We start from the raw sequence: 54205 nt of genomic DNA, 5'->3' as shown, positions 1-54205 counted from the left end.
CACCGGCAAAACCAACCCGCGCACCACCGAAGGAGGCGGGCCACCCTGCCGGGCAGCAAGAGATAAACATACACGACCCCGCCCACCCGCGCAACCCGCAGGGCGCGAAAGACCCCGGAACCCGCGACATCACGCGGTTCCCTCGGCGTGTCGAAAACACGCGAACCATCACACGCACCACCAGTCTAAACCCCAAAAACCCGACCGCATGTAACGCAGGACGACTCTTCATCGGCATGTCGCATACATTCAGCCGGACGTTCCATCACCGTTCACCCGTCATATACCTTCGCGGCCGCGCACGGGCATTTCGGCATACCATGGTCAGCATGACCAACAACATCAACACCGACGCTTCGCCGTCGCCTATCCCCGGCCGGCTGCAACCCGGGCAGGCCGCCCCCGGATTCTCTCTCCCCGCGGCCATGCCGGACGGCGGCGAATCCACGATCACGCTGGACGACGTGCTTTCCCAGGGCAGGCGCGTCGTGCTGTACTTCTATCCGGCCGCCATGACGCCCGGATGCACCACCGAGGCATGCGACTTCCGCGACAACCTCGCGCGTCTTGAGGGCATGGGACTGACCGTGCTGGGCGTCTCCAAGGATCCGATCGCGAAACTGCACCGATTCGCCGAGCGCGACCATCTGACGTTCCCGCTGCTGTCCGACGAGGACCTGACCGTGCACAAAAGCTACGGCGCATACGGCGAGAAGAAACTGTACGGCAAGACGCACATCGGCGTCATCCGGTCGACGTTCGTCATCGATCCGGACGGCACCATCGCCATCGCGCGCTACAACGTCCGCGCCAAGGGACACGTCGCCTCGCTGATGAAGGCGCTCTCGTAGCCGAAGGAACGCAGCCAAGCAAGGAGTTGAACAGTGACCATAGTGGTATCCACGGATGGGTCCGCCCTCGGCAACCCCAACGGCCCCATGGGCTGGGCCTGGGCCGACCACGCGCAGCACGCGGGCGACGGCGGCGAGCCCGGCCATGAACATGACGCGCACGGCTACGACGCCGGCGGCGCCACGAACGGCACCAACCAGATCGGCGAACTGTGCGCGGTGCTTCAGGCCCTGCGCACCCATCCCGGCCCGCAGCCGCTGACCATCGAAACCGATTCCCAGTACGCGATCAACTGCTCGACCAAATGGGTGCGGGGCTGGAAGAAGAACGGCTGGAAGAACGCGCAGAAGAAGCCGGTGAAGAACGCGGAGCTCATCAGGGCCATCGACGCCGAGATTTCCAGACGTCCGGGGCCCGTGAAATTCGTCTGGGTCAAGGGGCACGCCGGCAACGCGGGCAACGAGCTGGTGGACGAGCTGGCGCGCACGTACGCCGGGGACTGCCGGTCGGGCGCGCGGGACGGATACCTGCCGATCGAAGGCTGGCGGTCGCTGATCGCCTCCGAATACGCGCGCGGCCTCGACGTGCCGCCGGACGTGCAGCTGGTGCTCGACGGCAAGGCGGATCCGCGGACGCTGGCCAAACCGGACGATGCGATCGCGGCGCATGACATGACCCCGGCGCGCCGATCGGTCGCGGATCTGCTGACCGAGCCGGAAGGCGTGCCGGACATCGTCCCGGCGGCGAACCACGCGACCGAAACGCACGGACGCACGGAGAATGCAAAGGATGCGGACGCCACGCACGGCGCGACGCACGACGATATGGACGGCAGTGCAGATGGCGGGACGTCCGCATTCCGGAATCAGGCAGTCATTCCACAAACCGGAACGGGCCGGACCGCAGCGGCGGCGCAACCCGCACAGCCTGTCCAGCCAGCGCAACCCGCAGCCACGGGTCTGACCGCGTCCGGCACGATCCGCATCACGCCGCCGCCCTCGAACAGCCCGCGGTGGGCGGGCAAGGATCTGCGCGTCACCGGCACGATCACGATCGACGCCCCCATCGCCGCCGACGGCACGATCGACCTTGCGGCCGCCGCGTTCCGCCTCACCTCCGTCCGCGAGCGCTGACGGGCCGCGGACGGCCGCACGGGCACGGTCCAAAATCCGCGCGCGCACTACACTGGGAAGCATAGATTCACCGTATCTTTGAAGGAGATGCACATGGATAAGGCACAGCAGGATGCACTGAAGAAGGCGGCCGGCATCGAAGCCGCCAAGCTCGTGACCGACGGCATGATCGCCGGTCTTGGCACCGGCTCCACCGTCCGATTCCTGGTTGACGAGCTCGGCCGCCGCGTGCAGGAGGAAGGCCTGCAGTTCACGGGCGTGACCACCTCCCGCCGCACGCAGGAGCAGGCCGAGGGCTACGGCATCAAGATCGTCGACATCGACGACGTGGATCACATCGACGTGACCATCGACGGCGCCGACGAGGTGGACAAGAACTTCAACGGCATCAAGGGCGGCGGCGCGGCCCTGCTGTGGGAGAAGATCGTGGCCACCAACTCCAACAAGATCGTCTGGATCGTGGACGAGTCCAAAGTCGTGGACACCATCGGCGCGTTCCCGCTGCCCGTCGAGGTCATCCCGTTCGGCGCCGGACACGTGATCAAGCGCTTCGAGGCCAAGGGCTACAAGCCGGTGCTGCGCCTGACCGCTGAGGGCGAGCCGGTGCGCACCGACGAGAACAACTACGTGGTGGACCTGCACCTCGGCCGCATCGACCATCCGCAGGCGCTGGCCGACGACCTCATCAACACGGTGGGCGTCGTGGAGCACGGCCTGTTCCTCAACATGGTGGACAAGGTGATCGTGGGCGATCCGAACGGCCCGCGCGTGATGACCAACTCCAACAAGTGAGTCTCCGCCGCATGGGCGTGCGCGAATGAGCGTGCGCGCGGCGGGCCGGCGCAAGCCGGGGATTTCATCGATCCCCCGGTCTGCCCTTCCGGCGCGTCGTGCGCATGGCTTTACGCGACATGGACGCCGCCAAACCATGCGAAGAGATTGGCGCTTGGCATGCGAAAAGCCCCGCGATCCGAACGGATCCGCGGGGCTTCGTTTTACTCTCGCTGAATGTTCAGCGGCAAGACTACTTGCGCTGGTGACGAGTCTTACGCAGCAGTTTGCGGTGCTTCTTCTTGCTCATCCGCTTGCGGCGCTTCTTGATGACGGAACCCATCGTTCAGCCTCCGATCTCTACTAGTAGAAAAGTTGCAACTTTCCCAATAATACACACTTCCGCCGACTACGCCACCCGCGAGTCGATCACGGCGGCTCCGGACGCGCGGCGGGCCGGCATGGCACCGGCATGAAAAAAGGGATTCACGGTTTCCCGTGAATCCCTTGCCGGCGGAGTGAGAGGGATTCGAACCCTCGAACCGCTTAAACGCAGTTAACACCTTAGCAGGGTGCCCCTTTCGGCCACTCAGGCATCACTCCAGTCACGAATCTTCATGCGAAGAATGCGCAACGAGGGACCACTATAGCACCTATGCCGGATTAGAATCGCCGGAGAAGGTAATTATTACGGCGAAAATTACCAAAAGAATGCCCACGATGTCCCAAACCGTTGGAATTTCGCCGAAAACAAGTCCGATCATCGACGCCACGGCGGGGTTGACTGACTGCATGACGGAAAACGCGCCGGACGTGGTGCGCCGCATGATGAACTGGTCGACGATGTACGGCAGGAACGACGCGCACACGGCCACCACCAGCAGCAGGCCGACGAGCAGCCAGCCCCCGCCGGGCTGCGCGGCCCAAGTGGCCTCGGCCTTGGGATGCACGGTCTCGCGCACGGCGGGCACGGCGAGGAACAGCGACTGCACGGCCCAGCCGATGAGCATGCTCAGGCTCAGCCAGTCGAGCGGCGTGCCGCCGGCCGCCACCCTGCGTCCGAGCACGATGTACACGCCCCACATCGAGCCGCCGATCAGAATGGCGATCAAACCGACCAGGAACGTGCCGCCGCTCGGCTGGGCGAGCGACATGCCGGCCAGAGTGAGCACGCCGGCCGCCGCGACGACGATACCCACGCGCTCGCGCCATGAGCGTCCGGCGATCACCGCGACCGACAGCGGGCCGATGAACTCGATGGCCGTGGCCACGCCCACGTTCATGTTGCTGATGGCCACGTAGTACATGGTGTTCATCAGCGCCAGGGACAGGCCGCAGCCGACGACCACCGCCCATGCGGCGCGCCCGCGGGGCAGCCGGTTGCGCTTCGAGGCGAGCCACGGCCGGCGCCACAGCAGCATGAGCAGCGCGCAGAATCCGACGCGGTACCACACCGCGTACAGGGGGTCGAGCTGCGTGAACGCCTGCTTGGCGACCAGCGTGGCCGCGTACATCACCAGCGCTTCGCCGAGCACGAGCAGGAACACGGGGACCCGGCTGAGCACCATGACGACCAGCCGCTTCATTTCTCTCCACATGGCATCCCACGCTACTCCCCGGAACGGTCGAAAACGCGGCGGGCGGCGAGATCGCGGTCTACCATGGGAACATGAGCACCGCACCAAGACTTGCAGCCGCCAAACGGGATTGGGGTCACGACGAGACCGGCTGCACGGTGCTGCACATCGACATGGACGCGTTCTACGCTTCGCTGGAGGTGGCCCGCCACCCGGAGCTCAAGGGCAAGCCGGTGATCATCGGCACGGGCGCGCGGTCGGTCGTCTCCGCGGCGAGCTACGAGGCCCGGCGGTACGGCGTCAATTCGGCGATGGCCTCGGCCCGGGCGCGGCAGCTCTGCCCGAACGGCGTTTTCCTGCCGGTGGACATGCGTTACTACCGCGAGCAGTCGCACCGCATCTTCACCGAGGTGTTCGAGCGGGTGACAGACCGCATCGAGAAGGTGTCCGTGGACGAGGGCTACATGGACGTGTCCGCGGCGCTCACCCAGTGGCATTCCCCGAGCGCGATCGGCGCGTGGATTCGTGGCGAGGTGGCGCGGCGGTTCCACGTGACCTGTTCGGTGGGCGTGGCGGGCAACAAGCTCGTGGCGAAGATGGCCTCCACGAACGCCAAACCGGACGGCATGCTGGTGATTCCGCTGGCCAGACACGCCGAATTCGTGCAGATGATGCCGTTGCGCGGCATTCCCGGCATCGGACCGGCGCTGGAGAAGCGTCTCAACGGCTGGGGCATCAACTCGGTGGCGGACTTGGCCGCGACGGACGAAACCGCATTGGCGCGGGCATGCGGCTCCGCGACCCTGGCGCACGGGTTGTGGCTGGCGGCGCGGGGCGTTGACGACCGACCGGTCACGCCGTATACGCCGGAGAAGTCGGTCGGCGCCGAGCGCACGTTCAGCGAGGACACGAGATCGATGCGCAAGGTGCACGACCTGCTGCGCTGGGCATGCGACGACGTGGCGCGGACGCTGCGTGGAAAGGGTTTCATGGCCCGCACGCTCACGGTGAAGCTGCGCTTCGCGGACCTGAGCTATCAGACGCGCGCCTGCACGTTGGAGAAGCCGTTCGACACGGCCAGCGCCATGCTACCGGAGGCGATGCGGCTGCTGCGCGCCATGCTGGGCATGACGGGCACGGCGGACGGGACGCGGGGAACGGTCGGGACGTCTTACGACGAAACGCTGCCGAAGCTGGTGCGGTTGGCGGGCGTGAGCGCCAGCGGCCTGACGGAGGCGGACAAGACGGTGGTGCAGCCGTCGCTCGATGATCTGCTGGACGAGCACGCCCATGAAGGCGCCGGCGGCACCAAACCGGCGCGCATGAGCCAGGCCGAGCAGGCGCTCGACGCCGTGCGGCGCAAATTCGGCAGCAAGGCGGCGAGCCTCGGTCTCTAGACCGGCTACGTACCGCGTACTTTCGATTTGTGCGGTGGAAATCGCCGGCATCCCGCATATAGGCTCTTGCAATTCCGCGGAATCACGGTGACGATACCGAGGATGACGGAGAAATCCACCGCACAAATCGGAAATATGCAGCCCCGAGAACGCGACTCACACGACTTCCGGCACAATACGAAAACGTCAATCGTTTTATCTACGCAAACCTCGACGAGCACCATGTCAAAAGGCCGTATACATGGGCCTGAATGGTGCCACCAGCCCAGCAACATGAGAGCACATGAACCACGCCGACGCCGCGCATGCGCCGATTCAGGCAACAAACACCCCCGTATACTTGATGGTAGCGGCGGCGAGCGCCGTTCCGATGCAATGGTGGTCGGTTCCGCGGGGACAGCCCCCGTAGCATCGGTTTTCCAGCAACGGACGGGGGAAAGATGATGATGGCATTCTGCACGCAATGCGGCAACCGGATCACGGCCGATGCGAAATTCTGCCCATACTGCGGCGCACCGCAAACCCTGGCCGAGCCGAACCCCGCGCAACGCACGGACGTGCAGCCAGTCGCGACGCCCACACCGGCAACACCCATTCCCGCCACGCCCGCTCCCGCAACGGCATCAGCACCGTCTCCCAACACGCAGCCACTCACCGCGTCCTCATCATTCCCCGCCGCACCATCCGACCCATCACGTCAGGGCCCGCAGCCCGTTCCCGTACCCGCGCCGGCAAAGCGCCGCGGCAATCATACGGCCACCGTAGCGGTGGCTTCATGCGCCGCGGCGGCGCTCATCGCGTCGACCGTCTACGGCGGGCTGGCCTGGCGCAACCGATGGTGGCCGTTCCCCGCGCAGCAGCCGGTCGCGGTGGCGCAGGCCACGACGACCGCATCGGGCTCGCCAAGCTCGTCGGCCACGCAAGGCGGCGCATCCACTCCGTCGTCCGCCGCATCCGGCGCGTCCGCGTCCGATGCCATGAACCTGTCGGACGACGACCAGCTCGACGGCATGCCGGACGTGTCCGGCGACTTCAGCGGCGCCGGAAGCGCGTCAATGCAATACGCCGCCCAGTCATGGATATACGGGTTCACGTCGAAACGCCCGAACGCGCGCATAGCCTACAATCCCACCGGCACAGGCGCTGGCCTCGCATCGTTCTCCACAGGCGCCCTCACTTGGGCGACGACCGATCGCGCGCCGTCCGGCGAGCAGATGGACGGCGCACGATCGGTCTGTTCCGCCGGCGAACCGATCGCCGTGCCGGTGTCGGTCGATCCGATCCTCATCCCATACCGTCTCGACGCGCTGAACGGCGAGCCACTCAATCTGTCCGTCAAAACGCTCGCGGGCATTCTGTCGGGGACCATCACCACGTGGAACGACGCCGCCATCGCGGCGGACAATCCGCACGTGAATCTGCCGAGCACGCCGATCACCGTCGTGGCCCGCGCCGACAAGTCCAGCTCGACCCTGCTGCTCTCGCAGTACCTTGCCAAGGCGACCCCGGACGCATGGCCGTATCAGCCGTCCGAGTCATGGCCCGCCGCGACCGCGCATCAGCTCAAGGGCGCAAGCGGCGTGGTCAGCGCCGTCGACCAGCAGGACGGCGCGATCGGCTATGTGCAGCGGTCGTCGGCCCAAGGCTCGTCCATGTCCACCGTGCGGCTGATGCAGGGATCCACGGCCGTTCCCTATTCACCGCAGGCCGCCTCGCGCATGGCCGACATCTCCTTCGATGCGGCCAACAAGGGCAACGGCGGCAGCGCCGATCCGTCAAGCGCGTTCGACGTGGCGTTCGGCGTCACCGACGCCGCCGCATACCCGCTCATCACCATCGACTACATGGTGGGCTGCTCCGCCTATCAGGACTCCTCCACCGGCGAGTTCATGAAGCAGTGGCTGCTGTACGTCACCAGCGACGCCGGGCAGAAGGCGGCCGCCGGCGTGGGGCTCGCGCCACTGTCGTCCAAGGTGCGCAACGCCTACGCCGCGACGATCGACGGCATCCGCTGAGCGGGCGGCGACCAAGAGCGACCGGCAGCTGCGGGACCGAAGCCGCGCCCCGAGCCGGCAGAGCCAAGCTCAGCGCTCGGAGCCGGCCTGACGCAGTCGCTCGGCGGCGAGGTCGATGACGGCGTCGGTGGCGGTGGCGGCGAAGCGCAGATATTCCGGTGCGGCGTAGAATTCGCCCGGGCTCGGCACCACGCCAAGGCGGGCCAGGGACGCCATGTCCTTCCAGCAATCGCCGGACAGGGCACGCACCCACACATACAGGGCGCCTTCGGGCATGGCGGCGTCGTAGCCATAGGCGCGCAACGCCTCGACGAGCGTGGACAGCCTGCGGCGGTAGCACTCGTGCTGGGCGTGCACGGCGGACACGTCGCGCAGCCCGGCGGCCATGGCGGCCTGCACCGGGCCGGGGATGATCTGCCCGATCTGCTTGCGGTAGTCCGACATTTCCGCGACGAGTCCGGCATCGCCGGCGACGAGCGCGGTGCGGTAGCCGGCCATGTTGGACTGCTTGCTGAGCGAGTACAGCACGAGCACGCCGTCCGCGGATCCGCCGCACACCTGCGGGCTCAGCGCGCACGGCGTGGCAGTCAGGCAATAGGCCTGCGCCGCGACGGGTTCGTTGGATTCCACGGCCGTGGAGGCGTCCGTGCCGCGCCAGTCCATGAGCGCGTAGCATTCGTCGGACAGCACCACGGCCCCGATGCGGCGCGCGGCGGCCACGATGCCGGCCAGCTGCGCCGCGGACAGCACCTCGCCCGAGGGATTGCACGGCGAATTCACCCACACGGCCCTCACGCCGGGCTCATGCTCCCACGAGGAAACGTCGGCGACGTCGTCCACCTTGAGCACGCGCGCGCCGGCGATCTGCGTGCCGATTTCGTACGTCGGATAGGAGACGCGCGGCTGGACCACCACGTCGCCCTCCCCCAGGTGCAGCAGCGACGCCATGAGCGCCACGCCCTCCTTGGAGCCGACGGTGGGGACGGCCCGGGCGCCCACCGCATCGAGGTCCACGCCGCGCAGATGGCGGAACCAATACGCCATGGCGTCCTTGAGCTCCTTGGTGCCGGCCGTGACCGGGTAGCCGTGGGCGTTCGGCGCGTCGGCCGAGGCGACGAGCGCGTCGACGACCGACTGCGGCACGGGGTCGACGGGGGAACCGACGGACAAGTCGGCCATGCCGCCGGGCACGCGGGCGGCCGTGGCCTTGAATTCGGCGATGCGGCCCCAGTCATAGGGGGACGAAAAGGCGTGGAATCCCATATGCAATCAGTGCGGAAGAGTCAGAGAGCCGGGAATCAGGCCTGATTCTGCGGGGGAAGCTCCTCGACCTGCTTGGGGTCCTTGCCGATCGGACCGGCCGCGGAGGCGCCGCCCAGATCGCCGACCTCCTCGAAGAACTCGACGGCCGCGTCCTTGTACCAAGCCCACTCCTCCGGCAGGTCGTCCTCGTAGAAGATGGCCTCGGTGGGGCACACGGGCTCGCAGGCGCCGCAGTCCACGCACTCGTTCGGATTGATGTACAGCGAGCGTTTGCCCTCGTAGATGCAGTCCACGGGGCACTCGTCCACGCAGGCCTTGTCTCGGACGTCCACGCAGGGCTGTGCGACGACGTATGGCATGGTTTCCTCCTCAAATACGTTCCGGTGCGACGGGCCGGCGATGCGGCGCCGCCAATGCTGCATTCCAGAGTACGCCGGGGCGAGGATGGCCGCGCCGATTCCGCCGTCGGCTCCCCTCCCCGCCGCATTCCGCATCGTTCGCCCCGTCGTCCGTTCCGTCATTCGTTCCAACCCGCGCGCCCCGCGGAACAGGTTGGAACGAATGACGTGGAATCGCGCCCATAAAGAGCCCCAAAACGCGGCAAACGTTCCAACTTGCGCATTGGGGCGCGCAGATTGGAACGTTTGCGGATGCGAAAGGCGGAGGAAGCGGAGGGGAAGCGCGGGACGGAGGCGCGGGGAAGGCGCTACTCGGTCGGGCCGTCCTTGAAGATGGTCACGCCCTGCATCGCGTTGCGCTCGTTGTTGGCGCGGGCGCCGTTGACGGTCTCGAGGACGAGCTTGCGGAAGTCCTCGTCCACCGCGGCGGCGGGCTCGTCGAGCAGGCGGCCGGCGTTGAAGTCGATCCAGCGGTGCTTCTTGGTGGCGAGCGGCGTGTTCGTGGCGATCTTGAGGGTGGGCACGAAGCAACCGAACGGGGTGCCGCGGCCGGTGGTGAACAGGACGATCTGGCAGCCGGCGGAGGCCATGGCCGTGGTGGAGACCATGTCGTTGCCGGGGGTCTCCATGAGGCTCATGCCGTTGCGGCGCAGACGCTCGCCGTACCACAGGACGTCCTCGACCTCGCACTTGCCGCCCTTGCGGATGCAGCCGAGGGACTTGTCCTCGAGGGTGGTGATGCCGCCGGCCTTGTTGCCCGGGGAGGGGTTGTCGGAGATGATCTCGCCGTACTTGCGGAAGTGGTCCTTGAACTTGTTGATGAGGCGGACGACGTCGTGGAACACGCCCTCGTCGCGCGCCTGGGACATGAGGACGGTCTCCGCGCCGAACATCTCGGGCACTTCGGAGAGGATGACGGAGCCGCCCTGGGAGACGACCCACTCGGCGAAGCGGCCGACGAGCGGGTTGGCGGTGATGCCGCTCATGCCGTCGGAGCCGCCGCATTCCACGCCAACCTTGAGCTCGCTCATGGGGATGGGCTCGCGCACGTCGTTCGCGGCGGCGTCGTTGAGCTCCTCGAGCAGGTCGGCGGCGGTTTCGAACTCGTCCTCCATCTCCTGGCAGATCATGAAGCGGGTGCGCTCGGGCACATACTCGTGCATGCCCTCCTTCATGAGGGACATCTGGTTGTTCTCGCAGCCGAGGCCGACGAGCAGCACGCCGCCCGCGTTGGGGTGCTCGGCGATGCCGCGCAGGGTGTTCTGCGTCCAGACGAGGTCGCCGCCGAGCTGGGAGCAGCCGTAGGGGTGGCGGGCCACGATCACGGAGTCGAAGTTGCCGCAGTCGGGGTGCAGGGCGCGGAAGGCGCGGGCCATGGTGTCGCACAGGCCGTCGATGCAGCCGACGGTGGGCACGATGTACAGGTCGTTGCGGATGCCGACCTTGCCGTTGGCGCGGCGGTAGCCCATGAACGTGGTGGTGGGCCGGCCGGGCTTGACGGTGTCGTCGGTGGGCTCGTAGGTGTATTCGAGGTTCGCGCCGAGGTTGGTGCGGATGTTGTGGGTGTGGACCCACTCGCCCTTTTTGATGTCCTGCTTGGCGCGGCCGATGGCGAAGCCGTACTTGACGACGTTGGTGCCTTCGGGGATGTCCTCGAGGGCGATCTTGTGGCCGCGCGGCACGTCGTTGAGGACGGTGAGCGGCTCGTGGCCCTCGACGGTCACGGTCTCGCCGGCCTTGATCGGGCGGGCGGCCACGCACACCATATCGCCGGGGGCGAGGAAGATGGTGTCGAGGCCGGTCTTCTCCGGGATCTCCGCGATGTAGTCGTGCTTGGCGGCCACGCCGTTGTCGCCGCAGGTGGGGATGAACCCGGTGGTCGCGGCCACTCCGGGGCGGAGCTCCGCGCAGTTGTCGTTGACGGTGGTGTTCTGCTTCATTGCGCTCATAGCATCAATGGTAGGGACTGTCAAGACCCCCGCGGCCGTTTGTTGCCACGCATTGCAGAATGCGCGCGGAACGCGGCGCCGCGGCCGGGCCGGGGCACGCGGGGATGCACGCCGCGGCAACAATTATGGCAACGTTCAGGCGCGGCGCCTACGATGGACGGCGACCGCATCGTCCGATGAAGCACGCACAAGGAGCACCGCACATGAGCAACATCGCCGCCGACGTACACAGCGCCATTCTGGCCATCAGGGAGCCGGACATCCCGTCGCGCGAGGTCTCGATCTCCCGCTATCCGACGATTCAGGAGGCGGTGGACTACTGCGCGCAGCGCGGCGGCGGACGGGTCACGGTGCCCGAGGGGCACTGGCTTTCGGGCCCGATCCACCTGAGGAGCAACGTCGAGCTGCATGTGGAGGCGGGCGCGACGATCGAGTTCTCCCCCAAGCCGGCCGACTACCTGCCGGCGGTGTTCACGCGCTGGGAGGGCACGGAGTGCTGGAACTACTCGCCGCTCGTCTACGCGCGGGACTGCCACGACGTGGCGCTTACCGGATCCGGCACGCTCATGGGCAACGGCATGGAGTGGTGGGACTGGAAGCAGGCGCAGAAGGCCGGCTCCCAGCGCCTGTACGACCTCGCCGTGGCCGGGACTCCGGTGGACGAGCGCGTGTTCGGCACCGAGCAAGACGCGCTGCGCCCGTCGTTCGTGCAGTTCGTGAACTGCCGCAACGCGCTCGTCGAAGGCGTGACGCTGGAGGAGGGCCCGATGTGGACCATCCACCCGGTGTACTGCGAGGACCTGATCGTGCGCGGTGTGCGCATCAACTCGATCGGCCCGAACACGGACGGCTGCAACCCGGATTCGTGCCGCAACGTGCTCATCGAGGGATGCCGGTTCAACACCGGCGACGACTGCATCGCCATCGACGCCGGGCTCAACGAGGACGGATGGAGGGTGAACCGCCCGTGCGAGAACGTGGAGATCAGCCACTGCACCATGCTGGGCGGGCACGGCGGCATCTCGATCGGCTCGATGGTGTCCGGCGGGGTGAGGAACGTGTACGCGCACGACTGCTCGCTGGTGGCGGTGGAGCGCGGCATCCGCATCAAGTCGATGCGCGGGCGCGGCGGCTACGTCGAGGACGCGCTCTTCGAGAACCTCACGATCAAGGCCGTCAAGTACGAGGCGGTGAGCTTCAACATGTTCTACCCGTCGAGCACCGTGGAGCCGAAAAACGCGGCGCCGAGCGCCCTGCGCCGCGTGACGCTGCGGCACGTCACCGGCTCCGGCGCCGCGACCGCGCTGGAGTTCAGGGGCCTGCCGGAGGAGCCGCTGCGCGGCATCGCGCTCGATTCGGTGTACCTGACGGCCGGCGAGGCCATCCGGTCCTCCGACGTCGTGGATCTGACCATGCGCGACGTGCAGCTTGCGGCGGAGGCGTGACGACCGGAGGCACGACGATCCGGAAAACGCAATGAGCGGCCGGCCGCGGGTGACGATTCCGCGGCCGGCCGCCATTGTTTCATGGCCGTTCTTCAGGGCCTTCGCTACAGCGCCTTGAGGTTCTCGAAGCGGATGCCCTGCGCGCGCGAAAGCTCCACCGTGCCCGAGCCGTGTTCCACCCCGCCGAGCGTCACGTCACGGAACGTCACGTCGCGCACCTCGTGGCCGGGCTTGTCGAAGCCCTGGATCAGGATCGCGGGCACCGCGTGAAGCGGGTCGGCGTCGTGCTCGTCGCCCCAGAAGCGGCCGAGCGCATGCACGCGCTCGAAGGCGATCTTCTCGAACACCGGCTGGTCGGGGCCGGGCTCGCCGTCGTCGTTGTACGGCACGGCGCTGATGTTGATCGCGGCGACGTCGCAGTCGCGCACGGTCACGTCGCGCACGTAGCCGCCGCGCTTGGGCGTGCCCTTGATCTGGAAGCCGAACCGGGCGTGGGAGATGTCCACGTCCCACACCTTGACGTCCTCCACGCCGCCGCTCATCTCCGAACCGATGGCGATGCCGTGCCCGTGCGTGGACACGCAGTCGAAGACGCGCACGTGCCTGGTGGGGCGCGCGATGGCGTTGCCCTCGGGGTTCTTGCCCGACTTGATGGCGACCATGTCGTCGCCGGTGTCGAACCGGGAGTCGAACAGCCAGCAGTTCGTGGACGAGTCCGGGTCCCAGCCGTCGCCGTTCCACACGCCGGCGGACGTGAACGAGCAGCCGTACGTGGCGATGGTGTCCGAGTAGATGAGCTGCACGTTCCAGCTGGGCGACTGGCCCACCGTGAGCCCGGAGATCTCCACGTTCCGCGCGTTGGCCACGTTGATGAGGCGGCCGCGCACGCGCGCCGGGATGGTGTCCTCGTTCTCGCAGGTGGCGATGTAGTCGGCCATGGCGGCGAGCTCGTCCTTCATGAGCTCGCGCTGCAGGTCGATCGTGCGGCGCATGAGCTCCGCGCCGCCGCCGAGGATGGACCCCTCGCCGGTGATGGTCACGTTGCTCGTGGTGTAGCCGCCGTCGTGGTCGAGCGCGCCCACGTTGATCAGGCTCGCGTAGCATTCGCATTCCGTGCCCTCGAAGCGCGTCCACACGCGCGGCTCGTAGTCGGCCGGATCCGCGGACCCCTGGACCACGCCGCCTCGCAGCACCTTGAGCTCGCTGTCCGAGTGCATGTACAGCGCGCCGGTGAGGAACGTGCCGGCGGGGACGACCACGCGCTCGTCCGGCCCGCAGTCGTCGAGCGCCTGCTGGAGGGCCGAGGTGTTCATGGTCCTCCCGTCGCCGACCGCGTGGTAGGGCGCGGCGGTCACGTCGATCTCGCGCTTGGCGGGCAGCGTGCGGAACGTGCCGGCGAGCATCGGCTCGAAGTCGCCGTATTCGCCCTCCTCGCTCATGCACACGGCGAAGTCGTAGGAGGTGTCCGGCGTGAGGTCGAGGAAGGTGACGTGCGTGCGGTCCACCTTGGCGGCCTCGGAGCCGTCGAATCGGATGCGGTAGATGGACTGCGGCGTTTCGGCGTAGCCCTGATCCCAGAACAGGGTGATCTTGGTGTCCGAGACGCTGGCGTGCAGTCCGTTGTTGGTGACGATCATCGGTTTACTCCCCTTCGCTTGCGGTTGCGCGGCGCTCGTTGCGCAGCACTTCGACGTAGGCCAGCACCAGCGGGGCCACGCCCTTCGCGTCGTTGCGCACGATCGGCTCGCGCATGTAGTAGTCGAACGTGCCCTCCCGGTGCGTGGCGTTGCCCAGACCGGCCACGAGGCAGATGTTGCCGAGCGTCAGGCGTCCGTCCTCCTCGTTGAGCTGAGTGTCGCAGATCCCATGGTAGGCCTTCAGGCCGATGTCGAAGTAACGCGCCGGCAGCGCGCCGAGCCGGGCGCCCTTCATGATCGCGTACGCGAAGATCGCCGAGCCGGAGGTCTCCTGGTAGTTCGGCGCGATGTTCGGCAGGTTGATCACCTGGCGCCACATGCCGGTTTGGGCGTCCCGGTAGGGCAGCATCGCGTCGACGAGCTCGCGGAACATGCGGCGCAGCGCGTCGCGTTCGCCGCTCATGGACGCGGGCAGGATCTCCCACGTGTCGACGAGCGCCATGGCGAACCAGCCCTCCGCCCTGAGCCAGAAGCAGTTCGACAGGCCCGTGACCGGGTCGCACCAGAATTCGGAACGCGACGAGTCGTAGGCGTGGTAGTAGAGCCCGTTGCGTTCGTCCCGCATGTGCTCGCGCACGCTTTCGAACTGGTGGAGGCTGTCGGCGCAGCCCCTGCCGTCGCGGAAGTTCAGCTCGTACTGCATGTAGAACGGCTGGGCCATGTACAGGCCGTCGAGCCACACCTGGTTGGGGTAGATGAGCTTGTGCCAGAAATTGCCCTCGATGGTGCGCGGCTGGTGCTCGAGCTGGCCGCGGATGGTGTCCATGGCCCTGCGGTACTTGGGCTTTTCGGTGATGGCGTAGAGCTGGTAGAGGGTCTTGCCGGCGTTCACGTTGTCGAGGTTGTACTCGGCGGGGTCGTAGGAGGCGATGGAGCCGTCCTCACGCACGAAGTGGTCGATGAACCGGTCGGCGAAGTCGAGGTAGGCGTCGTTGCCGGTGATGTCGTTGAGGTCGAGCAGGGCCTTGATCATGCAGCCGTCGATGTAGTTCCACGTGTTCGGCTTGCCGGCGCGGATCTTCTCGATGTTCCAGGCGGGGGCTTCGGGCGTGCTGGTCTCGATGAGCTGGTGTACATACGTATCGATGATGCGGGAACTGCCCATGCGTCTGACTCCTTCGTGATACGCTGCGCCGCGGCGGTGCGGCCGGTCATGGTTCGGTACCATGATCGCACACCGCCGCGGCGAAACGCCCGCCTGTTGGCATGGGTTGCATCGCAGGGTCCGGGAAAACCCGGATCAGAACCCGAGCACGTGCCCCCTTGAGAGGCGGTCCCGTTCGGATTCGGGCAGGGTGTGCGTCCAGCGCGGCCACGCCATCGGCGCCGAGCCGGGGCCGGTCGGGTCCAGCGCCTCGAACCGGGAATGGCACCGCGCGGCCGCCTTGCCCCAGTCGTTCCACCCCTCCACGCGGATGTGCGCGCCGAGCTCGCAGTCCACGAGCGCCACCTGCGCCCAATCACGCCACGGACGGCCCAGGTACACCGAGTCGGGGGCCGCCGGGGCGGCCGGATCCGTGGTGAACCGGCAGCGGTCGAACACGTAGCCGTACGGCTCGCCCTCGGGCGTGGAAGCGGCGGTCGCGTAGCCGTTGATCTCCTCGCCGCGGTCGAGCGAGCGGATCTCGCACTCCTCGAAGTAGGCGCGCGCCGACCCGAAGATGAAGTCCACGTCGCCCGCGATCAGGCAGCGACGGTACAGCTGGCGGCCCACCGTGCGCGGGGCGAGCCGCTTGGGGCCGAGGAAGCCGAACGGTTCGATCTCCTTGGGCGGCAGCGGGCCGGTGAACAGCGTGTCCTGACGCCCGAGCAGCGCGCAGTCGTCCACGACGATCCGGTCGCCGTCCGCGTACAGGGCGATCGCCTGGCCGACCTCGCGCCCGTCGCCGGCATCGTTTTCGATCGCGAGGCCCCTCAGCGTCACGTCGTGCGCGTCCACGAGCACGGTGGCGGTGCGGAAGGTGCCGAGCTTGCCGCCCTGCCCGTCCGGGGACGGCATGCGTCCTCCGAGGCCGAAGACGATGCGCGCGGACCGGGGGCCGCCCGCCGCCGTGATGGTGAGGTTCGGGCGGCGGATGACGAGCCGCTCGCGGTACTCCCCCGGCGCGACGCGGATTTCGGCGGGGGCGAGCCCGTCGTCGAGGCTCATGAGATGGTCGATCGCCGCGCCGATCGTGGCGAACCCGGCGGAGCCGTCCTTGGCGACGGCGAGCACCGCCGGCGTGGTTTCCCCGCTCATTGGCGCACCACCCTGTCCACGTTGGTCAGCTGCAGCTCGTCGCCGTCCTGGCCCTCCACGCGCACGTCGTCGAGCACGAGCGTCCCCACGTTCTGCGCGATGATGCCCTGCCTCGCCATCGGCTCCACGTAGCAGGCCATGGCCGGCTCGCTCGGCTCGGCGTTCGGGGAGAACGTGACGTGGATGTTATGGAATTCAAGCCGTCCCACCTTGCTTTCCGGCAGACCGGTGATCCACGTGGCGGCGGCGTGGCAGTTCAGCGCCTCGATGTCGCGGAATTCGAGCGACTCCACCTTGGGCGTGCGGTCGTCCACCGGCAGCGGCTCGCGGCTCTGCACGTAGTCGGTCCTGCCGTCCGGGTCGCAGAAGTAGAACGAGTTGACCACGAACGGCGTGAGCACCTCGTCCATGCGGATGTGCTCGAAGCGGATGTTGCGGTACACGGAGTCCTTGCCGCGCCCGCGCCGGGACTTGATGCGCAGGCCGCGGTCGGTGCGCTCGAACAGGCAGTCGCGCACGGTGAGGTCCTCGATGCCGCCGGACGCCTCGGAGCCGAGGACCACCGAACCGTGGCCGTCGTGCATGTAGCACTGCTCGATGAGGATGTTGCGGCAGGCCGGGCGCAGGGAGCGCGGCATGGAGATCTTGCCGGACTTGATGGCGATGCAGTCGTCGCCCACGGAGAAGTGCGTGCCGACCACGCGCACGCCGTCGCAGGATTCGGGGTCGAAGCCGTCGGTGTTCGGCGAGACCTTGGGGCTTTCAATGGTCACGCAGGCCAGCGTGAAGTCGCGGCACAGCGTGGGGTGGAAGTTCCAGCTCGGCGAGTTGCGCACGGTCACGCCGGCGAACGTGGTGCGGTCGCAGTCCGTGAGGAACACCATGTGCGGTCGGGCGGCGATGCGGATGTCCTTGTGGTTGGGCCACCAGTTGCCCTCGTCCCAGCTCGCGCAGCCGTCGATCGTGCCGCGGCCGCACACCGTGGCGTTCTCGACGCCGATGCCGGTGATCACGCCGCAGAACATGGGGATGACCGACTCGCCCTCCCACGTGCCGAGCGGCAGCTGGCCGGTGCCCTGGTAGCCGTCGCCGGGCGCGCCCTGCTGGGTGACGGGCAGGTAGGCGAGGCTCTCGCGGTCGATGCGGGCCTTGAGCGTGGCGCCCTCGGCGATTTCGAGGGTGACGTCCGACTTGAGGAACACGTTCTTGATGCGCCAGTCGCCGGCGGGCACGAGCACGCGGGCGTCCTTGGGTGCGGCCATGATCGCAGCCATGATCGACTGGGTGTCGTCGTGGACGCCGTCGCCGATCGCGCCGAAGTCCCGCACGTTCAGGGTGAACGATTCGTGCGCGGTGGCGATGGCGAGCTCGACGGGCTCGGTGCACACGGGCGCCTCCGGGTCAGGGCTGCCCGGCTCGTCGTCCGCCGCGACTCCGCCGTCGATCGGCTCGTAGCGGATCACGTACTCGCAGTCCGGCTCCAGACCGTCGAGATACGTCACCACGCGGTCGGTCCGCGCCACCTCCTCGCCGTTGGCCAGCACCCGCCACCGGTTCGCGGTGCGCCAGATGCCCGCGTCCCTCATTTCGATGACCGCGAACCTCGCGCCCACCACAACCGCTTCCAGCTGCATGCTTCCTCCCTTGCCGTCACATGGTTCACTGCACTGTGTTCACCGCACTGTGGGTTGCAACCGCGGGCCGCACGGCGGCGCCTCATGCCGCACGCCGGCCCCGTTGCCTACGGCCAGACTAGGTTCGGGGCTCCCCGCACGGGCGTTCCGTTGCCATGGGTTGCCCAGCCGCCCATCCCGCCGGCGCTCGTCCTGTAACGGTTTTACAAAACGCGCGCCGAAAGCGCGTCCAAAGCGTCCGTTCTGTAAAAACGTTACAAAACTGGCGCCGAACGGGCATGCAAACCGCACGTTTTGTAGCGGATTTACAAAAGCGGCATCCCAGGGGCGGCTTCGGTGCATCTTCTGTAAATCCGTTACGGAACGGACTCCGGATGGGCCCTCCGGACGTCACTTTTGTAATTTTTTACAAAAGCGACGGGAGGCGGATTCGCCGCGCCAGCATCCGCGCCGTCGCAGCGGTCATACGACGGTCACACGCCTCACGACGACGGTCACGCACCTCGCAACAACGGCCATACGCCTCACCGCAACGGTCACGGAAAGAGAACAGTCGCCGAGGGAAAAACGGTCAGATCACAGGGGGAAGTTCTTGGTGAGGTCCTGCACGGCCTGCTTGGAGCCGGTGGCCTGGAACACGACGGTGTCGTTGCGCCACACGGAGACGGCCTTGTTCGAATCGGAGGCGTCCTCCTTGGTCACGTACGAGCCGGTGCTCGAGCCGGAGACCTTGATGTTGCCGGAGGCGAGCTCCTTGCCGGTGAGCGCGGAGGCCAGCGCGTCGTACTGAGTCTTGGCGTCGTCGGCCTTGGACCACTGGGCGGTCACGATGGTCACGTCGTCGGCGGCGTCGCCGGTGGAGTACGTGAGCGTGTACTCCTCGATCGGCTTGACCTTGGCGGACTGCCACGTGGAGGTGGCGCCGGCGCCGGTGCGCGCGAAGTTGAGCACGGTGTCCGGCATGGCCTTGAGCAGCTCGGTCGCGTCGCTCGGCAGCGCGGACGGCGAGATCGTGGGCGTGGCCGGGGCGGCCTGCGTGGTTTGGGTTTCGGTGCCCTGCGCGACCGCGCCGCCGTCCGAGGCGTTCTTCTTCAGGGCCCAGCCGGGCGCGATGAACGCGGTGACGAGCGCGATGATCACGACGATCGCGGCGGCCACCACGACGGCCACGGTACGGCCGTGGCCATGCGCGGACTGCGGGGTCTGGGCGGACTGGGAGGACGACGGAACGGCTTGCTTCTGATTCGGCATACGTCCGATTCTTGCACAGCAAGGCGACGCGGGAAACGCGGCGGCCACGCGCGGCGCGGTTTACAGCAGCGTGGGCAGCCAGGCGCACAGCCCGGCCATGATGACGAGCGAGATCAGGGCACTCACCGTGAGGCTGAATCCGGCGAGCTCGCCGCGGTCGAGCGTCTCGTCGGCGTATTTGGTGGAGAAGATCGAGATGGGCGCGAACGCGGTGACCGCCACCACCATGCGCACCTCGGGCGCGAGCGGCAGCAGGTACCATGCGGCGAGCGCGGCGCACACGGCCACGAGCAGGCGCCAGCCGAGCACCTTGGCCATGTCGAGGAAGTCGTCGCGGTCGCGCGGCACCTCCATCATCATGCCGACCATGATCATGGACAGGAACGTGTTGGCGTTGGCGAACGGCGTGATGAGCGTGACGACGGGCCCGGGGATGGCGATGCCGGCGAGCAGGAGCACGATCATGGTCAGGTACATGTCGAAGGGCACCGAGGAGTAGAAGTTGCGCGCGATCACGCGGGCCCTCTGCCCGCCGGTCATGGCGTCCCAGTTGGGGTCGAGGTGGAGCAGCAGGTTGGTGAGCACCAAGGCGCCCGCCGCGCACATCATGGCGTTGCCGATGTCGAACATGACCACCGCCACGCCCGCGCCGGCGCCGAGGAACGTGGTGATGGCGGGCAGGGCGAAGCTGCCGACGTTGAACGTGGTGCCGACGAGCATCTGGAAGCCGCGCGATCTGACCGGCGCGCGGCGGGCGGCGAAGTAGATGGCCAGCAGTGGGACGAACGCGGCGAGGAAGCCGAGGAGGATCACCCAGAACATCCTGAGGTCGTGGTCGTTCTTCGCGAAGGACAGGATGACCGCGGCCGGCAGGGTGACGTTGAAGATGATGGTCTGCAGCAGCTTGTAGTCCCTGCCGCCGAAGACGCCGATGCGCTTGCCCGCGTAGCCCATGAGGATGGCGAGCATGAGCGCGCCCGTCTGCAAAGCCAGATTCATGGCGATCCGTCCGTTTCCCGAAGATGCCCCTGCCGAGGATTACCGTGCCGAGGATTACCGTGCCGTCGTCGGCACGCATGCCACCTTAGCGGGCCGGCGCGGCGGACGGGCGCCTGTTTCCGGCACTTGCCGCGGACGCGGACAAAGCCGAGCGCCCTCGCACAAATCCGCACGAAACGAACCGCGGCTCAGCGCGCGGGACGGGCGCCGAGCTCCACGCTGATGCGGTCGGCGGCGGCGCGCACCACGGGCCCGAGGCTCTTCATGCGCCGGGGCGGCATCACCTGCGTCATGCCGGAGACGGAGATCGCGCCGGCCACCGCGCCGGTCGCGTCGTGGATGGGCGCGGCCACGCAGCGGATGCCCGGCTCGTTCTCCTCGAGGTCGTAGGCGAACCCCTGCTCGGCGTAGGTTCTCATGGCGTTCACGAACGCGTGCGTGGACGAGAAGTCGTGCTGCGGCTGGCGTTCCATGCGTTCGCGGTCGGCCCGGAACTGCGCCTCCCAGCGGTCGGGGCAGTCCAGCAGGAGCGCCTTGCCGATGCCCGTGTACGTGAGCGGCATGCGCACGCCGGGCCATGAACGGATCTCCACGTTGCGGCTGCCGTGGATCTTGTCGAGGTACAGGCATTCGCCGTTGTCCTCCACGGCCAGATGGATGGTGTCCTTGGCCTCCTCGGCGAGGTCGAGCATGACCGGGCGCGCCACGGCCCTCAGGGAGACCTGGTCGCGCGCCTGGAAGCCGAGCTCGATGAGCGCCGGGCCGAGCGCGAGCGTGCCCTCGAGGGTGTCGCGCAAATATCGTGCGGAGCGCAGCGCCTGAATGAGCCGGTGGGCCGTGGACCGAGTGAGCCCGGTGGCCTCCACCACGTCCGCGAGCGTGGCGGCCCCGTCGGCGACCGCCTGCAGCACGGCCAGCCCGTTCATGAGGGTCTGGGTGCCGGGAATGACGGGCGTCGTCGTGTTCATGGCGTTCATCGCTTGCTCCTTCGCGTCTTGGATCGTCGAGCGGACCCCGAACGGGCGGGCCGGCCTCCGGCATGAAACGCCACGAGGCCGGCCCGGGACCCGTCGGTTCCGATCCGCTCAGTCCTGATAGTGGGCGAGTTCGGCCTTGAGTCCGCGCACGTACACGTCGGTGTCGCCGGCGACGGCCACGAACGACGCGCCCCACTCGAAGTACTTCTTCGCGGTGGCGGGGTCGAACGCGAGCGAGCCGATGGCCTTGCCGTGCGCCTTGATGCGGTCGAACGCGTACTTGACCTGCTCCTGGATCGCGCCGGCGTCGTCCGGGTGGCCGAGCGAGGCGGACAGGTCGGCGGGGCCGATGAAGATCGCGTCCACGCCCTCCACGGAGGCGATCTCGTCGATGTTGTCGAGGCCCTCCTGCGATTCGACCTGCAGGATGAGGCACAGCTCCTTCTTGGCGTCGCGCATGTAGTCCGGGATGAGGCCCCAGCGTCCGGAGCGGGCGATCACGCCGCCCACGCCGCGGATGCCCTCGGGCGCGTAGTTGATGGCCTTGACCATCAGCTCGGCCTCCTCGCGGTTGTTGATCATCGGCAGCAGCAGCGTCTGGGCGCCCAGGTCGAGCACCTGCTTGACGAGCACCGGGTCGGCGTGCGGCGGGCGCACGATCGGCGTGGTCGGGTAGCCGTGCACGGCGCGCAGCTGGTCGAGGATCGTGGTCAGGTCGTTCGGACCGTGCTCGCCGTCGATGAGCAGCCAGTCGTATCCGATTTCGGCGGCGATCTCGATGGACGTGGCCGAGCCCATGGCGATCCACAGGCCCTTGAGCTGCTTGCCGGCCTTGAGGGCGGCCTTGAATTCGTTATGAGGCAAAGTGACGGATGTCATCCTTGACGGACCTTTCAGACAAAGGGATGGGACACGAAAAACGGCCGCCCGCCGTGCCGGCCGGCGTCGGTTGGGGCCGGCACGGGCGCGGGCATTGGCGGCCGTGTGGTGCGATCAGTGCTCGAACGGGCGCTCGAGCGGGCAGTCGCGGTTGAGTTCGACGCCGAAGCCGGGCTTGTCCAGCTCCTCGGCGGTGATGACGCCGTCGTGCGGCACCGGTTCGTCGATGAGGACGGGGTCGAACTGCGGGCGCACGTAGTCGGCGTGCGGGGAGGTCATGAGCATCTCGCTGAACGGCGTGTTGGTGAACGTGATCACCGCGTGGTGCGAGTACACGGAGGAGCCGTGGGGCACCACGAGCTGGCCGCGGGACTTGGCCACGGCCGCGATCTCGCACAGCGAGGTCACGCCGCCGCACCAGCCGACGTCGGGCTGCAGGATGTCCACGCCGGCCTCGGAGAGCTCCTTGAAGCCCTCGAGGGTGCCGGTGTGCTCGCCGGTGGTCATGAGCATGCCCTTGGGCATGTTCTTCTTGAGCTCGCGGTAGGACTCGATCTGCTGGGGCGGGAAGCACTCCTCGAGCCACTTGAGCTTGTACGGGGCGGCCGCGTGGGCGAGCTTGGTGGCGTAGTTGACGTCCTGGCTCATCCAGCAGTCGAACATCAGCCAGAAGTTGTCGCCGACGCGCTCGCGCATCTCCTTGAGGGTGGCGATGTCCTTGGCGATGCCCTCGTCGCCGTCCGCCGGGCCCCAGTGGGTCGGCATCTTGCCGCCGATGAAGCCCATCTTCTGGGCCAGGTCCGGGCGGGCGCCGGTGGCGTAGAAGTGGATCTCGTCGCGCACGGCGCCGCCGAGCAGCTTGTAGACCGGGAGCCCCACGACCTTGCCGTAGAGGTCCCACAGGGCCAGGTCGACGCAGGAGATGGTGTTGATCACCACGCCGCCGCCGCCCGAGTAGTACTGGGTGGCGTTGAGCATCTGGTCGTGGATGAGCTTGATCTGGTCGACGCGCTTGCCCTCGACGAAGCGGGACAGGTGGTGCTCGACGATGAAGCAGCCCACGGTGCCGGCGGTGGAGATCGCGAAGCCGGTCGTGCCGTCGGACGCCTCGACCTCGACGACGAGCGTGCCGAGCACGTTGATGCCGAAGGACTGGCGGGACTGCTTGTACTCGTCGTACTTGGACATCGGGGTGGCGATGTGGTCGTCGATCCAGTGGTCCTTGCCCTGATCGTGGTAGTCGCCGCCGCCCTGACCGTGGACCTTGGCCGCAGCGCCGCCCATCGAGTACGCGCGGATGTGCGTGATCGTGGGAAGCTTCAACGATGGTGCTAATGCCATAATTGATCCTCTTCGATGCAATGGAATGGAACGTCTTACAGCATACCAGACCTTGAAACCGCATCCCAATATTTGGCACGACCGGAGCCGCCGAAATGCAAAAAGAGCGGATCGGATGCCATGGGCCCGATTCGGGGCACCACGGCATCCGATCCGCTCAATCCTCGCGATAAGACGGCCGCCAGTCCGGCCTCGGCGCGATCAGGCGAACAGCGCCTTCGCGTTGTTGTAGCTCACGTCGGCGATGAGGGGCTTCAGGTAGTCGATGTCGTTCGGCACCTCGCCGCGCTCGGCCCACTCGCCCACCAGCTCGCACAGGATGCGGCGGAAGAACTCGTGGCGCGGGTAGCTCAGGAACGAGCGGGAGTCGGTCGTCATGCCCACGAAGTTGCCCAGCAGGGACTCCTCGGCCATCACCTCGAGCTGGCGGCGGATGCCGGTGCGGGTGTCGTTGAACCACCACGCGTTGCCCAGGGCCATGCGCTGCTTCTTGCCGCCGCCCTGGAAGCAGCCCATCACGGTGGCGATCGGCATGTAGTCGTCCGGGTTGAGCGAGTAAATGATCGTGCGCGGGACGGTGCCGCGGCGGGCGGCCGCGTCGAACAGCTGCGCGAGCGGCTCGGCGATGGAGCGGTCGTTGAGCGCGTCAAAGCCGGTGTCCGCGCCATGGTCGGCGAAGCCCACGGAGTTCACGTTGCGCAGGGCGTGGATGTGCAGCTGCATGGTCCAGTCGTGCGCGTCGTAGATCCGCATGAGCTCGAGGAACAGCGCGGTGCGGTACTTGGCCAGGTCGTCGAAGGAGAGCGGCTTGCCGGCGCGGGCGCGGGACAGGATGTCGTCGAGCTCGGCCTTGGTGGCCTCCTCGTAGACCATGAGGTCGGCCGCGTGGTCGGACAGGCGCGAGCCCATCTCGTGGAAGAAGTCGACGCGCTTGTTGATGCCGGCCATCATGTCGTCGAAGGAGTTCACCTTGTCGCCGGTGACCTGCTCGAGCTGGTCGACCCACTCGGCGAAGCCCGCCTTGTCCGGGTTGAGGGCCTTGTCCGGGCGCATGGCCGGGATCATGGCGAAGGTGTCGCCGCCCTCGTCGTTGAACTTCTGGTGGTACTCCAGCGAATCGACCGGGTCGTCGGTGGTGCAGATGGTGTCCAGGCCCATGCGGCGCAGCAGGGCGCGGCGGGTGAAGTCCTTGGTGGCGAGCATCTCGTTGGTGCGCTCGTAGATGGCCTTCGCGGTGCGCGTGGTGAGCGTGTCCGTGATGCCGAAGTAGCGGCGCAGCTCCATGTGCGTCCACAGGTAGACCGGCGAGCCGATGGCCTTCTCCATGGTGGCGGCGTAGGCCTGGAACTTCTCCCAGGGGTCGCCCTTGCCGGTGATGAGCTCCTCGGGGGTGCCGTTGGCGCGGATCAGGCGCCACTTGTAGTGGTCGCCGTAGTTGTTGCCGTCGGTGAGCCAGGCGGCCACGATGTCGGAGAAGTTCTCGTCCTCGTAGATCTCCTTGGGGCTCAGATGGCAGTGGTAGTCCACGATGGGCAGGCTTTCGGCCGTGCCGTGGAACAGTTCCTTGGCCACGTCGGTGGTCAGCAGGTAATCATCATCCAGGAAGCTCATGCTTCGACTCCTTTGCCGATACGTACATTCGCTTCTCCAGTATCCCGCGCGGGCCGCGGCGGGGCGGCACGGGTTGCCAGCCGTTGCAGGGCCGGCAACCCGTGCCCGCGAACCCGGCCCGCGGACCGCCGGCCGTCAGTCGTCCATGCCGTCGCGCTTCGGGAACCACGGGCGCGACTTGTAGCGGTCGATGCCGCGGCGGCGCCAGCGGCGGTTGTCCGTGTTCGCGTCGCAGGAGAGGTAGCCCTCCATAAAGTACCGGCAGAACGACTCGTAGTCGATGTCGCCGTGGCTCATGAACTGGTAGGCGCGCATGCAGGTGCTCGAGGCGTACGTCTGGACGAGCTTCGCGCAGCGCTCCTCGTGCGTAAGCCGCGGGTCGGACTCCACCATCCACTGGTCCACCGAGTAGACGCCCTGCACGTCGTCGCGGTCGATGAGCAGCATCATGGCCTCGATGATCTCGCGGCACGAGTCCCAGATGATGTCGCGCAGCATGTCCGGCCCCTCCTCGATGGCGGAGCCAGTCGCGTCGGCGGCCTCGATGAGGTCCTGCACTGCGCGCACCTCAAGCCACGAGAACCCGGCCGTGCGGTACGCGGCCAGCGCGAGCGAGAGACGCCACGCGTGCGTGTCCGGAAAGTCTCGGGCGATGTCCGCGGCGAGCATGCGGCGCGATTCTGGCAGTCCGGGCTCCTTGAACTCGGAGAGCTTCATGCGGCCCTTGCGCTGGAAGCTGCGGCTGGCCGGACGCTGGTGGCGGTTGACCGACGCCTCCGCGGTGCGGTGGCAGATCTTGGCGAACGAGCGCGGATCCAGGCTCGCGCCGCCCACCAGGAAGCCGTCGATGTCGTGCAGGCGGATGATCGACGCCGCATTGTCCGGCTTGACCGAGCCGCCGTACAGGATGCGCACGGCCGCCGCGATGTCCGCGCCGAACGACGCGTTGATGAAGTCGCGGATGTCCGCGAGCGCCGATTCGATGACGTTCAGGTCCGGCACGTTGCCGGTGCCGATGCTCCACACCGGCTCGTAGGCCACCACGACGCGCTTCATGTCCTCGCAGCCCATCTGGCTGACGGCCTCGCCGAGCTGGCGCAGCGCATAGTCGATGCCGATGCCGTGCTCGCGGCCCGACTGCGTCTCGCCGATGCACAGGATCGGCTGCATGCCGTTGTCGAGCACCACGCGCATCTTCGTGGCGAACGTGTCGTCGTCCTCGGGGTGGTAGCGGCGCTGCTCCGAGTGGCCGACGAGCACGTAGCGGCAGCCAAGCGTGGAGAGCATGTCCGCGCTGATGTCGCCGGTGTACGCGCCGGAGGCGATGTCGCTCACGGTCTGCGCGCCCACGTGCAGCTGCCCCCGCATGCCGCGCTCGTCCAGCGTCTCGATGAAGGACTGCAGCGAGGTGAACGGCGGCAGAATGCCGATTTCGGGACGGTCGAGCGGCTGGCCGGAGGCGGTCATGCGCCCCTCCCACGCGTCGTTCATGCCCGAGTAGTCGATCATCCACTGCGCCGCCTCGCGGTGGTTGAGGTTCATCTTCCAGTTGCCCACCACCAGGGGCTTGCGGCGTGGACGCGCAGGCATCACAGCCCCCAGTGCTGGATGACGGGCTGGCCCTTGTGCACGCCGAGCACCGAGAACTGCGCGGTGCCGAGTTCGAACGTGCGGCCGGCGATGGCGGGCAGGCCGCACCAGGCGACGGTCACCATGCGCAGGATGTGCGAATGGGCCACGAGCAGCACGTCCTCGCCGCGGTCGATGAACGGGCGGACCTGCGCGACCACGCGGCCGGCGCGCTCGTAGACCTCGTCCAGCGTCTCGCCGTCACCGCCGGCCACGGTGACCGGGGTGCCGTCGGGCAGGTTCTCGACGCGCTCGCCGCCGATCTCGCGCGGCAGCACCGCCGGGCCGTCCTCCCACAGGTCCCACTTGCCGCCCATGATCTCGGCGAGCTGCGCGCGCGTGCGGCCCTCCGCGCGGCCGTAGTCCCACTCGTGCAGGTCGTCGACCACTTCGGCGTCGAGCCCGGCCGCCTCGGCGGTCTGGCGGGCGCGCAGCATGGGCGAGACGTACGTGGCCGCGAAGTCGGCGGGGTGCATGGCCTTGAGGCGAATGCCGGCGTCGGACGCCTGCTCCACGCCCTTGGCGGTCAGCGGCACGTCGGCGAGGCCGGTGTGCTGCCCGGAAAGGGCCCAGTAGGTCTGGCCGTGGCGCAGCAGATAAAGTTGTCCTGTCATATTGGGTTGCATCTCCTTCGGTGCGTGTGTTCCGTATATCGCTCGGGTTTCGGGCGCCGCGCTCAGCGGGCGGTGACCGGGTCGAGCACGGAACGGTATTCGACGCTCTGGGCGTGGCCGGCGGAGCCCAGCAGCTCGGCGACCTCGACGACCTTCTCGGTCATCGACTTGCGGCCCGCGGCGTTCCAATGACGCGGGTCGAAGAACTTCTTGCCCTCGCGGTGCGAGCGCTGCACGCCGTCGGCCTCGACGAAGAATCCGTCCACGCCGGCCGTGTAGGCGTACTGGGTGTCGGTGTCCACGTTCATCTTGACGACGCCGTTGGCGACCGCCGCGCGCACGTCGTCGTCCGGGGAGCCGGAGCCGCCGTGGAACACGTACAGGTTGCGCTCGCCGGTCTTTTCGGCGATCTCGCTGAGCAGTTCGGGGTGCAGGTCCGGCACGACGGCGGTGCCGTGCGCGTTGCCGAACGCGACGGCGAGCAGGTAGTCGTCGGCGGTGAGACCGGCGTCCTCGAAGGTGCGCTGGATCTCCTTGACGTCCTCCGGGGTGGAGAACACGGCCTTGTCGGCCACGCCGTCCTCCATGCCGCCCCACTTGCCGCCGGCCTCGACCTCGAGCAGGCCGTCCACGTCCCTCACGAGCGGCAGCAGGCGGCGGATGGTCGCCACGTTGTCGTGGATCTCGTCGTGCGAGCCGTCGAACATGAACGAGTCGAAGATCTGCTCCTCGCCGGCATCCTTGAGGACCTTGAGCTCCTTGAGCAGCGGGACGAGCCACGTGTCCACCACGTCGGCGTGGCAGTGGTCGGTGTGGATGGCGATCGGCACATGCTGCGACTTGCGCAGGTCGCGCAGCACGCGGCCCAGCACGATCGAGCCCTCGACCGGGTCGTTGACCGGGCTGGCCTGCTTGGCGGCGCCGATGCTGATCTGGATGAATCCGGCGGACCTGGCCTGCTCGAGGCCGGCCATCGCGGCGATGCCCGTGTCCAGATTGCTCACGTTGATCGCCGGATAGGCGTACCCGTTCTCGTGCGCCTCCTTGAGCAGTCCCTTCAGCGTCTCGGTCGTCATCGTGAATGCCATCGTTCCCCTGCTTTCGCTTGATTGGCTGTGCAATGCGTGTTACATCGAACATCAACTGACAAGATTCAGCATAGCCCTCCGCAATGTCGGCGCAACACGCCAAGCCACGGTTTGCCAAGCATTCGCACGCATGCGCACACCGATGGTCGTTTCCGTGCGCATGCGCAACTCAACCGCACAAACGAACATGATTTTTGTTCGTTTTAAAGCATTGCTTTGCCCTACAGCCGTCGGATCACGATGAGCTCGCCGCCCACCGGATCCGCGGGATCGGCGTTGGCCGCGCTTTTGAGCGCGTAGTCAGCCTTGACGTCCCGGTTGAACGCGAGCGGATCCACGCTGCGGTTGGCCGCGAACGGCATGCCGGCCACCTCCCGGATCACGTCGCCGTCGATGGCGCCGCCGGGATCGCCAGCCTCCTCCGCGAACGGGTCGAACGCCAGCACGCGGCCGTCGCGCACGCCGGTGAGCAGCAGGTAATGCCCGTTGTCGCCGTGCCACACGCGGGCGATCACCGCCGCCGTGCCGCGCCTCCCCTCGCCGGCTCCGCGCTCCTCCAGCATGCGGAACGCTGCCGAACCGGGCGCGAGCGACGCCTCCGCGCCTCGGAGGATCGCCGCTTCGATCGGGAACCCCGTCGCCTTCCCGTACATGGTGAAGTACCGCGCGACGTGCCGCATCGCCTGATGCGACGTGCCCAGTTTGCCGAGCCCGCCGTCCTCGTCGAAGTCGTCCAGCGTGCGCGCGTACACGGCCCGCACCAGATCGGGGTCGATCTCCTCGCGCTCGTACAGGAACCGCAGCGCGTTGACCAGCGTGGTCGGCCCGCAGTCGTACCGGGTCATCTGATAGATCAGCGGCGTCCTCATGCGCGCCCCTCCCTTTCCTCCGTCGTCCCGTCCGTTCCATCGCGTGTGCGCGATACGACCGCATGGTACGCGCACGTTCCGCGCAACACGGCCGCGGCGCCATCGCCGTTGGCTATCGGTGGTTATCATGCCGTCGGAATCGTGACGGCGAGGGACCATTCGCCGCCGGTGCCGCCGTTCGGTTCTCCGCCGTTGACGCGCATTGAGCCGCCCATCCGCTCGATTCGGGTGCGGTAGCGGGCCAGACCGGTGCCGGAGGACAGTGCGTCCGGGGAACGGGCGGACGCGGTGTCCGCCAGCGCGACGTCCACGCCGGACGGCGACAGACGCACGGTGAGCACGTACCCGCCGGCGGGATCGGCGTGGCGGCCGATGTTGGCGTACAGTTCGCCGAGCAGGCCGTCGAGCAGCTCGCGCGTCTCACCGCCGATTTCCGCGCCGGGCTGCTCCACGATGATCGTCTGCCCCTCGAATCCCAGAGTCCGCAGACGACTCTCCCACGGCTCGCATTGCCGGCGGAGGGCCTCGCCCATGCCGGCCGGCCGATTCCCCGGCATGCGCTCATCCCCATCCGCAGCCTCATCCCCGTCCCCGCGCTCGATCAGCGCGATGACCTCATGCGTGTGGCCGAGCGCCTTGGCGGCCGCGGCGCGCAGCCCCCGCAGCTCGTCGGCGCCGACCGTCCGGCCGTCCGCAATGTCACGGTCCAGTCGAAGGATCACGTAGGCGAGGTCATTGGATACGTAGTCGTGGATGTCGCGCGCGGCACGTTCCCGCTGGCGGCGCAGACGCAGACCGGATTCCAGACGGTCGCGCTCGTGGCCCCACCGCGCGGCGACGCCGCCGATGAGGAATCCGGCGAACAGGGCCAGCACCGGAACGACGCCGTTCAGGGTGACCGCGCCGAGGATCGTGTGACCACCGGGTTGCGGCGACGGCTCCGGAGACGGTTCCAACGGTTGCGACGGCTCCGGCGGCTCGGACGGCGTCGCGGTATCGTACGCGCTGGTGGACGACCCGCCCTGGCCGAACAACAGCGCGCCCACGTCCAGCCCGCCGCGCGAGCACGCCCAGACCAGCACGGCGGCCGCCGCGGCAATCGCGCCCACGCCGCGGTGCGCGTAGCCGAGCACGCCCACCGCCAGCAGCGCGCCCAGCATCATGCCCGACGGCAGACCGACCGGAGCCACGCACAGCGCCATCCACCACACCAGCGCGGCCGCGGCGCCGGAAACCGGACGGAACGCGGCGAACGACAGCAAGCCCACGAACGCGAAGGCGCACAGGGCGTCGGCGAACGACAGCCCGCCGGCCACGCCCAGCTTCGCCACGGTTTCCGTCGCGCACGCGAGCGCCGTCAACGTATACGCCATGAACAGCCACGCGTTGCCGGCCTCCTCGTCGGCGCTCCGCAGACGCCGCGCCCACGCGCTCCCCCGTCGTTCCGCCGCCCGCCGCATCAGAACTCGTGCCTTCTCACGCAGATCGAGATGGCGTGCGCACGGGACCGCGCCCCGAGTTTGGCCAGCGCGCGACGTTCGAACGTGGCGACGGTGGGCACGCCCACGCCCATCGCCGCGGCGATCTCCTTGGTGGTTTCCCCGTCCGCGTACCGCCGCAGCGTTTCGCGCTCCTTGGCGGACAACGCGCCGACGCCCGTCCTCGCGCCCGTTCCGCCGGCCGCAAGCGCCGCATCCTCCAACAGCACATGCGCGTCGACCGCGTCCATGAACGCCGTCCCGCTCGCCAGCCCCGCCGCCGCGCCGCGGATCGCCAGCGCCAACCCTGCAAGATCGGTCTTGCCCACCAACGCCTGGGCGCCGCACCGCGCGGCCTCGTCGCGGAAGGCGTCCAGCGCGTACGACGTGATGCCTACGAGCCCCACGCGCGGCGTCTTGGTGCGGATCGCGCGGCACACCTCCGTGCCCGGCACGTCCCTGAGCGACATGTCCGTCACCAGCACGTCGGGACGCTTCGCCGGGCTCAGGCATCGGCTGATCGCCACCGCACCCAATTCCGTGACCCACGCAATCGCGAACGACGGATCCAGCCGCACGATCATCGACTCCAGCATTTTCAGGGCATAGGGGTCGTTGTCCAGCACGCCCACGCAAATCACGGCTCCGCGGGCATCAGTCCCGTCCATCGTCATCGCGCCTCCCTCGCCGTCCATGGTGGCATCCGCCCGGCCGCCCCGCCGGCGAACGTCATCGCCCTTATGACAACTCTAGCCGCCGCGCGCTCCGGCATGCCATCATGGGATTACCCGCACTCGACTCCACAGGGAGGTGGTCACGATGAAGCGGCGCACGGAACTTCACACGAGGCAACGGACTTGGACGCGCACCTATGCGATCGCCATGGCGGGGCTCTTCGCCTATCTGATCATCACGGGCGCGCTGACGGCGTGGAACGCGGTTCCCGAAGATGTGGGAGACGGCTCGTTCGCCCTGTTCTCCGCCGGGACCGTGCCGGTGTGGTGGCGCGCCACCATGCTGTTCGCCGGCGCAGGACTGGCGGCGGCGAATCTCATCGTCGGCGCGCTGCGCACCGGCACGCCGGTCACGCCGGCCACGAGCGTCCTCGCATTCTGGCTTGTGGTCCTCGGCGTGCAGACGTTCCGCGGTCTGCATGGTCTCACGCTGTCGGACAAATTCGCGAATGCGGCGGTCACGGCGCTGTGGTTCGCGGCCGCGGCGTTCCTGCCGTACGCGATCGGGCGGTACGGCCTGCGACGGCTGAACACCGACCGGAATCCCGCCACGCGCACCGGACGGCTGCTCATACGTCTTCGCCGCAACCCCACGCCGACCGGCTGTTGGATCGCGCTGGCGGGACTGTACGGCCTGCTGGTCTGGACCCGCTGCACCGATCCGTACGGTTGGGCGACGGTGCTGTATCTGGTCTTCGTCAACACGGTCGCGCTGGCGGTCATCATGGCCGTCGCGGCGTCGGCAAGCGCGAAGTCGTGGCGTCTGATCGTCGTGGCGCTGGTGGCGCAGGTGACGGTCACGATGTCTTTGACCAATCCGCTCCACGTCGGTGGATGCCCGGATTACTACGTCGGGAACGACTGCGTAACGCTGCCGAACGGCTGGGGACTGATCTGGAACGACCTCGGCATGATCGTCGCCTACAGCGGCATACCGCTGGCCTTCGCGCTGGCGGGATGGGGCATGGGCACGGTCATTCGCGCGGCCGGCGAGCGACGGCGGGCAGCCCGCGGCGTGCGGGGCGATGCCCAGGGCGTGGAGCGCGTGTAGACTGGTGGGCGGGAGGGGCTTGAGGGACCGCGTGAAAGCGAGTCCCCATGAACGACCATGCCCCTGAACGACTCTTTGAGACCAATTCCAATTCCGTTGCCAACGCGGCCGCGACAGTGCAGCCGATGCCGGCCATTGCGCGGGCTGACTTCCGTCCGCCCGCGCAAACGGTACCGGAACGACCGGGAGGCGGCGAGCCACAACCGCCCGCAGCGCGGGCCGCATACGCGCCGCAATCCGTCCCGGACCAAGCGACTTACGGCGAGCCACAACCGCATGCGGCGCAATCCGCATCCGTCCGCGTCCCCCCGACTCATGCCGCGGGGATGCCGCCGCACGCATCGCCATACGGTGGCATCCCCGGCGGAGGGTTCCCACCCTCGACTGGCATGCCGGGCTCCGCGCCCGCTCCCGTGCCGGCTCCGGTTTGGCTGCCACTGCCCCATTGCACGTTCCGCGAGGCAGTGAAGCGGTTCTTCACGGGATATGTGCGGTTCGACAGCCGTTCGAGCCGACGCGAATATTGGTATGCGGTGCTGTTCGTACTCCTCGTCGGCGTGGCGCTGTTCCCGCTGAGATTTGTCATACCGTCGCTTGACGTTCTGTGGGGAGGCGTGACCACGATTCCCCTGCTGGCGATCGGGTCGCGGCGATTGCACGACTCGGGCCGACGCGCCACCGCATGGGCGGTGAATGTCGTGATCAGCACCATTGCCGCGGGCGTTCTCACCGTAAGCGGCATCCTTTCCCTAGCCATCGCCATAACCTTCACCAAAGGTCCGGCGGCGTCGCCATTCGACGAACGGGTTTTCGGCGTGGTGATGGTCATCGCGTTCGCTGGCGCTCTGGTCCTCATCGCCATGTTCATCTGGTATCTGTGGCTCATGACCCGTCCCAGCGATCCCACCGCCACGCGCTGGGACCGTTAGCCGCGAAGCCACGCGCTCGGCGCGGGCGCTCCGGGCGGCGCGCACAGCACAATCAGGGGACGGGCCTCGACCGCCATATCGGCGGCATTGCGACCCGTTCCCGCCCCAGGTGTCATACGGACTCCCCTCGGCTCCCGTCATGCCGGCGTCTGCAACCTGTCCCGGCCCGCACATCACGGGATTCCTCCGGTGTTGTTCGCCCCCCAACTTGCCGGCCACTTGCCCTTCCCAGGGCGGATTGGCCGCCGCGCAAACATCTACTCGGCCTTCCGAGGGCACCTCGCCATGTACAACGCCGGGGCATCACGATTCAACGTCGCCGCATTTCCGCCATTTTGCAACCCTTCGCCATGGACGGGCATGGGTGCAATGCCGATCGCGCGTCGAGTAGATGCCCTCGGAAGGCGAAGTAGATGTTCGCATTATCAAAAATCCGCCCTCGGAAAGCCAAATAGCCTTCAGCAACAGTGCCGGCCCCACATCACCCCCGCACAAAGCCCCGCAGCGGGACGCATAGCCGCGCCGGTTCCAAGCGCACGCCCTGAAACCGGCCGGCGACGGATCCCAGACGAACATGCCGCGATTCGGAGGGGATAAGAAAAGGGTAACTGCATAGTGTGCGGCAAAGGAAAGGAACAGGAGAAAATAAGAGATGAAGCGAAGGCGAGGGGCATGCCGCTCCCGCCCATGGATCAACCCGCCAGCTCCGGCAACGCACGGACACCGCCCCGCCGGATCTGCCAACGCAAAAGCGGCGTGACGCGCAGGCACCGGACAGAGCGGCCGGCCAAAGACAGGCCAACCGGCACCCCCGGCGCACGCGCGTCACGCCGACACGCAAATCAAATCAATGGCGAATCCTCACGCGAAGACCTGCACCTTGACCGGCACGGTCTCAGCGGCCTTGCCGGCCTTACCACCCTCGCCCGCGGTGACGGCGTTCCTCGCGGCGCGCTCGTCGCGCTCCCGGCCGGCCACGGCCAGCGCCTGACCGAGGTCCTCCAGCAGGTCGGCGGCGTCCTCGATGCCCACCGCGAGGCGGATCAGCCCGTCGGTGATGCCGATCTTGAGACGCTCCTCACGCGGCAGCTCGAAGTGGGTCATGCGCGCCGGGAATTCGGCGAGGGATTCCACCGCGCCGAGCGAGACGGCCAGACGGAACACCTTGAAGTTGTTAAGCACGGTCCCCGCATCCACGCCGTCCTTGACCTCGAAGGACAGCACGCCGCCGGCGCCGTTGAGCTCACGCTCGGCGAGCGCGTGGCCGGGATCGGATTCCAGCCCCGGGTAGTGCACGGCGGACACGAGCGGGTGGCGCTTGAGGTAGCGCGCGAGCTTGAGCGCGTTCTCCTGCTGACGGTCCATGCGCAGAGCGAGGGTCTGGATGCCGCGGCGCACCGAATCGCATTCGGCCGGAGGCAGCACCGCACCGAGGCGGTTCTGCACGAAGTAGATCCTGCTCGCCAAGTCGGCGTTGCGCACCACCACGAGGCCCGCGACCACGTCGGAGTGGCCGGCCAGATACTTGGTGGCGGAGTGCAGCACCACGTCGGCGCCCAGATCGAGCGGCTGCTGCAGGTACGGCGTGACGAAGGTGTTGTCCACGATCGCGATCGCGCCGTGGGCGTGGGCCAGCGCGGCGAGCGACTGCACGTCGTTGACCTTGAGCAGCGGGTTGGTGAGCGTCTCGAAGTACACGGCCTTGGCGTCCGGTTTGGACAGCGCGCGGCTGACGGCCACCGGGTCCTGCGTGTCCACGCCGTCGACCACGAGGCCCCAGCGGCTGAAGTGCTCGTTGAGCTGGGAGTAGGTGCCGCCGTAGATGTCCTTGCTCACCACGATGCGGTCGCCCGGCTGGAAGATGGACAGCACCGCGTGGATGGCGGCGAGGCCGGATGCGAAGGCAAAGCCGCGTTCGCCGTGCTCGAGCTGCGCGATCTGGCTCTCCAGGAATTCGCGGGTCGGGTTGCCGCTGCGCGCGTAGTCCCAGCGGGGCATGGCGTCGACCGACTCGAACGTGTAGGTGGAAGAGTTGTAGATGGGCGGGTTGACGGCGCCGGTGTTGTTGTCGTTGACCGGCACGCCGTGGACCAGCTGCGTGTTGAACCTTGCCATGGCATCCCCCTTTCGGATTGCTGTGCGCTTTGCGGAACATCGTTGCGGCAAGCCGTGGAAAGCTTGCACGTCCGACGCTAACGCAGCGCCGCCGGCCATGCCAAGCCGCGAAGCATACATATAACTTATGAGGGGCTCAAAACCGTTGCGGCCATTGGGGTTCGCGCGCATCGAGACCCCGCGGCGCCCGGCCGGCGACCCGCCGCGACACGCCCGGACGAAACGGACGCGCGAAAAGTCCCGGAAAGGGTCCGGGCGCCGCGCTCCGCACCGTTCCGCCATTGCAGCGTTTACCCGCCGCCGCCCCGCGCCCCAGCTCCCCTCTCCCAATACGTCAATCGATTTACGTCAATCGTTTTTACTGCTATACTGAAACCACGTTCCCACCAAGGGCGAGGCATGGCGGCCAAGCCCCGGTACCACAACGCAACGCCGCAACGAACCGGTTCGACGCGCAGCGGCGCCGAGCCACGGAAAACAACAGACAAGGGGAAACAACAATGGCATCGCAGACCAAAACGTCACCGTGGAGGAACCCCTCCTACCTGCAAAGCTCCTTCGGCATCTTCATGTTCTTCTGCTCGTGGGGCATCTGGTGGTCGTTCTTCTCCCGCTTCCTCACCGACGGCACCCACGGCCTGGGCATGACCGCCGCCGAGCAGGGCCAGATCTACTCCATCAACTCTCTGGCCACGCTCGTCATCATGTTCGTCTACGGCGTGATCCAGGACCAGCTCGGCATCAAGCGCAAGCTCGTCATCTTCATCTCCGCCGTGGCCGCCTGCGTGGGCCCGTTCGTCCAGTTCGTCTACATGCCGCTGCTCACCGCGGGCGGCACCACGCGCTTCGTCGGCGTGCTCATCGGCTCCGTCGTGCTGTCCGCCGGCTTCATGTCCGGCTGCTCGCTGTTCGAGGCGATCACCGAGCGCTACAGCCGCAAGTTCGGCTTCGAGTACGGCCAGTCGCGCGCCTGGGGCTCCTTCGGCTACGCGGTGGTGGCCCTGTGCGCCGGCTTCCTGTTCAACGTCAACCCGCTCATCAACTTCTGGGTCGGCTCCGCGTGCGGCCTCGGCATGCTGCTCGTCTACGCGTTCTGGATCCCGGCCGAGCAGCGCGAGGAGCTGAGGAAGGAGGCCGAGCCGGCCGCCGAGCCCACCAACCCGTCGTTCAAGGAGATGCTCGGCGTCCTCAAAATGCCCACCCTGTGGATCCTCATCGTGTTCATGCTCCTGACCAACACGTTCTACACCGTGTTCGACCAGCAGATGTTCCCGAACTACTACGCGTCCCTGTTCCCGACCACCGAGATGGGCAACTCCACCTACGGCATCCTCAACTCCGTGCAGGTGTTCGTCGAGTCCGCCATGATGGGCGTCGTGCCGATCATCATGAAGAAGATCGGCGTGCGCAACTCCCTGCTGCTCGGCGCCACGGTGATGTTTCTGCGCATCGGCCTGTGCGGCGTGTTCCACGACCCGATCACCGTCTCGATCGTCAAGATGTTCCACTCCATCGAGGTGCCGCTGTTCTGCCTGCCGGCGTTCCGCTACTTCACCCTGCACTTCGACACGAAGCTGTCCGCCACGCTGTACATGGTGGGCTTCCAGATCGCCTCGCAGGTGGGTCAGGTCATCTTCTCCACCCCGCTCGGCGCGCTGCACGACCACATGGGCGATCGCCCGACGTTCTTCACCATCTCGGGCATCGTGCTCGCGGCGCTGGTCTACGGCTTCTTCGTGATCAAGAAGGACGACCAGGAGGTGGGCGGCGACCCGTTCTACACCGACCGCCAGCTGCGCCAGATGGAGGCCGCCAAGGCCTGACCGCCACCGTGCGGCGACCGCCCGCCGGCTCCACCCGCCGGCTCCGCCCGCCGCATGGCACACCGCTTGGCAGCCGGGGCGTTCGTCCCCTTGTCCGCCCCGGCTGCCATCTTCCCTTGGGGATTGAAGGGGACGCGCGCAACGTACAACGCGCACCACACAGAAAGGCTTTCACCATGACCGAACCCGTCTACACCCCCATCCGCGACCACGCGGAGGAGCTCGCCAAGGCCGAGGCCGGCGTCGCCAAGCTGCGCGCCGGGCGCAACGACCGCTGGTACCCGAAGTTCCACATCGCCTCCGACGGCGGCTGGATCAACGACCCGAACGGGCTCACGTTCTACAAGGGCCGCTGGCACGTCTTCTACCAGCTGCACCCCTACGGCACCCAGTGGGGCCCGATGCACTGGGGCCACGTCTCCAGCGAGGACATGCTCACATGGCGCCGCGAGCCGGTCATGTTCGCCCCGAGCCTCGAGCAGGAGAAGGACGGCGTGTTCTCCGGCTCCGCGATCGTGGGCGACGACGGCAGGCTGCGCTTCTACTACACCGGCCACCGCTGGGTCAACGGCCGCGACGGCTCCGACGGCGAATGGCAGGTCCAGATGCTCGCCGAGCCGGACGACGACGGGCTCACCTCCGCCACCAAGCGCGGCATGGTCGTCGACTGCCCGCGCGAGAAGGTGTGGTCGCATTTCCGCGATCCGAAGGTCTTCAAGGCGGACGGCACGTGGTACATGGTCTTCGGCGTCTCCTCGGCGCAGAAGCGCGGCCAGATGTGGCTGTACACCTCCGAGGACATGGTGGAGTGGACGTTCAAGCGCGTGCTCTTCCAGCACCCGGATCCGGACGTGTTCATGCTCGAGTGCCCGGACTTCTTCCCCGTCAGGGACGCCGACGGCAACGAGAAGTGGGTCATCGGCTTCTCCGCCATGGGTTCCAAGGCGCACGGCTTCATGAACCGCAACGTGAACAACGCCGGCTACATGATCGGCACGTGGGTGCCGGGCGGCGAGTTCCAGCCGGAGACCGAGTTCCGCCTGTGGGACTGCGGCCACAACTTCTACGCGCCGCAGTCGTTCACCGCGCCGGACGGCCGCCAGATCATGTACGGATGGCTGAGCCCGTTCGTCCAGCCCATCCCCATGGAGCGGGACGGCTGGTGCGGCAACCTCACCCTGCCGCGCGAGATCACGCTCGGCGCCGACGGCGACGTCCACACCGCGCCGGTGGCCGAGATGGCCGGCCTGCGCGCCGACACGTTCGACCACGGCGAGATCACGCTCGGGGTCAACGAGGAGCAGGTCGTCTCCGACGACGCGGAGGCCGTGGAGATCGAGATGACGATCGACCTCAAGGGCTCCACCGCCGAGCGGGCCGGCCTGCGCGTGCACGCCACTAACGACGGCGCGTACACGTCCATCGCGTACGACGACCAGATCGGCCGCGTGGTGATCGACCGCGGAGCCGCCGCGCAGGGCGACCGGGGATACCGCGCCGCGCCGCTCTCCGACGCCGAGCTGACGGCCGACGAACTCAAACTGCGCGTCTACGTGGACCGCGGCTGCGTGGAGGTGTACGTCAACGACGGGCATCAGGCGATGAGCTCCTACAGCTACCCGTCCGACGGCCCGCGCGCCGTGAAGCTCGTGGCCGAGTCCGGCACGCTGCACGTGACGAGCCTCAAGCTCCACCACCTGAAGTCCATCGGGCTGGAGTAGCCCGAGTCTTCCGAAGCTGAAAACGGCGGGGCTTTGCGAAATTCACGTTTCGCAAAGCCCCGCCGTTTTGGGTTAAGCCGCTACAGGCCGCGGTTTCAGGCCTTGGCTACCTTCACGTCGAGCTCGTCGCCGGGCACGATCGTCAGGGCCGCGGGATCGGCCACGAGCGTCTCGTGGGCGATGAGGTCCCTGAACTGCTCGGCCTTCGGGGCGTCGGCGGCCGGCACGGTGAGCGTGAGCTCGATGCGGTCGGCGATGTCGAGGCCGGCGGCCTTGCGGGCGTCCTGCACGGCGCGGATCACGTCGCGGGCGTAGCCTTCGGCCACCAGATCGTCCGTCAGGGCGGTGTCGAGGATCACGAAGCCGCCGGTCGGCAGGGCCGCGGACACGGAGACGGACTCCTCGGCCGCGTTCTCCTCCTCCACGCGGTTGATCAGCTCGTACTCGCCGTCGACCAGCGCAAGCTCGCCGGACGGGGTCTCGACGACCGGAGCGCCGTCGGCGCCCACATGCCATGCGCCGGACTTGGAGGCCTTGATGGCGAACTGCACCTGCTTGCCGAGGCGCGGGCCGGCCGCGCGGGCGTTCACGCGCAGCTCGTGCACGATCTTCAGACCGTGCTCGGAGGCGTCCTCGAGCGTGGAGAACGCGATGTCCTTCACATTGAGCTCGGACTTGAGGATCTCGGTGTACGCCTCCACGGCCGCGGTGTCCTCCACCACGACGGTGAGCTTGGACAGCGGCTGGCGCACGCGGATCTTGGCGGCCTTGCGCAGGGACAGGGTGCCGGAGACGACCTCGCGCACCTTCTCCATGGCGGCCACGAGCTTCGGGTCGTCCACGAGCACGCGGCCCAGCTCGGTCGCCGCGGCGTCGGGATCGCCCTGCTCGGTGAGGAACGGCCAGTCGGCCAGATGCACGGATTCGCCGCCCGTCAGACCGCGCCACACGGACTCGGCCTCCATCGGGGCGAGCGGGGCGAGCACGCGCATGAACGCCTCGAGCACGGTGTACAGCGTGTTGAACGCGTTGGCGTCCTCGTTCCAGAAGCGGTCGCGGTTGTTGCGGATGTACCAGTTGGTGAGCACGTCGATGAAGTCGGCGGCCTCGTCGCAGGCGTCGGAGATCGCGAACGTGTCGAGCGAGTGCTCCACGGAGGCGATCAGACGGCGGGTGCGGGCCAGCAGGTAGCGGTCCATCTCGGGAAGGCCGGCCACCTCCTCGGGCTTCAGGGCGCGGGCGTCGAAGCCCTTGCCGCCGTTAGCCGCGTTGGCGTACAGCGTGAAGAAGTAGTAGGAGCTCCACACCGGCAGCATGATCTGGCGGACCGTGTCGCGAATGCCCTCGGCGGTGACGATGAGGTTGCCGCCCCTGAGGATCGGCGAGCTCATGAGGAACCAGCGCATGGCGTCGGAGCCGTACTTGTCGAACACGCCGTTGACGTCCGGGTAGTTCCGCAGGTGCTTGGACATCTTCTGGCCGTCGGAGCCGAGCACGATGCCGTGGCAGATCACGTTCTTGAACGCCGGGCGGTCGAACAGCGCGGTGGCCATGACGTGCAGCAGGTAGAACCAGCCGCGGGTCTGGCCGATGTACTCCACGATGTAGTCGGCCGGGAAGTGCTGCTCGAACTTCTCCTTGTTCTCGAACGGGTAGTGGAACTGCGCGAACGACATGGAGCCGGACTCGAACCAGCAGTCGAGCACGTCGGTGATGCGGTGCATGTGGCTCTTGCCGGTCGGGTCGTCCGGGTTGACGCGGGTCAGGTTGTCGATCCACGGACGGTGCATGTTGACGTTGCCGTCCCTGTCGCGCGGATAGTCGCCGAAGTCGCGCTTGAGCTCCTCGAGGGAGCCGTACACGTCCACGCGCGGGTACTTCGGGTCGTCGGACACCCACACCGGGATCGGGGATCCCCAGAAGCGGTTGCGGGAGATGGACCAGTCGCGCGCGTTGGCGAGCCACTTGCCGAACTGGCCGTCCTTGACGTTCTCCGGGATCCAGTTGATCTGCTGGTTGAGCTCGAGCAGGCGCGGCTTGATCTTGGTCACGGACACGAACCAGGAGGAGACCGGCTTGTAGATGAGCGGCGTGGCGCAGCGCCAGCAGTGCGGGTAGGAGTGCACGTAGCTCTTCTCCTGGAAGAGGATCGCGCGCCTCTCCTCGGGGATGGACGCGAGCGGGCCGTCGCCGGCGCGCAGGTTGCGCAGGATCGGCAGGTTGGCGTCGAACACGAACAGGCCCTCGTAGTCCGGGCACTGCGCGGTGAAGCGGCAACCCTCGTCGAGCACGTCGGTGCTCTTGATGCCCTTGGCGTTGAGCGTGTTCATATCGTCCTCGCCGTAGGGGGCCTGATGCACGAGGCCGGTGCCCTCGACGGTGTCGACGTAGTCGGCGGTGAAGATCTGGTAGCCCTGCGGACCGGGGACGTGGCCCTCGGACTCGGCGGTCTCGCCCGCGAAGTACGGGAAGACCGGCCAGTAGCGCCAGCCCTCCATCTCGGAGCCCTTGAGCTCGCGCACGACCTCGTAGTTCTCGCCCAACTCCTTGGTGTAGTGCGGCAGCAGGTCCTTGCCGAGGTAGAACTTCTTGCCGGCGAACTTGCCCTCGATGGGCCTGACCTCGACGTAATCGATGTCCGCGCCGACGACGATCGCGAAGTTGGTCGGGACGGTCCACGGGGTGGTGGTCCAGAAGACGGCGTAGGCGTCCTCCTCGTCGCGCAGCTTGACGGCCACGGAGACGGTGGTGTCCTGACGGTCCTGGTACACGTCCGCGTCCATGCGCAGCTCGTGCGCGCTCAGCGGGGTGCGGTCCTTCGGGCAGTACGGCAGCACGCGGTAGCCCTGGTAGGCGAGGCCCTTGTCGTAGAGCTGCTTGAAGGCCCACATCACGGACTCCATGTACGGGATGTTCAGGGTCTTGTAGCCGTGCTCGAAGTCGACCCAGCGGGCCTGGCGGTGCACGTAGTCCTGCCATTCGTGCGTGTACTTGAGCACGGAGGCGCGGCAGGCGTCGTTGAACTTGTCGATGCCCATCTTCTCGATCTGGTCGACCGAGTCGATGCCGAGCTCCTTCTGCGCCTCGAGCTCGGCGGGCAGGCCGTGGGTGTCCCAGCCGAACACGCGGTTGACCTTGCGGCCCTTCATGGTCTGGTAGCGCGGGATCACGTCCTTGGCGTAGCCCGTGAGCAGGTGGCCGTAGTGCGGCAGGCCGTTCGCGAAGGGCGGGCCGTCGAAGAACACGAACTCGTTCTGGCTGTGGTCGCCGGAGGGACGGCGCTCCACGGACTTGTTGAAGGTGTCGTCCCTGTCCCAGTAGTCAAGGACGGTTTCCTCCATATGGGGGAAGCTGGGATTCGGCGCAACGTGCGCGGTCTCGCCGCCCTCGTTCGCCTTGGGGTATACGTTTTCGCTCACCGCTCGTTCTCCTCGTGACGTGAGTCTTCCTTGTTCCACTCACGAGGACGACGGACGGGCTTTGCGCCCCGCCCACCGCGGTACCACCTCGCTTGCCATGCGCCGACATACGGCATGACCACTTGCGACCGGCTGTCTCGGGCCGGACCCGTCGGTTCTACTAAGCCTTTGCGGCCGTTCTTCCGAGAGCTCCCCGCTGATGACGGATCAATGCTCAACAAGTGCATATAGTACACCGTCTTGCGGATCGCGTGCGCGCGGGGCCCACGGAGAGGACGGCGTTCCGAAACCCGTCCGCGGCAGAAAGCGCGGCCGGCAAAGCGGCAACACCGGATAGCTATGAGCATAAAACCATCGAAAGTAGGAGAAACTACACGTGACAGGAGAGTCTCAACCGCCGAACCGGGTCGTAGCCATTTTGCATTTCCGATTTGTGCGGTCGATTGCGCGCTTTCGCCGAGTAGCCGCAGCGAAATACAGCCGAAACGCCAATGGCGCTATCGACGTCGCCCAGAAAATCGACCGCACAAATCGAAAGTACGTGTCGGAGGAACTCTACGTAGTCTTCCGCAAGGAACTTTCAAACCCAAAGCGGGACCTTCCAGCCCGCACAAGCGTCCATCTCCCGTCATGCGTCACAGCCCGACGACCCGCCGCATCGGAAAAACACACGCGCTAGCAGCGATTGCCGGTCAAAACGTGGCTCGGCTCCTTGGAGGACTGGGCGGTCCTTCATCAAACGGTTCCCGTGTGACAATTGGGGTCGTCTCTTGCCATTCCGATTGGGCAGTGGCAGGAGACGACCCCAAATTGTCACCGGTCGTCAGTGGTTCAACTGACGATCAGTGGCTAGCGCCACGCCGGCGCAGCAACACGGCGCCGATAATCATGCACACGGATGCCACGACCATCATGATCGCCACGCTCGCGCCAGTGGATGCAAGCGCCTTCTGCTGCGGCCTGGCGGATGCGTCAGCATTGGAGTTTGTCTTCTTCCCGGACTCGCCGTTGGCGTGATTGACGTCGTTCTGGGCGGGCTGGCCGGAGACGGCAGCGTTGCCCCCGGAATTGTCGTTCCCCTCACCGGCATTGGTGCCGCTCGGGGAACCATCATTCTGGCTGCCGCCACCCGGCAGAACGCCGTTGGAAGACGATCCCGTCTGCTGACCATTACCGTTGTTGTCCGTGTCGCCATTGTCATCGGTCTTGTCATTGCCCTGAGCCTCGTTATTGCCTTCGGGCTTGGGCTGGTCAGGCTGGGTACCTGGCTTGGACTGATCCGGCTTGTTGGCGTTGTCCTCCGAGTGGTTGCCTTCAGAGTTGGTTTCACCCGGCTTGGACTGATCAGGCTTGGACTGATCAGGCTGAGTGTCCCCAGGCTTTCCGTTTCCACCGGACTTGGCGGTCACGGTGACCTTGCGGCTCGCCACCGCCTGGTTGCCGGCCTTGTCGGACACGGTGTAAGTCACCGTGGTGACGCCGGGCTTGGAGGTATCCACCGAACCCTTCACCACAATCCGAGAGGTCACGTCGCCGTCCACGTCATCGGTGGCCTTCACGCCCGCAAGCGGGTCGAAGGAACTGCCTTGGGACACGGTCACGTCGGTGACACCGCTGAACGTCGGTGACACCTTGTCCGGATGCTGGGGCTGCTCGGTGCCGGCGGCGAGGAACAGACCGTACTGGGCGAGTCCTCCCTGATCGAGTCCGGCGTCGGCGTTCGAAGCGAACGACACGGCCTTCCACGCGTACACCTTGCCGGGGGTCAGGCCCTTCCACTCCACTTGGGCGGTCATGCCGGACTTCACGGTGGCCTGACCGATCACCGTACCGGTGGCGGTGGCGGCCAAGGCATCTGTGGAGAAACTCGTGGTACGGGTCTGCAGCTGCACCGGAACGGTATAGTCGTCGGCGCCGCGCCCGTAGCGATGGCGGGTGTCCCACTGCGCGGCGTTGAAGCTGTTGAGCAGCGGGGAGTACGCGTCAACGCTCATGGTGCTGTTCTTGGTGTTGAACTGCAACAAGCGCAGGAAGCTGGAGCCGAACTGCAGCGGCGCGGTGGAATCGACCTTGTTGAGTCCCAGGGTCTGCTGGTCCACTTCGTAGAACTGGTAGTCGGCCAGATATTCGATCACGTCGTTGCCGGCCTGCCCGACGTTCTTGTCCACGTTCACGGCCACGCCGTGCTCGTGTCCACCCATCGCCAAAAAGACGTTCGGATTGGCCTTGATGATGCTTTGCATGGCCGCGCCGTCGTGCGAATCGGTGCCATTGCGCCCGTCCGCTTGCGTGCTCGGGGCAAGCAGGGCATGCGTGGCGATGATCGCGTTGCGATCGGCGTACTGGTGGAGCACCTTGTTGGCCCATGCCACGTCATCCGGCGTGACGTCGTAGCCGAACTGCACATCGATGAAGTCGAGGCCGGCCACGGTGAACAGGTCGTAATGGTTCTCGTTGCTCACCGTGCCGTCGGGTCGTACGTAGGGATGGTACGACCAGTCGGTGGTGACGTAATCGGCCTTGTGCTTCTGCCAATTCTGGTTCACCGCCTCATAGCGGGACGGACCGAAGTACTTGTTGAAGTATTTGTCGTAGTCCTTGCCCTGCTCGGAGTCGTGGTTTCCGGCGAGCACGCCGTTCGGCATGCCCGCGTCGTCAAGTACCTTCTGGGCGTTGGATGCCACTTGCTCCTCATCTTCCAGATGTTGGCAGGTGTCGCCCTCCTTCCATTGGGGTCCGTCCCACTGCGTGCAGTTTTGCTCGTAGTAGCCGGGGTTCTCGAAGTCCTCGATGATGTCGCCGGTGTGCGTGGTGAACGCGATCTTGCGCTGCTTGGCGTTGTTGACGATCCACTTGGTCACGTCAAGATAGGCGTCACGGAACTTCTGAGCCTCCTGCGGGTTGTCCGGATGCTCGATCGCGCCCTGCGACAGGTACTGCGTGTCGGAGAAGTGCGCGATGGCGAAATCGTAGTCGGCCGGATCCTCGAACGTGTCATGGTTGGTGTCCTGCGGCAGATCGTCGGCGAACGGATCCTCGCCGGTCACCAGCACATGTACAGTGCCAGCATCGACGTAGGCGTCGGAGAATTCGCCGCGAATCGTCACCGCATTGCCGCTAGTGGAACCTGCGGCGGCGCCCACCACGTCCCATGCCTTGGTCTTCACGTTCCACAGTCGCATGACCGCTTCGCGGGAGGAGTCAAGCGTACCCTGCCAGACGACCGCGCGGCCGTCAGCGCCGAGCGTGGAAGCGTCCACGTCGAAGCGCTGGTACGGGATCTCCTGCAAGCCATCCTTGCCGACCGTCGCATGCGCGGATTCGACGCTCTGTCCGTCGCCGGGCTTGAGCGGGTCGGTAATGATCGAACCGGTACCCTCGTTCGCCGCGAAGTCAAGCGTAGTCGGAATGTCGCTGACCACGCCCTGCGTGGCGCCGTCCTTTGGCAGCACAGCGGCGGCACCGGAGAACGTGGTGGTCACGTCGCCGTAGTCGTCGCCGGATTTTCCTGCGGCAGCCTGCAGCAGCGCGGAACCGTCGCCCACCGTCTGGTCGGTGCCGTTGGCGGTCGGGATCGTGGCGCTGGTGAAGTGCACGGTCTGCTCCACGTGGAAGCCATAGGCGTCGTCATAGGAGAACACGGCGACGTGGTCGCCGGCATCCATGCCTTCGCCGATCACGTCGCCGGCGGTGTGGTCCTCGCCATCCACCCTGACGTGGACCTTGCCGTCCACGGCCTGGCTGTTCTCCACCACGGCGGTGAGCTCCACCGGGCCGTTGAGGTGCTGTCCTTCGGCGGGGATGGTGGAGGTGATCTTGGTGGGCGTGGCGGTGGGCAGACCTTCAAGCGCGTCGCCGGCGGCCTTGTGCGCCTGGTAACCGTCCAGCGCCACGTCCCAGATGCGGACGCGGCTCACGCTGGTCCTCGAGTAGAACTGCGTGCGGTCGTTGCTGGTGGCGTCGCCGCCAAGCACGATGTTGCGGGCGGTTTCCGCGCTGGCCAGCTGGATTGGGCCATCGGCGGCGACGCTGGCCTCCTGCTCACCGTTGAGGTACAGCGATGCGGTCTTGCCGTCCCAGATCACGATGACGTCGTACCAGACGCCCGTCTTGAGCTCAGTGGAGCTCAGCACGGACTTGTACGATCCGGCGATGTTGATCATGTAGCCGGCCTTGCCGTTGGACGTGTACACGGCGAGGCCGCCGGACTCCTTACCGGAGCAGATGTCCTCCTCGGAAGCGGTGGGCAACGTGCCGTTGTACTTGAACGTGCATTCGATGGTGGCGACGTTCTTGCGCGCGATATCGTCGTAGCCGTTCTTGAACTTGTAAAGCAGCGCGTCATCGCCATCAAAGGTGGCCACACCAGGAGCAAATTCGGATCGCTTGGCGATGGCCGGATCGTTGGTGACCATCGGGGTCTGTCCGGTGGCTTGATCCTTGCCGATGCCATCGGCGAAGTCCACGTCAAGCAGCGTGCTGTCGGGGACAACCACCTGATCGCTCAGGTTGTCGGTGGTGAAATGCACTTGTGCGGAACCCGCATAACCATAGACGTCACGCCACGAGACATCCATGACGTGGTTGCCTGCGCCGAGTCCCGGACCGAACTGGGCGCCCACGGTCTGTGGTACGCCATCGATCTTCACGCTCGGTACGCCATCCACTTTCGAGGGGTCGTTCAGCGCGACGGCGATGGTGCCTGCGGCGGCATAGTGCTGCCCCTCGGCCGGCATACTGGAGGCCAGCGTCAGGTTCAGCGGCGCCGGAAGGTTCTTCAGCGCATCGGCGGACAGAGTCGCTGCTTCGGCGGAGCTCACGGCGCGGGACCACACGCGGCCACGTGCGATGGTGGTCGCGGAGAAGAACTGCGCACCTCCCTTGCCGTCGGCGTCGCCGCCAAGCACCATGTTGCGCGAAGCTTCCACACCGAGCTTGATCTTACCGGCCGCGTCAACCTGTCCCTCTTGTTTGCCGTTAAGGTAGAGAGTGGCCTTGCTGCCGTCCCAGGAAGCGACCATGTCGTACCAGGTATCGGGTTGCAGGACGGTGGTACCGTCTGCTTCCTTGTACTTGCCTTCGACGTTGACCCAGAAGCGGGCCTTGCCATTGGAGGCGGTCATCGAAATGCCGCCGCCTTCCTTACCCGAGCAGATGTCGACGCCCTGACCGTCGTTGATCTGGGGAATGTCGCCGTTGAACTTGAACGTGCACTCCATGCTTACGGCATTGGTCTGCGCGATCTTGGCATATCCATCCGAGAACGGGAACATTACTGCATCGTCTCCATGGAATGTACCCACACCTTGCGTGTCGCCGTCCTGCGCCACGAAACGCGGGCTGCCCACCACTTTGGCAACAAGCTTGTTGGCGCTGGAATCCACCGGGGCGCCAGTGGCGAATCCCGCATCAAGCAACAGATTGCCGTCACCAGATGCACCATCCGCGTTGGCCGCAGTGGCTACGGCGGCGCCAAGGGGAACCGTCATGGCCACTGTGACCGCAGCAGCCATAAGGGCCCTGAACATTGAACGTGCGTGCATAGCCGCACCTTCTTTCTCTCTATTGTGCTTATCCGTCAACCCTTGATCACGCCGATGGGTCCGCACTCCAACGAAAGCCTGTGCAAACGTCAATCTGCAACGGCATTGTCCGTGACTGGTATCTGTTCACGCAGTCCCAAACCACGTGATGCGTCGGGCCTTATCGATGTGATTTTTGGATTTCCTGCGCGTCGCCAGTGACGAAAGCATGGCGCTATGTTACCGGCGACTTCGGCAAGGGATGAGATATTCCGCGGACTACAATGCATTGCGCCGCGTCATGCGGCATCCGGCGTTGCGGTCATCGGCCATCTCATCATTCGCCATGACTGATGGTCCACTCGCGAAGTGAACACACGCACGATGCCATGCAACGGCAACCTAAACAATGCATGAAAAAGCATGATGGCAACGTAGCATCCGGAAAAACTCCATTGCCTACGAAACCTCATCCGGTATGATCATACCGGACATCGACAGCAACGGCCTCAAGTCACACTGATCCGACCGATCCGCCAAACACGGCATACATCGAGGTTCGGACCCGAGCAATACCCATTATTCGTATTCCGAGGATCCGTCCGCGGATATGCAGATGGTCCGAAAGAACGCCCGTGCAGACGAGGTTCATCTGTCGGCCTTTCATCCATGGTCGGTCTCTCCTCCTCGGTCATTGCTCCCGCTTCCCAATCCAGACATTCGCCACGCTCCGACCGCTGGATGTCGTGGTGGGAATTCTTCTCAGTCGGAATGCATCCGCTAGTAACGACTGGATTTCTCGCTGCATGGTTCCATGCGTCCGAAACCGGTGGCGGTCGTATAGTCGGAGCGTCTTAACTGAGGAGAGCCCGTCCGAGGGCATTCCTCGGACTAAGTGCAGTCATTCAACTGACGCAGACGTTGCGTCTTATGATTAACCGCCACGAACGCGTTGGCCATGTTCACCATCCTGCTTGGCACAGGCTCATGGTAGATAATCATTGACTGGCACGCCGAGCGTGACTGATCCGGCCGCTGCGACCGCCACGGTCGTCAACGCTCAAACGGGTTCTTCCAACGGCCGGCGATGAAAACGCCTGCCACAGGTCTGGCGCAACGCTCCCGCGGCGAATAGGCTGTTCTATCAGGGTAGGAAGCAACGAAGCGACCTACATTCCCGAAAGGAGCACGCATGGGCAGGTTCGACGGCAAGGGCGTAGTGGTGACGGGCGCCAGCTCGGGCATGGGACACAGGATCGCGCTGGACTTCGCGGCCGAGGGCGCCACGGTGGTCGCGGTCGCGCGCCGCGCCGAGCGTCTGGCCCAGCTGGTCGAGGAGGCCAGGGATCTTCCCGGCGGCATCGTCGCCTACGCGGGCGACGTGACCGTCGCGGAGACCACGGACGGCATGATCGACAAGGCGGTCGAACTCGCCGGCCATCTGGACGTGCTGGTCAACAACGCCGGCATCATGGACGAGTTCAAGCCGGTGGCCGAAGTCACGGACGAGCTGTGGGACAAGGTCATGGACGTCAACCTCGTCGGCCCCATGAAGGCCATGCGCAAGGCCGTCCAGGTGATGCTCGGACAGGAGAACGGCGGCAACATCGTGAACGTGGCCTCCATCGGAGGCATCCGCGGCGCCCGCGCCGGCGCGGCCTACACGGCCTCCAAGCACGCCGTCGTGGGCCTGACCGAGAACACGGCGTTCATGTACGCGCCCAACCACATCCGCTGCAACGTGGTGTGCCCCGGCGGCGTCAACACCGAGGTCATGAACGGCCAGACCGAGATGAGCCAGCTGGGCGTCGGCCGCGTGATGGCGGGCCTGGACACCTCCATCCCGTCCGGCAAGGTCGAGGACATCTCCTCGGCCGTGCTCTACATCGCCAGCGACGACGCCAAGTTCATGACCGGCGCCACCGTCGTCATCGACGGCGGCGTGAGCTGCAACTAGGCATCCGCGGAGCCGGACTGCCGGCGGTACGGCACGCGGGTCGGACAGGCAATCAAACTCTTTGGGCCGTCGTCCACCGCCATGTTGGGCAGGGGACGACGGCTCTTTCCCCGTTGGACGCGAGATAGTTCGATCGGCGCATCCTGCACGAGGAACCTCAGCGTGGGTCGCGCATCGGGTCGCCCGTCGCGGGCCCGTCCGGCATTTCCATCTCGACGGCGATTGCGCATCCGCATGCGGCCGGCACCCACCGCTCGTCCTTGAGTCAATCCCCGAATCTCATTTTGCGAGCCCTCAGGCCGCATCCGTGATGGCGAAGGCCGCGTACAGCGGCAGACTGACGAGCGGCACATCGGTGCCGGCCACGACGTCTATGCCGAAATCCCGCTCGGACAGGCGGTATGCCTTGGGCGAGCGCGCCTCCCGCACGAACCGGCGCAGGCTCTTCGCCGTGACGTTGCGCGCGGACTTGACTTCGACGGGAACGACCCGGGCGGCCCGGTCCTGGAACACGAAGTCCAGCTCGCCCGTCTGCCCGCCGGACGGCGTCCAGTAGAACGTGCGGATCCCGTTGGCCCGGAGCGCCTGCATGACGCAGTTCTCCGCCAGCGCGCCGCGGAAGTCGGACGACAGGACGCGCGCCGTGTCCGGATTGAGGAACAGCCTCGCGTCGATGTTGAACTTGGAGAACATGACGCCGGTGTCCGCCACGTACACCTTGAAGAAACTGCCTTCGTCGTCGGAATATGGGGTGAGGGGCGCCGCGATGTCGTGCGTCATGTCGTTGCGGTTGACGATACCGGCTGCGGCGAGCCATTCCAACGGTTCGAGCAGCTTCTCGCGCCTTCCCCCCCCCCGCATCACGTCAGCGTATTTGAACTTCTTGGTGCTCGACCGCATCAGCTGGGCGGGCAGACTGTCCCAGATGCGCTTGGCGGCGACGCCGCTGATGCCGTTGTCAGGGGCCGTCATGTCGTTGACGTACGTCTCGTCAATCTCGCGCTGCTCACGCGCCACCTCCTCGAACGATCCCGTGTCGCGGTATGCGGCCACGGCCCTCGGCATGCCGCCGACGGTGAGGTAGCGGTGGTAGAGGTCGAGCGCGCGCTCGTGCAGGATGAACGACTCCGGCCGTTCGGTGCGCTCCCTGATTGCGTCGGCCAGGGAACGCTTTCCCAACGCCCAGAGGAACTCCTCGAAGTCCATGGGCCGCAGTTCGACCTGCCGAACGCCCGAGGGAAACGGCAACCTGCGTTTTTTCACGGTGACGCCGAGCAAACTGCCGGTGGCGATGACGCGCCATGGGGTGCCGGAGAAGAACCGCAGGGAGTTCAACGCCTTCTCGCTGAGCTGGATCTCGTCGAGAAACAGCACCGTCGAGCCGGCCTCGCACGGCCGCCCGGTGTATTCTCGGATGCGTCTGACGATCGCCTCGACGTCGTCCGTGGGCACGTCGAAGATACGCTCGATGGTGGCGAGGTCCGTCTGCAGGTCGAGTTTGACCATGTTGCCGAACAGACCGGGCGCGACGTGCTCGACGAGCGTGGTCTTGCCGGTGCGCCGCGCGCCGCGGATGAGCAGCGGATGGTCGTCCCCCGACTTGGCCCAATCGCGGATGGAGTCATCCAGCTTGCGTTGCATGTATGCCATGAATCCGCCTTCCCCTTCGTCGCAAAATCACAGGAATTTTTATTTTCCCGTACCAATCATACAGAAAAATAGGTAAAAACGTGTATTGATGGGTCGTTAATTCATCCGTTTTCATGCAACAATCGTGATGGCCATCAAGCGGGACACTCCAACGACGGAACTTTCACCCGTCTGATTTCGCGGGCAACGCCACGGCAGCCGGGTCGGCGCGGCCAGAGTCGGGATGCCTGAAACGACGGATATGGATGCGACATGGAGAAGCTGCAACTAGGCGTCTGCGGAGTCGGGCTGTCGGAGCGCGGCCGGCGTCTAGACTGGGAGACGGGAATGATTGGTCCGGGAAGGGAGCCCGATCATGGAACGAACACCCGTCGAATCCAGTCCGCGCGCCGGCAGGACCGGTTCCACCGCATTGCCAAGACGTCTGGGGGTTCTGCGAGCGGGCGTAGTGCTGCTGCGCGTGTTTTGGTGGACGACGCTCGCGGCGACCATCGGGCTGATTGCCGCCGCGTTCGTGATGTTCCCGGCCCACTGGGTCGCGTGGGTGGCCGCGCTGGCGTGCGTGGCCGCCTTGGAGACGCTCGTCTTCTGGATCGGCATCGTCGCCGTGTATCTGACCAGCGTCCAGCTTGGCTTGAGGATCCGCGTCATTGGCGTCGTGTGCGGGTGGATCCCGGTGCTGAACCTCGTGGCGCTCCGGCTGATCATCCGCACGTGCCGCGAGGAGGTCCGCTTCGAGTCGGACAAGGAGCGGCTCGACGCCTCGCGCTCCGCCGAACGCGTGTGCGCGACCCGCTATCCCATCCTTCTGGTGCACGGGGTGTTCTTCCGCGACTCCAAAGTCATCAACTATTGGGGTCGCATCCCGGGCGAACTGGAGCGCAACGGCGCGACCGTGTACTACGGCGACCACCAGTCCGCCGCGTCCGTGGCCGACGCCGGGCGCGAGCTCGCCGCCCGCATTCGCGCGATCGTCGAGGAAACGGGATGCGGGAAGGTGAACGTCATCGCGCATTCCAAGGGCGGGCTCGACATGCGCTGGGCGATCGCACGCGAGGGGATTGGCGGCCTGGTCGCCTCGCTGACCACCATCAACACGCCCCACCGGGGTTGCGGATTCGCCGACTACCTGCTCGCCAAGGTTCCGGCCGGCGCCCGACTGCGCATCGAAGCCGCGTACAACACGGCCGCCGCGAGACTCGGGGATCCGGATCCCGATTTCATGGCCGCGGTCCAAGACCTGACGCAGGCCGGATGCGCGCGCCTCAACCGGCAGATAGGCTTCGATTCGTTCCCCGGCATCGTCTGCCGGAGCGTCGGGTCACGCCTGTTGCACGCCACCACGGGCAGGTTCCCGTTGAACTTCACGTATTCGCTCGTCAAATGGTTCGACGGCCCCAACGACGGTCTCGTCTCGCAGACCTCGTTCCCGTGGGGCGACGACTTCACATGGCTGGAACCGTCCGGCAGCCGCGGCATCTCCCACGCGGACATGATCGATCTGAACCGCGAGAACATCCCTGGGTTCGATGTGCGCGAGTTCTACGTGGGGCTTGTCGCAGACCTGAAACGACGCGGGCTGTGAGGGCGGAGAGGCAAATACGGCTCGGAAAACCAGAACCATGAACCGATACGGGAACTCGCGGCCTTCACGCCGTTAGATTCGCCTCTGAAAGGGTTTGTGTGGAGTGATCCGTGCAGCTTGGGACGCGGGGCGACACTCCCGGACGGCAGGAACACCCGGGAGCACGGGGACGCCTCCAGAGGCACCGTCCCCGCCAAGGACCGTTCAACAGCAGGGGAATCATGTGGAGCCGATCCACGCGGGGACACAAGACAAACCCCGGTGGATTGACAACGGCCCGGAAGCCGAACCACCAAACCAAAACAACCACGGACCGCCGCGATCCCCACACACCGCCAGGTGGATGCGCGCGCCATCAAAACGAAAATGGCCCGGAGGGGGAATCCCTCCGGGCCAAACACGAATAATTTGCGGCGGCGTGCTACTCTCCCGCACCCTATCGAGTGCAGTACCATCACCGCGCCAAGCCTTAGCTACCGGGTTCGGAAAGTAAACCGGGCGTCACCCCTGGGCCATGACCACCGCAAAACCAAACACCACCAACCCCGAAGGATCAATGGGGGCGGCGGTCCGGGAACCGGAAAGCGGACGCG

At 66.6% G+C, this 54205-nt stretch carries 37 protein-coding genes, 1 tRNA gene, 1 rRNA gene and 1 pseudogene; 13 read left to right on the top strand and 27 right to left on the bottom strand.

The annotated features are described in order from the left end of the window. Positions 1-320 precede the first annotated feature (320 nt). From bcp to rpiA, 3 genes are all read left to right on the top strand, one after another. On the top strand, positions 321-851 hold the full coding sequence (gene bcp / locus DSM100685_RS08800) for a thioredoxin-dependent thiol peroxidase (RefSeq protein ID WP_163201109.1): 531 nt from the start codon (positions 321-323) through the stop codon (positions 849-851). A 33-nt stretch (positions 852-884) separates the two neighbouring features. Then, positions 885-1985, top strand: a complete 1101-nt coding sequence (locus tag DSM100685_RS08795; RefSeq protein WP_152350967.1) for a ribonuclease H family protein — start codon at positions 885-887, stop codon at positions 1983-1985. A 93-nt stretch (positions 1986-2078) separates the two neighbouring features. Further along, positions 2079-2777 carry a ribose-5-phosphate isomerase RpiA gene (gene rpiA, locus DSM100685_RS08790; RefSeq protein ID WP_152350966.1) on the top strand — a complete coding sequence of 233 codons (699 nt, stop codon included), beginning with the start codon at positions 2079-2081 and terminating at the stop codon, positions 2775-2777. Between the two features lie 232 nt (positions 2778-3009). On the opposite strand, the gene DSM100685_RS08785 is transcribed toward rpiA, so the two are convergent. The 3 genes from DSM100685_RS08785 to DSM100685_RS08775 all read right to left on the bottom strand — a co-directional run bounded on the left by DSM100685_RS08785 (position 3010) and on the right by DSM100685_RS08775 (position 4342). Beyond that, complete coding sequence (locus DSM100685_RS08785; protein ID WP_004268639.1) at positions 3010-3099, bottom strand: 30S ribosomal protein bS22; 90 nt, start codon at positions 3097-3099, stop codon at positions 3010-3012. Between the two features lie 171 nt (positions 3100-3270). Further along, positions 3271-3359: transfer RNA gene (locus DSM100685_RS08780), tRNA-Ser, on the bottom strand. Positions 3360-3409: 50 nt separating this feature from the next. Next, positions 3410-4342, bottom strand: coding sequence for an EamA family transporter (locus DSM100685_RS08775; RefSeq protein WP_152350973.1), 933 nt, complete (start codon positions 4340-4342; stop codon positions 3410-3412). An 83-nt stretch (positions 4343-4425) separates the two neighbouring features. On the opposite strand from DSM100685_RS08775, the gene dinB reads away from it, so the two are divergent. From dinB to DSM100685_RS08765, 3 genes and pseudogenes are all read left to right on the top strand, one after another. Beyond that, positions 4426-5730, top strand: a complete 1305-nt coding sequence (gene dinB, locus DSM100685_RS08770) for a DNA polymerase IV (RefSeq protein ID WP_152350965.1) — start codon at positions 4426-4428, stop codon at positions 5728-5730. 440 nt (positions 5731-6170) lie between these two features. Beyond that, positions 6171-6242: pseudogene (locus DSM100685_RS11215) on the top strand (zinc-ribbon domain-containing protein); the annotation flags it as partial. A 255-nt stretch (positions 6243-6497) separates the two neighbouring features. Continuing rightward, entirely contained in the window at positions 6498-7745 is a 1248-nt protein-coding gene (locus tag DSM100685_RS08765; protein WP_204314361.1) for a phosphate ABC transporter substrate-binding protein PstS, read from the top strand. 69 nt (positions 7746-7814) lie between these two features. Here DSM100685_RS08765 and dapC read toward each other — a convergent pair whose 3' ends face one another. The 3 genes from dapC to DSM100685_RS08750 form a co-directional block, all read right to left on the bottom strand. Continuing rightward, on the bottom strand, positions 7815-9008 hold the full coding sequence (gene dapC, locus DSM100685_RS08760) for a succinyldiaminopimelate transaminase (RefSeq protein WP_152350963.1): 1194 nt from the start codon (positions 9006-9008) through the stop codon (positions 7815-7817). Positions 9009-9043: 35 nt separating this feature from the next. Then, complete coding sequence (fdxA, locus tag DSM100685_RS08755) at positions 9044-9367, bottom strand: ferredoxin (RefSeq protein ID WP_152350962.1); 324 nt, start codon at positions 9365-9367, stop codon at positions 9044-9046. A 347-nt stretch (positions 9368-9714) separates the two neighbouring features. Next, complete coding sequence (locus DSM100685_RS08750; protein ID WP_239512733.1) at positions 9715-11355, bottom strand: UxaA family hydrolase; 1641 nt, start codon at positions 11353-11355, stop codon at positions 9715-9717. 203 nt (positions 11356-11558) lie between these two features. Between DSM100685_RS08750 and DSM100685_RS08745 the strand changes: the two genes are divergently transcribed. Then, complete coding sequence (locus tag DSM100685_RS08745; RefSeq protein ID WP_163201107.1) at positions 11559-12800, top strand: glycoside hydrolase family 28 protein; 1242 nt, start codon at positions 11559-11561, stop codon at positions 12798-12800. Positions 12801-12904: 104 nt separating this feature from the next. Here the strand turns inward: DSM100685_RS08745 and DSM100685_RS08740 are convergent, their stop codons facing one another. The 16 genes from DSM100685_RS08740 to DSM100685_RS08665 all read right to left on the bottom strand — a co-directional run bounded on the left by DSM100685_RS08740 (position 12905) and on the right by DSM100685_RS08665 (position 31774). Further along, a complete protein-coding gene (locus DSM100685_RS08740) occupies positions 12905-14437 on the bottom strand; it encodes a glycoside hydrolase family 28 protein (RefSeq protein ID WP_152350960.1) in 1533 nt (510 codons plus the stop codon). Positions 14438-14441: 4 nt separating this feature from the next. Next, positions 14442-15602 (bottom strand): glycoside hydrolase family 88/105 protein, encoded by a 1161-nt coding sequence (locus DSM100685_RS08735; RefSeq protein ID WP_152350959.1) that lies wholly within the window; start codon positions 15600-15602, stop codon positions 14442-14444. Between the two features lie 135 nt (positions 15603-15737). Next, positions 15738-16736, bottom strand: a complete 999-nt coding sequence (locus tag DSM100685_RS08730; RefSeq protein ID WP_152350958.1) for a pectinesterase family protein — start codon at positions 16734-16736, stop codon at positions 15738-15740. Further along, entirely contained in the window at positions 16733-18370 is a 1638-nt protein-coding gene (locus tag DSM100685_RS08725; protein ID WP_152350957.1) for a glycoside hydrolase family 28 protein, read from the bottom strand. Before DSM100685_RS08725 ends, DSM100685_RS08730 begins: the two co-directional genes overlap by 4 nt. A 576-nt stretch (positions 18371-18946) precedes the next feature. Then, entirely contained in the window at positions 18947-19621 is a 675-nt protein-coding gene (locus DSM100685_RS08720; protein WP_163201105.1) for a hypothetical protein, read from the bottom strand. A 60-nt stretch (positions 19622-19681) separates the two neighbouring features. After that, on the bottom strand, positions 19682-20620 hold the full coding sequence (locus DSM100685_RS08715) for an AEC family transporter (protein WP_152350956.1): 939 nt from the start codon (positions 20618-20620) through the stop codon (positions 19682-19684). 188 nt (positions 20621-20808) lie between these two features. Beyond that, on the bottom strand, positions 20809-21597 hold the full coding sequence (locus DSM100685_RS08710; RefSeq protein ID WP_204314360.1) for an IclR family transcriptional regulator: 789 nt from the start codon (positions 21595-21597) through the stop codon (positions 20809-20811). A gap of 108 nt (positions 21598-21705) precedes the next feature. Then, the gene (locus tag DSM100685_RS08705) at positions 21706-22476 is read right to left on the bottom strand and encodes an HpcH/HpaI aldolase family protein (RefSeq protein WP_152350955.1); all 771 of its coding nucleotides are present in this window, start codon (positions 22474-22476) and stop codon (positions 21706-21708) included. Between the two features lie 114 nt (positions 22477-22590). Continuing rightward, positions 22591-23817 carry an L-rhamnonate dehydratase gene (rhmD, locus tag DSM100685_RS08700; protein WP_204314359.1) on the bottom strand — a complete coding sequence of 409 codons (1227 nt, stop codon included), beginning with the start codon at positions 23815-23817 and terminating at the stop codon, positions 22591-22593. Positions 23818-24018: 201 nt separating this feature from the next. Continuing rightward, the gene (gene uxaC / locus DSM100685_RS08695) at positions 24019-25428 is read right to left on the bottom strand and encodes a glucuronate isomerase (protein WP_152350954.1); all 1410 of its coding nucleotides are present in this window, start codon (positions 25426-25428) and stop codon (positions 24019-24021) included. Positions 25429-25563: 135 nt separating this feature from the next. After that, positions 25564-27018 (bottom strand): triose-phosphate isomerase, encoded by a 1455-nt coding sequence (gene tpiA / locus DSM100685_RS08690; protein WP_152350953.1) that lies wholly within the window; start codon positions 27016-27018, stop codon positions 25564-25566. Next, positions 27018-27671, bottom strand: a complete 654-nt coding sequence (locus tag DSM100685_RS08685; RefSeq protein WP_239512732.1) for a histidine phosphatase family protein — start codon at positions 27669-27671, stop codon at positions 27018-27020. The genes tpiA and DSM100685_RS08685 overlap by 1 nt, the downstream gene beginning before the upstream one ends. A gap of 62 nt (positions 27672-27733) precedes the next feature. After that, on the bottom strand, positions 27734-28759 hold the full coding sequence (locus DSM100685_RS08680) for a class II fructose-bisphosphate aldolase (protein ID WP_152350951.1): 1026 nt from the start codon (positions 28757-28759) through the stop codon (positions 27734-27736). A 221-nt stretch (positions 28760-28980) separates the two neighbouring features. Further along, entirely contained in the window at positions 28981-29628 is a 648-nt protein-coding gene (locus tag DSM100685_RS08675) for a hypothetical protein (protein ID WP_152350950.1), read from the bottom strand. A 125-nt stretch (positions 29629-29753) separates the two neighbouring features. Further along, on the bottom strand, positions 29754-31088 hold the full coding sequence (locus DSM100685_RS08670; RefSeq protein ID WP_152350949.1) for a sensor histidine kinase: 1335 nt from the start codon (positions 31086-31088) through the stop codon (positions 29754-29756). Continuing rightward, entirely contained in the window at positions 31088-31774 is a 687-nt protein-coding gene (locus DSM100685_RS08665; protein ID WP_152350948.1) for a response regulator transcription factor, read from the bottom strand. The genes DSM100685_RS08670 and DSM100685_RS08665 overlap by 1 nt, the downstream gene beginning before the upstream one ends. Before the next feature lie 151 nt (positions 31775-31925). Between DSM100685_RS08665 and DSM100685_RS08660 the strand changes: the two genes are divergently transcribed. Then, positions 31926-32891: a hypothetical protein gene (locus DSM100685_RS08660; protein WP_152350947.1), complete on the top strand. Its 966-nt coding sequence runs from the start codon at positions 31926-31928 to the stop codon at positions 32889-32891. A gap of 464 nt (positions 32892-33355) precedes the next feature. After that, complete coding sequence (locus DSM100685_RS10770; RefSeq protein WP_163201101.1) at positions 33356-33820, top strand: DUF805 domain-containing protein; 465 nt, start codon at positions 33356-33358, stop codon at positions 33818-33820. Positions 33821-34681: 861 nt separating this feature from the next. Here the strand turns inward: DSM100685_RS10770 and DSM100685_RS08650 are convergent. Then, positions 34682-35935 carry a trans-sulfuration enzyme family protein gene (locus tag DSM100685_RS08650; RefSeq protein ID WP_152350945.1) on the bottom strand — a complete coding sequence of 418 codons (1254 nt, stop codon included), beginning with the start codon at positions 35933-35935 and terminating at the stop codon, positions 34682-34684. A gap of 500 nt (positions 35936-36435) precedes the next feature. On the opposite strand from DSM100685_RS08650, the gene DSM100685_RS08645 reads away from it, so the two are divergent. Both DSM100685_RS08645 and DSM100685_RS08640 read left to right on the top strand, forming a co-directional pair. Next, positions 36436-37758 (top strand): MFS transporter, encoded by a 1323-nt coding sequence (locus tag DSM100685_RS08645; protein ID WP_152350944.1) that lies wholly within the window; start codon positions 36436-36438, stop codon positions 37756-37758. A 176-nt stretch (positions 37759-37934) separates the two neighbouring features. Continuing rightward, positions 37935-39479: a glycoside hydrolase family 32 protein gene (locus DSM100685_RS08640; RefSeq protein WP_152350943.1), complete on the top strand. Its 1545-nt coding sequence runs from the start codon at positions 37935-37937 to the stop codon at positions 39477-39479. A 95-nt stretch (positions 39480-39574) separates the two neighbouring features. Here DSM100685_RS08640 and ileS read toward each other — a convergent pair whose 3' ends face one another. After that, positions 39575-42898 carry a mupirocin-resistant isoleucine--tRNA ligase gene (gene ileS / locus DSM100685_RS08635; RefSeq protein ID WP_152350942.1) on the bottom strand — a complete coding sequence of 1108 codons (3324 nt, stop codon included), beginning with the start codon at positions 42896-42898 and terminating at the stop codon, positions 39575-39577. Between the two features lie 842 nt (positions 42899-43740). Further along, a complete protein-coding gene (locus DSM100685_RS08630; protein ID WP_170285001.1) occupies positions 43741-48411 on the bottom strand; it encodes a LamG-like jellyroll fold domain-containing protein in 4671 nt (1556 codons plus the stop codon). 1201 nt (positions 48412-49612) lie between these two features. On the opposite strand from DSM100685_RS08630, the gene DSM100685_RS08625 reads away from it, so the two are divergent. After that, positions 49613-50377, top strand: a complete 765-nt coding sequence (locus DSM100685_RS08625; protein ID WP_152350940.1) for an SDR family NAD(P)-dependent oxidoreductase — start codon at positions 49613-49615, stop codon at positions 50375-50377. Positions 50378-50671: 294 nt separating this feature from the next. On the opposite strand, the gene DSM100685_RS08620 is transcribed toward DSM100685_RS08625, so the two are convergent. Then, a complete protein-coding gene (locus tag DSM100685_RS08620) occupies positions 50672-52027 on the bottom strand; it encodes an ATP-binding protein (protein ID WP_152350939.1) in 1356 nt (451 codons plus the stop codon). Between the two features lie 355 nt (positions 52028-52382). Here DSM100685_RS08620 and DSM100685_RS08615 point away from each other — a divergent pair, with 355 nt between their 5' ends. Beyond that, positions 52383-53612 (top strand): esterase/lipase family protein, encoded by a 1230-nt coding sequence (locus tag DSM100685_RS08615; protein WP_239512730.1) that lies wholly within the window; start codon positions 52383-52385, stop codon positions 53610-53612. A 408-nt stretch (positions 53613-54020) separates the two neighbouring features. Here the strand turns inward: DSM100685_RS08615 and rrf are convergent. Then, positions 54021-54138: ribosomal RNA gene (gene rrf / locus DSM100685_RS08610) — 5S ribosomal RNA — on the bottom strand. Positions 54139-54205 lie beyond the last annotated feature (67 nt).

Source organism: Bifidobacterium avesanii (genome assembly GCF_009299475.1).
In the GTDB taxonomy this organism is placed as follows: domain Bacteria; phylum Actinomycetota; class Actinomycetes; order Actinomycetales; family Bifidobacteriaceae; genus Bifidobacterium; species Bifidobacterium avesanii.
This window is presented reverse-complemented; position numbering and strand designations above follow the sequence as displayed.

Excerpts from the sequence above, each read along its gene's own strand:
- bcp (WP_163201109.1), top strand. The coding sequence starts at position 321 with ATGGTCAGCATGACCAACAACATCAACACCGACGCTTCGCCGTCGCCT.
- rpiA (WP_152350966.1), top strand. The coding sequence starts at position 2,079 with ATGGATAAGGCACAGCAGGATGCACTGAAGAAGGCGGCCGGCATCGAA.
- DSM100685_RS08785 (WP_004268639.1), bottom strand. The coding sequence starts at position 3,099 with ATGGGTTCCGTCATCAAGAAGCGCCGCAAGCGGATGAGCAAGAAGAAG.
- DSM100685_RS08775 (WP_152350973.1), bottom strand. The coding sequence starts at position 4,342 with ATGAAGCGGCTGGTCGTCATGGTGCTCAGCCGGGTCCCCGTGTTCCTG.
- dinB (WP_152350965.1), top strand. The coding sequence starts at position 4,426 with ATGAGCACCGCACCAAGACTTGCAGCCGCCAAACGGGATTGGGGTCAC.
- dapC (WP_152350963.1), bottom strand. The coding sequence starts at position 9,008 with ATGGGATTCCACGCCTTTTCGTCCCCCTATGACTGGGGCCGCATCGCC.
- fdxA (WP_152350962.1), bottom strand. The coding sequence starts at position 9,367 with ATGCCATACGTCGTCGCACAGCCCTGCGTGGACGTCCGAGACAAGGCC.
- DSM100685_RS08750 (WP_239512733.1), bottom strand. The coding sequence starts at position 11,355 with ATGAGCGCAATGAAGCAGAACACCACCGTCAACGACAACTGCGCGGAG.
- DSM100685_RS08745 (WP_163201107.1), top strand. The coding sequence starts at position 11,559 with ATGAGCAACATCGCCGCCGACGTACACAGCGCCATTCTGGCCATCAGG.
- DSM100685_RS08740 (WP_152350960.1), bottom strand. The coding sequence starts at position 14,437 with ATGATCGTCACCAACAACGGACTGCACGCCAGCGTCTCGGACACCAAG.
- DSM100685_RS08735 (WP_152350959.1), bottom strand. The coding sequence starts at position 15,602 with ATGGGCAGTTCCCGCATCATCGATACGTATGTACACCAGCTCATCGAG.
- DSM100685_RS08730 (WP_152350958.1), bottom strand. The coding sequence starts at position 16,736 with ATGAGCGGGGAAACCACGCCGGCGGTGCTCGCCGTCGCCAAGGACGGC.
- DSM100685_RS08725 (WP_152350957.1), bottom strand. The coding sequence starts at position 18,370 with ATGCAGCTGGAAGCGGTTGTGGTGGGCGCGAGGTTCGCGGTCATCGAA.
- DSM100685_RS08720 (WP_163201105.1), bottom strand. The coding sequence starts at position 19,621 with ATGCCGAATCAGAAGCAAGCCGTTCCGTCGTCCTCCCAGTCCGCCCAG.
- DSM100685_RS08715 (WP_152350956.1), bottom strand. The coding sequence starts at position 20,620 with ATGAATCTGGCTTTGCAGACGGGCGCGCTCATGCTCGCCATCCTCATG.
- DSM100685_RS08710 (WP_204314360.1), bottom strand. The coding sequence starts at position 21,597 with ATGAACGCCATGAACACGACGACGCCCGTCATTCCCGGCACCCAGACC.
- DSM100685_RS08705 (WP_152350955.1), bottom strand. The coding sequence starts at position 22,476 with ATGACATCCGTCACTTTGCCTCATAACGAATTCAAGGCCGCCCTCAAG.
- rhmD (WP_204314359.1), bottom strand. The coding sequence starts at position 23,817 with ATGGCATTAGCACCATCGTTGAAGCTTCCCACGATCACGCACATCCGC.
- uxaC (WP_152350954.1), bottom strand. The coding sequence starts at position 25,428 with ATGAGCTTCCTGGATGATGATTACCTGCTGACCACCGACGTGGCCAAG.
- tpiA (WP_152350953.1), bottom strand. The coding sequence starts at position 27,018 with ATGCCTGCGCGTCCACGCCGCAAGCCCCTGGTGGTGGGCAACTGGAAG.
- DSM100685_RS08685 (WP_239512732.1), bottom strand. The coding sequence starts at position 27,671 with ATGACAGGACAACTTTATCTGCTGCGCCACGGCCAGACCTACTGGGCC.
- DSM100685_RS08680 (WP_152350951.1), bottom strand. The coding sequence starts at position 28,759 with ATGGCATTCACGATGACGACCGAGACGCTGAAGGGACTGCTCAAGGAG.
- DSM100685_RS08675 (WP_152350950.1), bottom strand. The coding sequence starts at position 29,628 with ATGAGGACGCCGCTGATCTATCAGATGACCCGGTACGACTGCGGGCCG.
- DSM100685_RS08670 (WP_152350949.1), bottom strand. The coding sequence starts at position 31,088 with ATGCGGCGGGCGGCGGAACGACGGGGGAGCGCGTGGGCGCGGCGTCTG.
- DSM100685_RS08665 (WP_152350948.1), bottom strand. The coding sequence starts at position 31,774 with ATGGACGGGACTGATGCCCGCGGAGCCGTGATTTGCGTGGGCGTGCTG.
- DSM100685_RS08660 (WP_152350947.1), top strand. The coding sequence starts at position 31,926 with ATGAAGCGGCGCACGGAACTTCACACGAGGCAACGGACTTGGACGCGC.
- DSM100685_RS08650 (WP_152350945.1), bottom strand. The coding sequence starts at position 35,935 with ATGGCAAGGTTCAACACGCAGCTGGTCCACGGCGTGCCGGTCAACGAC.
- DSM100685_RS08645 (WP_152350944.1), top strand. The coding sequence starts at position 36,436 with ATGGCATCGCAGACCAAAACGTCACCGTGGAGGAACCCCTCCTACCTG.
- DSM100685_RS08640 (WP_152350943.1), top strand. The coding sequence starts at position 37,935 with ATGACCGAACCCGTCTACACCCCCATCCGCGACCACGCGGAGGAGCTC.
- DSM100685_RS08630 (WP_170285001.1), bottom strand. The coding sequence starts at position 48,411 with ATGGCTGCTGCGGTCACAGTGGCCATGACGGTTCCCCTTGGCGCCGCC.
- DSM100685_RS08625 (WP_152350940.1), top strand. The coding sequence starts at position 49,613 with ATGGGCAGGTTCGACGGCAAGGGCGTAGTGGTGACGGGCGCCAGCTCG.
- DSM100685_RS08620 (WP_152350939.1), bottom strand. The coding sequence starts at position 52,027 with ATGGCATACATGCAACGCAAGCTGGATGACTCCATCCGCGATTGGGCC.
- DSM100685_RS08615 (WP_239512730.1), top strand. The coding sequence starts at position 52,383 with ATGGAACGAACACCCGTCGAATCCAGTCCGCGCGCCGGCAGGACCGGT.